This window comes from Streptomyces sp. SD15 (assembly GCF_054462255.1).
On record NZ_JBTLMO010000031.1, the window covers coordinates 57,672 to 105,241 of the forward strand.

The 47,570-nt window shown below is 69.8% G+C and carries 42 protein-coding genes and 2 pseudogenes (1 of these 44 only partly in view); 24 read left to right on the forward strand and 20 right to left on the reverse strand.

Annotated elements, in window-relative coordinates; translation table 11 throughout:
* The 4 genes from ACX28W_RS27580 to ACX28W_RS27595 all read left to right on the forward strand — a co-directional run.
* Window positions 1-1,016, forward strand: the 3' portion of a protein-coding gene (locus tag ACX28W_RS27580; protein ID WP_459002253.1) for an aspartate aminotransferase family protein. Its footprint begins 268 nt before the window's first position; the window shows 1,016 of its 1,284 coding nt (coding positions 269-1,284); its start codon lies off the left edge, out of view; its stop codon occupies window positions 1,014-1,016.
* A 49-nt stretch (window positions 1,017-1,065) separates the two neighbouring features.
* On the forward strand, window positions 1,066-1,554 hold the full coding sequence (locus ACX28W_RS27585) for a type II toxin-antitoxin system RatA family toxin (RefSeq protein ID WP_459002254.1): 489 nt from the start codon (window positions 1,066-1,068) through the stop codon (window positions 1,552-1,554).
* Window positions 1,547-2,137, forward strand: a complete 591-nt coding sequence (locus ACX28W_RS27590) for a flavin reductase family protein (RefSeq protein WP_459002255.1) — start codon at window positions 1,547-1,549, stop codon at window positions 2,135-2,137. Before ACX28W_RS27585 ends, ACX28W_RS27590 begins: the two co-directional genes overlap by 8 nt.
* A gap of 139 nt (window positions 2,138-2,276) precedes the next feature.
* Entirely contained in the window at window positions 2,277-3,146 is an 870-nt protein-coding gene (locus ACX28W_RS27595; RefSeq protein ID WP_459002256.1) for an esterase/lipase family protein, read from the forward strand.
* 66 nt (window positions 3,147-3,212) lie between these two features.
* On the opposite strand, the gene ACX28W_RS27600 is transcribed toward ACX28W_RS27595, so the two are convergent.
* From ACX28W_RS27600 to ACX28W_RS27645, 10 genes are all read right to left on the reverse strand, one after another.
* Window positions 3,213-3,761 (reverse strand): hypothetical protein, encoded by a 549-nt coding sequence (locus tag ACX28W_RS27600; RefSeq protein ID WP_362077730.1) that lies wholly within the window; start codon window positions 3,759-3,761, stop codon window positions 3,213-3,215.
* A 76-nt stretch (window positions 3,762-3,837) separates the two neighbouring features.
* The gene (locus ACX28W_RS27605; RefSeq protein ID WP_459002257.1) at window positions 3,838-4,890 is read right to left on the reverse strand and encodes a fatty acid desaturase family protein; all 1,053 of its coding nucleotides are present in this window, start codon (window positions 4,888-4,890) and stop codon (window positions 3,838-3,840) included.
* Between the two features lie 54 nt (window positions 4,891-4,944).
* A complete protein-coding gene (locus ACX28W_RS27610) occupies window positions 4,945-5,904 on the reverse strand; it encodes a ferritin family protein (protein WP_459002258.1) in 960 nt (319 codons plus the stop codon).
* Between the two features lie 56 nt (window positions 5,905-5,960).
* Window positions 5,961-6,965 (reverse strand): phosphatidylglycerol lysyltransferase domain-containing protein, encoded by a 1,005-nt coding sequence (locus ACX28W_RS27615; RefSeq protein ID WP_459002259.1) that lies wholly within the window; start codon window positions 6,963-6,965, stop codon window positions 5,961-5,963.
* On the reverse strand, window positions 6,962-7,429 hold the full coding sequence (locus tag ACX28W_RS27620) for a hypothetical protein (RefSeq protein ID WP_459002261.1): 468 nt from the start codon (window positions 7,427-7,429) through the stop codon (window positions 6,962-6,964). The genes ACX28W_RS27615 and ACX28W_RS27620 overlap by 4 nt, the downstream gene beginning before the upstream one ends.
* A 2-nt stretch (window positions 7,430-7,431) precedes the next feature.
* Window positions 7,432-8,295, reverse strand: a complete 864-nt coding sequence (locus ACX28W_RS27625) for an SAM-dependent methyltransferase (RefSeq protein WP_459002263.1) — start codon at window positions 8,293-8,295, stop codon at window positions 7,432-7,434.
* 58 nt (window positions 8,296-8,353) lie between these two features.
* Window positions 8,354-9,922, reverse strand: a complete 1,569-nt coding sequence (locus ACX28W_RS27630) for an ABC1 kinase family protein (protein ID WP_459002265.1) — start codon at window positions 9,920-9,922, stop codon at window positions 8,354-8,356.
* Window positions 9,923-10,124: 202 nt separating this feature from the next.
* Complete coding sequence (locus ACX28W_RS27635; RefSeq protein WP_459002267.1) at window positions 10,125-10,724, reverse strand: hypothetical protein; 600 nt, start codon at window positions 10,722-10,724, stop codon at window positions 10,125-10,127.
* 95 nt (window positions 10,725-10,819) lie between these two features.
* Window positions 10,820-11,296 (reverse strand): RNA polymerase sigma factor, encoded by a 477-nt coding sequence (locus ACX28W_RS27640; protein WP_459002321.1) that lies wholly within the window; start codon window positions 11,294-11,296, stop codon window positions 10,820-10,822.
* Window positions 11,297-11,782: 486 nt separating this feature from the next.
* Window positions 11,783-12,430: a TetR/AcrR family transcriptional regulator gene (locus ACX28W_RS27645; protein WP_459002268.1), complete on the reverse strand. Its 648-nt coding sequence runs from the start codon at window positions 12,428-12,430 to the stop codon at window positions 11,783-11,785.
* Between the two features lie 151 nt (window positions 12,431-12,581).
* Here ACX28W_RS27645 and ACX28W_RS27650 point away from each other — a divergent pair, with 151 nt between their 5' ends.
* Complete coding sequence (locus ACX28W_RS27650) at window positions 12,582-13,613, forward strand: medium chain dehydrogenase/reductase family protein (protein WP_459002269.1); 1,032 nt, start codon at window positions 12,582-12,584, stop codon at window positions 13,611-13,613.
* Window positions 13,614-13,904: 291 nt separating this feature from the next.
* On the opposite strand, the gene ACX28W_RS27655 is transcribed toward ACX28W_RS27650, so the two are convergent.
* Window positions 13,905-16,295 (reverse strand): M4 family metallopeptidase, encoded by a 2,391-nt coding sequence (locus ACX28W_RS27655; protein ID WP_459002271.1) that lies wholly within the window; start codon window positions 16,293-16,295, stop codon window positions 13,905-13,907.
* A 328-nt stretch (window positions 16,296-16,623) separates the two neighbouring features.
* Here ACX28W_RS27655 and ACX28W_RS27660 point away from each other — a divergent pair, with 328 nt between their 5' ends.
* From ACX28W_RS27660 to ACX28W_RS27675, 4 genes are all read left to right on the forward strand, one after another.
* Window positions 16,624-16,989 (forward strand): cupin domain-containing protein, encoded by a 366-nt coding sequence (locus ACX28W_RS27660; protein WP_459002273.1) that lies wholly within the window; start codon window positions 16,624-16,626, stop codon window positions 16,987-16,989.
* Between the two features lie 406 nt (window positions 16,990-17,395).
* Entirely contained in the window at window positions 17,396-17,923 is a 528-nt protein-coding gene (locus ACX28W_RS27665) for an NUDIX hydrolase family protein (protein WP_459002323.1), read from the forward strand.
* A 169-nt stretch (window positions 17,924-18,092) separates the two neighbouring features.
* Window positions 18,093-19,157: a right-handed parallel beta-helix repeat-containing protein gene (locus tag ACX28W_RS27670; RefSeq protein ID WP_459002274.1), complete on the forward strand. Its 1,065-nt coding sequence runs from the start codon at window positions 18,093-18,095 to the stop codon at window positions 19,155-19,157.
* A gap of 54 nt (window positions 19,158-19,211) precedes the next feature.
* Window positions 19,212-20,240: a methyltransferase gene (locus ACX28W_RS27675; RefSeq protein ID WP_459002276.1), complete on the forward strand. Its 1,029-nt coding sequence runs from the start codon at window positions 19,212-19,214 to the stop codon at window positions 20,238-20,240.
* Window positions 20,241-20,321: 81 nt separating this feature from the next.
* On the opposite strand, the gene ACX28W_RS27680 is transcribed toward ACX28W_RS27675, so the two are convergent.
* The 7 genes from ACX28W_RS27680 to ACX28W_RS27710 all read right to left on the reverse strand — a co-directional run bounded on the left by ACX28W_RS27680 (window position 20,322) and on the right by ACX28W_RS27710 (window position 25,632).
* Window positions 20,322-20,654 carry a TcmI family type II polyketide cyclase gene (locus ACX28W_RS27680; RefSeq protein ID WP_362077688.1) on the reverse strand — a complete coding sequence of 111 codons (333 nt, stop codon included), beginning with the start codon at window positions 20,652-20,654 and terminating at the stop codon, window positions 20,322-20,324.
* Window positions 20,655-20,682: 28 nt separating this feature from the next.
* Window positions 20,683-21,162 (reverse strand): SRPBCC family protein, encoded by a 480-nt coding sequence (locus ACX28W_RS27685; RefSeq protein ID WP_459002277.1) that lies wholly within the window; start codon window positions 21,160-21,162, stop codon window positions 20,683-20,685.
* 2 nt (window positions 21,163-21,164) lie between these two features.
* Window positions 21,165-21,422: a phosphopantetheine-binding protein gene (locus ACX28W_RS27690; protein WP_459002279.1), complete on the reverse strand. Its 258-nt coding sequence runs from the start codon at window positions 21,420-21,422 to the stop codon at window positions 21,165-21,167.
* A gap of 24 nt (window positions 21,423-21,446) precedes the next feature.
* Window positions 21,447-22,694: a ketosynthase chain-length factor gene (locus tag ACX28W_RS27695; RefSeq protein WP_459002281.1), complete on the reverse strand. Its 1,248-nt coding sequence runs from the start codon at window positions 22,692-22,694 to the stop codon at window positions 21,447-21,449.
* Complete coding sequence (locus ACX28W_RS27700) at window positions 22,691-23,959, reverse strand: beta-ketoacyl-[acyl-carrier-protein] synthase family protein (protein WP_459002283.1); 1,269 nt, start codon at window positions 23,957-23,959, stop codon at window positions 22,691-22,693. Before ACX28W_RS27700 ends, ACX28W_RS27695 begins: the two co-directional genes overlap by 4 nt.
* The gene (locus ACX28W_RS27705; RefSeq protein WP_459002285.1) at window positions 23,956-24,438 is read right to left on the reverse strand and encodes a cupin domain-containing protein; all 483 of its coding nucleotides are present in this window, start codon (window positions 24,436-24,438) and stop codon (window positions 23,956-23,958) included. Before ACX28W_RS27705 ends, ACX28W_RS27700 begins: the two co-directional genes overlap by 4 nt.
* 69 nt (window positions 24,439-24,507) lie before the next feature.
* Entirely contained in the window at window positions 24,508-25,632 is a 1,125-nt protein-coding gene (locus ACX28W_RS27710) for a SchA/CurD-like domain-containing protein (RefSeq protein WP_459002286.1), read from the reverse strand.
* A 234-nt stretch (window positions 25,633-25,866) separates the two neighbouring features.
* Here ACX28W_RS27710 and ACX28W_RS27715 point away from each other — a divergent pair, with 234 nt between their 5' ends.
* Window positions 25,867-27,543, forward strand: a complete 1,677-nt coding sequence (locus ACX28W_RS27715) for an FAD-dependent oxidoreductase (protein ID WP_459002288.1) — start codon at window positions 25,867-25,869, stop codon at window positions 27,541-27,543.
* 354 nt (window positions 27,544-27,897) lie between these two features.
* On the opposite strand, the gene ACX28W_RS27720 is transcribed toward ACX28W_RS27715, so the two are convergent.
* The gene (locus tag ACX28W_RS27720; RefSeq protein ID WP_459002290.1) at window positions 27,898-29,634 is read right to left on the reverse strand and encodes an ABC transporter ATP-binding protein; all 1,737 of its coding nucleotides are present in this window, start codon (window positions 29,632-29,634) and stop codon (window positions 27,898-27,900) included.
* A gap of 498 nt (window positions 29,635-30,132) precedes the next feature.
* Here ACX28W_RS27720 and ACX28W_RS27725 point away from each other — a divergent pair, with 498 nt between their 5' ends.
* Window positions 30,133-31,524 (forward strand): carboxypeptidase regulatory-like domain-containing protein, encoded by a 1,392-nt coding sequence (locus tag ACX28W_RS27725; protein ID WP_459002292.1) that lies wholly within the window; start codon window positions 30,133-30,135, stop codon window positions 31,522-31,524.
* 215 nt (window positions 31,525-31,739) lie between these two features.
* On the opposite strand, the pseudogene ACX28W_RS27730 reads toward ACX28W_RS27725, so the two are convergent.
* A pseudogene (locus ACX28W_RS27730) lies at window positions 31,740-32,037 on the reverse strand (MGH1-like glycoside hydrolase domain-containing protein); the annotation flags it as partial.
* Window positions 32,038-32,145: 108 nt separating this feature from the next.
* On the opposite strand from ACX28W_RS27730, the gene ACX28W_RS27735 reads away from it, so the two are divergent.
* From ACX28W_RS27735 to ACX28W_RS27795, 13 genes and pseudogenes are all read left to right on the forward strand, one after another.
* Window positions 32,146-33,321: a cytochrome P450 gene (locus ACX28W_RS27735; protein WP_459002294.1), complete on the forward strand. Its 1,176-nt coding sequence runs from the start codon at window positions 32,146-32,148 to the stop codon at window positions 33,319-33,321.
* Between the two features lie 221 nt (window positions 33,322-33,542).
* Entirely contained in the window at window positions 33,543-33,773 is a 231-nt protein-coding gene (locus tag ACX28W_RS27740) for a hypothetical protein (RefSeq protein ID WP_459002296.1), read from the forward strand.
* A 112-nt stretch (window positions 33,774-33,885) separates the two neighbouring features.
* Entirely contained in the window at window positions 33,886-34,623 is a 738-nt protein-coding gene (locus ACX28W_RS27745) for a class I SAM-dependent DNA methyltransferase (protein WP_459002298.1), read from the forward strand.
* Window positions 34,624-34,744: 121 nt separating this feature from the next.
* The gene (locus ACX28W_RS27750; protein WP_459002300.1) at window positions 34,745-34,936 is read left to right on the forward strand and encodes a hypothetical protein; all 192 of its coding nucleotides are present in this window, start codon (window positions 34,745-34,747) and stop codon (window positions 34,934-34,936) included.
* A 524-nt stretch (window positions 34,937-35,460) separates the two neighbouring features.
* The gene (locus tag ACX28W_RS27755; RefSeq protein WP_459002302.1) at window positions 35,461-36,414 is read left to right on the forward strand and encodes a hypothetical protein; all 954 of its coding nucleotides are present in this window, start codon (window positions 35,461-35,463) and stop codon (window positions 36,412-36,414) included.
* A gap of 240 nt (window positions 36,415-36,654) precedes the next feature.
* Entirely contained in the window at window positions 36,655-37,623 is a 969-nt protein-coding gene (locus tag ACX28W_RS27760) for a sugar phosphate isomerase/epimerase family protein (protein WP_459002304.1), read from the forward strand.
* 85 nt (window positions 37,624-37,708) lie between these two features.
* Window positions 37,709-41,008 (forward strand): PQQ-dependent sugar dehydrogenase, encoded by a 3,300-nt coding sequence (locus ACX28W_RS27765; protein WP_459002306.1) that lies wholly within the window; start codon window positions 37,709-37,711, stop codon window positions 41,006-41,008.
* A gap of 278 nt (window positions 41,009-41,286) precedes the next feature.
* Window positions 41,287-42,495, forward strand: a complete 1,209-nt coding sequence (locus tag ACX28W_RS27770) for an ROK family transcriptional regulator (RefSeq protein ID WP_459002308.1) — start codon at window positions 41,287-41,289, stop codon at window positions 42,493-42,495.
* A gap of 310 nt (window positions 42,496-42,805) precedes the next feature.
* Window positions 42,806-43,588: pseudogene (locus ACX28W_RS27775) on the forward strand (MFS transporter); the annotation flags it as partial.
* A 263-nt stretch (window positions 43,589-43,851) separates the two neighbouring features.
* Window positions 43,852-44,016, forward strand: a complete 165-nt coding sequence (locus ACX28W_RS27780) for a DUF6207 family protein (RefSeq protein WP_459002324.1) — start codon at window positions 43,852-43,854, stop codon at window positions 44,014-44,016.
* 44 nt (window positions 44,017-44,060) lie between these two features.
* Window positions 44,061-44,519, forward strand: a complete 459-nt coding sequence (locus ACX28W_RS27785) for a Ku protein (RefSeq protein WP_459002310.1) — start codon at window positions 44,061-44,063, stop codon at window positions 44,517-44,519.
* Window positions 44,520-44,616: 97 nt separating this feature from the next.
* Window positions 44,617-45,180, forward strand: coding sequence for a hypothetical protein (locus tag ACX28W_RS27790; protein WP_459002312.1), 564 nt, complete (start codon window positions 44,617-44,619; stop codon window positions 45,178-45,180).
* Between the two features lie 680 nt (window positions 45,181-45,860).
* Window positions 45,861-47,570, forward strand: a 1,710-nt coding sequence (locus ACX28W_RS27795) for a hypothetical protein (RefSeq protein WP_459002314.1), incomplete at its 3' end; no start/stop codon positions are given.

The following is a 47,570-nucleotide window of genomic DNA, read 5'->3' on the forward strand; positions in this document are numbered from 1 at the left end:
ATCCGCTGGCCGGGCGGGTCTTCCTCGAGCCGGTCGCCGCCCGCGCCGCCGAGGCCCTGGCCGCGCGCACCCCGGCCGGCCTGGACCACGTCCACTTCGTCAACTCCGGGGCGGAGGCGACCGAGGCCGGTCTGAAACTGGCCCGGGCGCACGGCCACACCGCCCTCGTCAGCACCACCGGCGGCTACCACGGCAAGACGCTGGGCGCACTGAGCGCCACCGCCAACCCGAAGTACCAGCGGCCCTTTCAGCCCCTGCTGCCGGACAGCACGGCGGTTCCGTACGGGGACACGGCCGCGCTGGCGGCCACGCTCGCCGAACTCGGCCGCCGAGCCTGCGTGATCGTCGAGCCGGTACAGGGCGAGGGAGGCGTACGCATTCCACCGCCGGGCTATCTGGCGGAGGTGAGCCGGCTGTGCCGGACGTACGAGGCCTTCCTGATCGTCGACGAGATCCAGACGGGCCTCGGGCGGCTCGGCGCCTGGTGGGGCATGGACGACGAAGGTGTCCATGACGCCGATGTGCTGCTCGTCGGAAAGGGCCTCAGCGGCGGCGTGGTCCCCGTCGCGGCGATGGTGGCGACCGCGGCGGCCTACGGCCCGTTCTCCCGCGACCCCTACCTGCACACCTCCACCTTCGCGGCCTCCCCGATCGCCTGCGCCGCCGCGCTCGCCGCGGTCGAGGCCCTGGACCGGGAGGGCGTCATCGGCCGCGCCAAGGCCCTGGGCGACCAGCTGCTCGCGGGCGTCCGGGCCACCTGCGCCCCGTACACCGGCGGCCTGGTGCACGACGTACGCGGGCGAGGGCTGCTGATAGGCCTGGAGTTCGCCGCGGAGCAGGCCGTCGGTGAGCTGATCCTCGAGCTGGTCGGGCGCGACGTTCTCGTGAACCACTCCCTCAACGCCACCCGCGTGCTGCGGCTGACACCGCCCGCGATCGCCGGCGAGGACGAGGTACGGCTGTTCCTCGCCGCCCTCGCCGAGTCCCTGCGCGTCGTGGCGACGCGCGTCGGCTGACCGTTCCCACCAAAACCGTTCCCACCAAACCGCGGAAAGGTAACTCCCCATGCGACACGTGACCGTACGGCTCACCGCCCACGACGTCGACCCCGAGACCGCGTACCAGCGAATCCGGGATTTCCGCCGGTACCCCGAAGTCACCGAGACCGTCCGCGAAGTCGTGGTCCATCCACCCCATGACGACGGCTCGGTGGTGTCGGACTGGACCGTCCGCTTCCGCAACGGTCTGATGCGCTGGTCGGAACGCGACGCGTTCAACCCGACGACGCGGACCATCGAGTTCACCCAACTCACCGGCGATTTCGAGCTGTTCGAAGGTACGTGGCGGTGCGCGTCCGGTGCGGACGGCGACGGTACGGCCGTGACCTTCGACGCGGTCTTCGACCTGGGCATCCCGACGCTGGCGGAACTCCTCGACCCGGTCGCCGACTCGACCCTGCGCAGCAACATCGAGCGGATCCTGCGCGGGCTGCTCGGGAGGGTCACGCCCGCCCCCGCCCAACTCGCCGACGCCGCGGCGCCCGCGCATGGCTGACCTCGTCCTCGTGCCCCGGCAGCCCCGGCAGCCCCGGCAGCCCCCTCCCGACAGCCCCTCGGCGGGATGGGACACCCTGCGGGACGAACCCGGCCCCGACACGGTCCGCTGTCTCGGCCTCTACTCGAAACTCACGGCCGGTGTCACGGTCGTCACGGCGTTGGACGGCGCGGGCCTGCCGACCGGGATGACGGTCTCCGCCCTGACGTCGCTGTCGGCGCGACCACCGCTGGTCCTCGCCTGTCTGCGCGGGAGCTCCCGCACACTCACCGCCCTGCGCGAGCAAGGTGCCTTCGCTGTCAGTCTCTTGACGGCACATCAGAAATCCGTCGCCGAACTCTTCGCCGACTCCACCGTGCCGCCCGCGAGGCGTTTCGAGGGCAGCCGCGTACGCCACGTACTCGGTCTCCCGGTGCTCGTCGACGCGCTCGCCTGGTCGGTGTGCCTGGTCGAGGACGTACGCCCGTACGGCGATCACCACGCCGTCGTCGGGCGAGTGATGGCGGTAGAGGTGAACGGCGGACAACCGCTGCTCTGGCACGACCGGGCCTTCCACACGCTGCCCGGGACGCTCGACGGCTGAGCCCACCGGAAGTCAGGACGGACGCGCCCGGCCGGGGATCTCCCCGGTCGGGCCTGCCGTATCTCGAACCCGAACCAAAAGCACGAACCCAAGCCAGAAGCACAAACCCACACCAGAAACACGAACCCAAGGAGGCCCCATGTCCCTGCCCCGTATCCCCGGCGTGAACTCAGACAGCGCCGCGACCGAACTGCTACGGACCCCCGAGCGACTGGTCGGCAACACCCAGTCCATGGGGCACCGTATCGGCGCCGCGCTCGACTTCGACGCGGCCGTGGACGACTGGGGCCTGCCCCCGACCCCGGAGCGTCCGTACCCGGTCGTCCTCGTGCATGGCACCCTGGGCGACCGGGAGTCCGTCTGGCGCAAGGCGGCACCTGCCCTCAGAGCGGCCGGGCATCGCATCTTCCGCCTGAACTACGGGGAGTTGCCGGCTCTCCCGCGGCTCTACGGCCTTGGCGACATCAGGAAGTCGACCAAGGAGCTCGCGGACTTCGTCGACCGGGTGCTGGCGGACACCAAGGCATCGAAGGTGGACCTCGTGGGCCACTCGCAGGGCGGGATGATCCCGCACTACTACCTCAAGTACCTCGGCGGGGCCGGGAAGGTACGGCGCGTCGTCGGGATCGCGCCCAGCAATCGCGGCGTCGAGGTGGCGGGACTGACCGCACTGGTCCGTCAAGTCCCGGGCGTGCAGGCAGTCGTGGAGGACAAGGTCCTCTTCCGACTGAGCCCCGCCTTCACACAGCTGCTGCACGACTCGGAGTTCGTGGGTGAGCTGGTGGCACCCGGCGACACCGTGGACGGGGTCGGCTACACCGTGCTGTGGTCGACCCGGGACGAACTGGTCCAGCCGCCCGAGTCGCAGCAGTTGAGGCCTGCCCGGCCGGACCACCCCGTCACCAACACCTGCCTGCAGATCCTCGCTCCGCAGAACCGGACCACGCACCTGGCCATGCCTTACGACCCGATCGTGGTGCGGGAGACTCTCAAGGCGCTGGCCGACTGAAGCCCGTACGGCGAAGGGGGTGGTGCGGGCCCGACGGCCCGCACCACCCCCTCACGTGTCGTCGGCTCAGAACGCCGTGCACCGGCCCTTCTCACCGGGCCAGAAGCACACCTGGCCGAAGACGTCGAAGCCCGCGACGCCATCCGGGTCGATCTTGTCGAACCGGGGCTTGGGGATCTGCAGACCGTTGATCCCGTCACCGGCGAGCGGTCCGCTCGTCACCGTGCGGTCGGGGACGGGGCTGCCCTCCTTGAGGTCGCCCTTGAAGTAGAGGCTGCCGACGTCGCCGGTGTTCCACGTGCCCACGCCGTTGCCCTCCACGGAGAAGGTCGGCGGCAGCACACCGAATCTGCCGGTGCCGACGACGTCGAAGACGATGTCGGTCAGCTCCGGAGCAGCCCCGCTGGGCGAGCGGCAGTCCTTGTACCCGATGTGCCCGGTCACCTGGGCCTCCCGGACCCGGAAGGAGAGCGGCGGACTGAAGTTCACCTCGGCATCGAGACGGCACACCAGGTCGGGGACGGGGGCCGCCCGTAGCCCGGCCGGTTCGGCCTGGGCGGCGGCGGGGGCGACGAGCGCCGTCCCCGCCGCGAGGACGGCGGCTGCCGGCGCCACCCTCCTGCCGCGGCGGGTCGAGCGGGCAGACCTCTTCGCTTTCGCTGAGAACATCACTGTTTCGGGTTCCTCTCTCTCAGGCCGTGGCGGTGGTGCCACGGAGAACTTCGCTCGCGGAGCCGAGATGCTCCGCGAGGTCGCGGTACGACTCCAGGACGCCGGTCTCGACGTACGGGATCTCTCGCTCGACGCAGAACTGCTTGACGAGGGGGTACGCGCGCCGCAGCGCCGACCTCGGCATGCCGGGGAAGAGGTGGTGCTCGATCTGGTAGTTGAGGCCGCCGTAGAAGAAGTCCCCGAGGTAGCCGGTGGGCAGGGTGCGCGAGGTGAGGACCTGGCGCTCCAGCCAGCTCCACTCCTGGCCCACCCGGGTCGGCAGGCCCTTGTGGTTGACGGCGAAGGCGAGGCCGAGCAGATAGCCGAGGAGGACCTGGTGCACCGCCAGGAAAAGCAGCACGGTCGGCCACGGCAGGAGCAGGAAGAGCGCGCCGAAGAAGAGCACCGCGTGCAGCACCATCAGGCCGCCCTCCAGGAGGGGTTCGCGGATCGCCCGCCGACGCAGGGCGATGACCCCGGCGATCCGCAGGACCACGGCCTCCAGGCCCAGCAGCGGGAAGAACAGATACCGCTGGTTGGCGGCGAGGAAGCGGGCGAATCCCTTGCGGTCCTGGGCCTGTTCGGGGGCGAAGATCGCCACTCGGCGCAGGATGTCCGGGTCGAGTTCCAGGTGGTTGGGGTGGTTGTGGTGGCGGTTGTGGTGCTGCACCCACCAGCCGAAGCAGATCCCGAGCATCAGGTTGCCGTGGATCAGTCCGAGCGCCTGGATGTACTTCCGGGACCGGGTGATCTGGCGGTGCCCGGCGTCGTGCACCAGGAAGGCGAGCTGCTCGTGCCAGACGGCGAGCCAGACCGCCGCCAGGACCACCTTCCACCAGGTGCCGCCGGACAGCGCCAGCGCCGCCCAGCCGAGGGCGTTCATCAGCCAGACCACCGCGATCCCGGTCACGTACTGGCCCTTGCGGGGGCGCATGAGTCCGGCGGCCTGGACGCGGCGGGTCAGTTCGCGGAAGTCCTCGTCCTGCGCGGCGGGTTCATACGGTGAGGAGTTGACTGCCGGGCTGTCGGTCATCGGTGTATCACCGACCCTTTCGTTGGGGGACGTTGGCGAAAGCGCGCAGGCTGCTCACGGGGTCAGGCCCATGTCGGCGAGCCGTGCCTCCTGCGTGGCGCGCGCCCATTCCGCGGCGGCGAGCATCCGTTCCTCTGCGGTGGTGTCGACCAGGCGGCGGCCCGCCCACAGTTCGTAGTCGCCGGCGAGGTCGCGCTGCTGCTCCAGGCCCTGCTGGTAGAGCTGTTCGCGCCGGAAGGTCAGCTCCTGCACCGGGAGCCGGGACCACAACTCGCTGCCGCGTGCGACCAGTTCCCTGATCCGGTCCAGCTCCTCGGGATGGCTCCGGACATGGCGTCGGACGATGGTGGTGCCCACGGACAGATGCCGGATCTCGTCGATGCCCGCGGCCCGTTCGATCTCGGCGGCGGGCGGGTCGAAGGGGCGCCACTTGCGTTCGCTCAGTTCGGCGGTGGGCGCGAGGACCCCTTCGACCAGGACGGTCAGGGTGATCACGCCGCCGATGTAGTCGCGGTCCTTCTCCATGACCGAGAGCCCGAACTCCTCCAGGGGTGTCAGGATCGCGTCCCGGTCGGCCCCGGCGAGCGACTCCATGGTGGCTTCCAACTCATGTTCCGGTGTGCCCAGTTCGAGCAGATGGCCACGGAAGGCGTAGGCGTGGCGGGCCTCGTCCATCAGCTGGGAGGTGTAGAAGTCCATCCCGGCGAGGTCGGGGGCGTACGCGACCAGGAAGGAGATGGCGCGGGCCGCCTTCTCCTCCGCCATCGAGCGGAAGGCCAGTTCCTGCATGACGGCCTGGCGCAGTGGCCCGTCGACCATCATGTGGGCGGGTACGGGTACGTCCGCGGAGCGGCCCATCGGGTCGCCGCCAAGGGTGCCTTCCGGCACGGCGCGGAACCAGTAGCCGAGGTCGCAGCCCTCCGGTGTCAGCTCGGTGGACAGCGCCCCTTCCAGCAGACTCGGGGCGCGGTGCCGGTCGGCCTCCGCCGGGATCCTGGAAACGTACGTGGTCATCTCAGCCTCTCTGCGTCTTGACATTGCTACGGATGGTCAGAAACTGCTGCGGGTGCTCAGACCGACTTGGTGAGGCGCATCAGCCGCCAGACGGCGCCGGGGCTCACCCCGCCCTGGAAGGCCAGGTACTCCGGTTCGATGAGCTGCGGGCGCCACTTGAGCTTGAAGGACTCCTGGGCGGCCGCCGGGTAGATGGCCCGCCCCTTGGCCGCCAAGAGCTCCACGCACCGGTGCAGCAGGCGGCTGGTCGGGCCGGGCGCGGCCGTGTCCGGGCGGAGCTGGACGAACGGGGTGAAGCCGAGGTGCAGCCAGCCGCATCCCTCGTCCTGGAACTGCCGCAGGGCGGTGGCGAACATCAGCTCCACCGTGCCGGGCGGGGCGTCCGGCAGCCGCCGCGTCAGGTCGTACAGCCATCCGGCCCGCTCGCCGAACACGGGCGAGTAGGAGACGTAACCGACGGTCTGTCCTTCGTGGACGGCGGTGAACAGGCGCCGGTGCGGGGCGCCGGGGCCGCCGCGTTCGCCGATGAGGAACTCGAGCTCCTTGACGTGGCGGCCCTTCGCCCGCAGCCAGGCCTCGTCCACCGCATCGAGGGCCGCGCCGTCCTGCTCCCCCACGGGCACTTCGGCGGCGGTGACTCCTTCCCTGCGGGCCCGGTTGACCATGTTGCGCACCTTGACCATGCGCTGGCCGCCCAGGCTGTAGCCGTCCAGCGCGATGCTGAAGGAGGCGCCGAACTGGTTGACGACGAAGTCGTGTCCGGCGTGCAGTTCGGCCTGGGAGCGGGAGAGCTGTACGGCGGCGACCCGGCGTCGCTCGTTCCCGGCCCGCACGAGCAGCGCGTCCAGCAGCCGCGACTGGTCCTGGGGCGCGCAGACCGGACCGCCCAGTTGGAACAGATGCCGTCGGCCCGCCTCCCGGTAGGGGACGAAGCCGTCGACACCGTCCGTGTGGAAGCGTCGGTTCCCGCTGTTCATAGCGAGGAAGGCGCTGCTGTGGCTGCCGTGCCGGCACAGCATCTCGTACGCCTGCGTGTCGGCGAGTGCCTGCGGGGCGCTCACCGTACTGCCGCCTCGTGCCAGGGCACGGTCGCGAAGTCCCGCAGCGCCCCCTGGACGGAAGGGTGCGGAACCGGCTCGAAGGACACGGTGAACGATTTGGCGAAGTTGCCGAACAGCGCGCGGTCGCCGAAGAGATGGATCGGCAGTACCAGCAGCGCCCACTCCCAGCCGTACAGCAGGACCCAGGCACCGAGGACCGCGCCCTGCACGCTCAGGCTGTGCATCGTGTTGTAGAGCACGTAATAGACGCGGGAGACCTGTTTGTCGGGGCTGCGGTGATAGGCGATCGCGCCCGGCAGATAGCCGATGAGGTCGACGTAGGCGAAGAGCGCGACGGCGACCCACCACCGCACCTCGGCCAGGTGCGCGAGGAAGAATCCGGCGGCCACCAGCAGCCCGAGCAGGTACTCGAGTCGTAGGAGTCGGTAAGTGGTGGGGGTCTGGCAGAGGTTGTGGCCGTCCACGGTCACCGCCCGCCGGCCGGGATCTCGGCCGTGACCAGGATCATGGCGTCCTTCTCGACCCCCGCGAACGCCGCCAGATGCGGGGCGAACCGCTCGACGGCGTACGGCAGCGCCAGCAGGTCCGCGACTCGCGCCTGCCACCCGTACCCGCCCCACCAGCGCTCCGCGTCCGCGAGATGCCACACCCACGGCGTCCCCGAGCCGGACAGCGCCTCCAGCCAGGGCTTCACGAACGGCGAGTCGGCGGTGTCGGCGTTCAGGCACTCGGCGCCGAGGGTGCTACCCGGCGCGGACAGCTCGCTCGCCGTGCCGATCAGGCTCTCCACCGCCTCCGGCGCGAGGTAGAAGAGCAGCCCCTCGCACAGCCAGGCGGTGGGACGGCCCGGGTCGAAGCCGGCGGCGAGCAGCGCGCCACGCCAGTCGCCCAGCAGGTCGGCGGAGACGGTGGTGCGCCGGGCGACGTCCGGGGCGCGCCCCGCGAGGACCCGCTCCTTGAAGGCCTGTACGGCCGGCAGATCGACCTCGAAGACCTGCGTCGCCGCGGGCCAGTCGAGCCGGTACGCCCGGGTGTCGAGCCCCGATCCCAGCAGGACCACTTGCTCGCACCCGCCCCGTGTCACGGAGAGCAGATGGTCGTCGAAGAAACGGGTGCGCACGGCCAGCCAGTCGGGCAACACCTTCTGCAGGACGCCGGCTCCCGGCGGGGCACCGGCCGCCCCGGCGGCGTCCAGGAACTCGGCCGCGAGAGTGTCGTCGAAGAGCGCGTCCGCCCGCGCGGATTCCTGGGCCCGCATGCGTACGGTCCACAGGGCCGTCTCCGAGACTCCGTCCAGGGAACGCTGCGTGTCATGGTGCTGCATGGGCATGGGTGATTCTTCCTTTGTGCGTACGGTTCATGACGGTTGGTCAGAGAGACGTGAGGCGTCAGCGGGGTGCGCGGCGGCGGTCGAACAACAGGGCCGCGGCGCCCAGCGCCAGCAGGCCGCGCGACGGCGACCAGGGCCGCTGCCCGCCCATGGACGCGGGTGTGTGCGGCTCGTGGAGCTGGAAGGCGAGCTGACGGTTGGCGGCGTCGGACAGCAGCCCGCGCCACTGTTCCGGTGCGGACGCGGCGGTCGAGAGCAGGTCCATCGTGTTGCGCGCGACCTGGTCCAGGGAGAAGTACTCGCGGATCAGGGCCAGGATGATCCCGCGCGCCTCCGCCTTGAAGACCTCCGCGAGGGCGATGTCCGGCGCCAGACAGCGCACCGAACCCTCCAGGTTCGCGAAGGACTTGCCCAGCAGGGAGATGGCGGGCGCGGAGCCGATGCCCCGCCTGGTCGCCTTCTCCAGGACGGTGGTCAGGGACACCCCGAAGTTGATGTCCTCGAGGGAGGCCGTGGCGACCTTGGGGACCAGCGCCGCCATGTCGGCGGCGAACGCGGGCAGGTTCGACCAGGCGGTGACCCGGCCCATGTCCGCCCACGCCCGGGCGAGTCCGTGGCCGTCGTTCTGGGCGATGGCCATGAGCAGCGGCAGCAACTGCAGACTCGTCCGCCGGTCGAGCCGGCCGACCATGCCCCAGTCGATGAGCGTGGCCGGTCCGCCGGGCAGCGCGAAGACGTTGCCCGCGTGCGGGTCGGCGTGGAACATCCGGTCGACGAAGTAGCCGCGGTACATGAAGCGCAGCAGGTCCTTGCCGATGTCCGTACGCTCCCGGTCGCTGAACGAGCGGCGGTCGAGGTGGCGTACGGAGGTGCCGGGGGCCAGCGACTGGACCAGCACCTTGGGGGTGGCGTGGATGACCCGGGGGACGTCGAGTGTCGGATAGCGCCGGATGTTCTCGCGGGCCTCGTCCATGTTGCGGGCCTCGCCGGTGAAGTCCAGCTCGGGTTCCATCGCGTCGAAGATGGAGCCGAGCATCGCCTCGACGTCGATGACCTCGTTGAAGCGAGGCGCGGTACGGGCGACGATCCTGGACGCCTTGCGCATCAGGGCCATGTCCGCGCGGACGGTGTCCCGGATGCCGGGCCGCTGGATCTTCACCACCGCGGGCCGCCCGCCGGGCAGGGTCACCCGGTACACCTGGGCCAGCGAGGCCGCCCCGAGCGGGCGGACCGTCTCGATGTCGTCGAAGCGGAGCTTCCAGTCTGCTCCCAACTCCTCCTGGAGCACGGGCTCGAAGAGGGCGAAGGGCTGGACGTCGACCTGGTCGTGGAGATTCTGCAGTTCGCCGATCATGGAGGCGGGCACCATGTCGGGCCGGGTGGAGAGGATCTGGCCGAGCTTCACGTAGAACGGGCCGAGACTCTCCAGGGCGTGCCGCACCGCCTTCGCACGGCGTGTCCCGTCCTCGGCGGCCCCGTCCCCGGCGGAGGCCTCGGCTTCCGCCGGGGAGAGGGGGCCCCGCCCCGGCCGCCGGCGCTCCCGCGTCACCTGGCCGACCTCGTCGGCGACGAGGCTTCCCAGTACCTTCACAACCAGCCGGAGCCGATTGCCGAGCATGGCACCCATGTGTCACAACCTCCTGTGCCTGACGAGTTCCGTCGGTCGTGCGCGCGATCGCCCACGCACGTGGGTCATGCGGCGCGATCGCCCACACACCTCGCGCATGCGGCGCAGTTGCCTACCCGCATGGCTCATGCGGCGCGATCACTCACCCGAGGTGAGGCGGTACGCGCCCGGTGGCGGCCGGTGAGACCCGGTCAGCGGCCGCTCAGCCGCTCTTCCTCGCCGCCGGCGCACGGCCGGCACCGGTCACGGCGCCGGCCACCCCCTGAACTCCCTCCAACACGCTCACCAGGGAGGTGACGAGCTCGGAGAGCTGGGCGATCTGCCGAGGCAGTGCGGCCAGGCCCTCCGCCATGTCGGCCGCTCCCGACACAGCGGACGTCGCCCCGCCGGCCACCTGTCCCAGCGCGGCCAGCGGATTGAATCCCCCGGCGGCACCGCCGAGGGCGGCGAGCGGATTCGCGCCGCCGCCCGCGAGGGCCGCGAGCGGGTTGGGGGCCGCGCCGGCCAGTGCGGCCAGCGGATTGGCCGCGCCGACTCCGGCCGCGGCGTTGGCGGCGTTCGCGAGCGCGGCCACGGGATTCGCCACACCACCGAGGGCGGACAGGGCGCTCACCGTCCTCAGTACATCGCCGGGAAGTCCGTTCAGCGCCTGATACGGATTCCCCGGAGTGAGCCAATCCACGGAATGCGCATCATCTCCTTTTCGGTCCAAGATTTCATCGAACGCCTTCTTGGTGCTGTCGGCGATATCGCCGATGAAATCCTTGATCGTGTCCTGGCTGTTATTCTTGCCCACGGTCACTGACCTTTCTCCCTCACCTGCACTCCCGGAGTTCGGGAGCCGTTTTTTATGCCCGCGTCGACTTACGTCACTCGCGGGAAGAAGGCGGAGATCCGTTATGCGACGGCACCGTCCAGAGCCTTGGCGCAGACCAGCCGCAGCCGCGCCCGGCCCCGGGTGAACGCCCCTTCGGCCGCTTTGACCGAGATCTGGTGTATGCGCGCGAATTCCAGCGTGGAGATTCCATGGGCGCGGGCGAGCACCACCTGTCGCTCCCGGCCCCGCAGCAGATGGACCTGATCGAGCAGCCAGCGCCCGAAGTCCTGGTCGCACACGCCCTCGTCCGGCAGCTCGGGCCCGCCCACGTCCGCCGCACGGCGCAACAGCCGTCGCCGTCGCTCCAGTTCGCGGTAGTGATCGACGCACAGGCGCAGGGCGACCGAGGTCAGAAAGGAGCCGATCCGCTCCTGGTCGAGATTGCCGTGAGCGGCCGCCCTGAGCATCGCTTCCTGGACACAGTCCTCCGCGTCCTGAGCATTCGGAAGCCGGCGGCGGACCAGCCTCATCAGTCGTTCCCGATGACCGGCGATCACATCCCAGGAGAATTCCCGCCGTACCTCGTCCTGCGATTCACGTTCCCGAGATTCGCATTCCTGGGATTCATGAATTGCTCGATCAATAGCCCGATCGACGATTCCGAACTCATCTAAGTGGTCTACCAATTCCCTGTGATCCATGGCCCCGAGATTGATTCCTGGGTGCGAATCAGAATATTCGCACGACCTATCCCCCACCCGTCGCGATGTTTCTTTTCCTGGCCGACACATCAACAAACCAGCCGGAATCCCTACCACTCATCCGCATGGAAAACGGACCATCTCGTTCCGGTGAACCCCCCGCCGTGCTACACATTTCACGTGGGCCCACGCGCCCCCTCACGTCTGCGGAAACGTCACGCCATGAGCGGGAACACCTCAAAACGGCGCCGAAATCACACCCGCATCAACCACGGGGGAATCAATCGCGCCAAAATCCCCACTGCGGAGGCAAGCACCGGGCGGGACAGGGATGCGGTGCGGTCAGTGCGTCGGCAGGTCGTCCAGTTCGGCCGCGAACAGCAGGGCGGGGTCGAACCCCATCCCGGTGAAGTGGCCGGCGAGTTCCAGGGACAGGGCGCCGTGCAGCCGGGTCCAGAAGGCCAGGACACGGTGGAGGGTCTCCGGCGGGGCGGGGTGGCCGTCCGCCCACTGCCGGTGGCCGTCGAGGTACGCGCCGAACGGCGTCGCGGGGCCGCCCAAGGGGAGCACGGCACAGGCGTCGAGCAAGGTCGTCATGATCTCGGAGGCGATCCCGGTGACGTCGTCGGGCGCGTGATAGCCCGGGACGGGCGTGCCGTAGAGGAGGAAGTACCGCTGGGGGTCGTCCAGGGCCCATCCGCGCAGGGCGTGCGCCAGCGCGGCCAGGCCGGCACCGGACGCGGCGGCCGCATGGAAGGTGTCGGCAAGGCTTCGGTACGCGTCCCTGATGAGCTCGGTGATCAGCTCGTCGCGGCCGGCGAAGTACCGGTAGAGGGCGGGTCCGCTCAGGCCCATCTGTTTGGCGATCGCATTGAGGGAGAGCGCGGACGCCCCCGCCGCGGCGATCTGCTCCCATGCACGGTCCTTGATCTCCGTACGCACCTGGGCGCGGTAGCGCTCGCGCGGGGTCGTCTTACCCGTTTCCGCCATGGCCTGCCACCCTTCCACCCCCACAACGCTACATGTTCAAGTTTCAGTTAGAGCTTATCGCGAACGCTCTTGACTCACTCCACCTCGCGGCGTTACAACTTCTAACGAACGCAAAAGCAAGTAACTCACGCAGAGTGCAGTGGAGGTCGTCATGAACGCCGAAGGACTCGTCGAAGTCGTCCTGCCGGGCAAAGTGGAGCCGGAAGGGCTTCAGATCCGGCACGGAGCCGTCCCCGCCGCGGGCCCGGGCCAGGTCGTGATCCGGATGGAGGCGACCGGGGTCTCCTTCGCCGAGCAGCAGATGCGCCGCGGCCGCTACTACGACCAGCCGGCGTTCCCCTTCGTACCCGGCTACGACCTGGTCGGCACGGTGCTGGCGACCGGCGAGGGCGTCGAGCCGGGCCTGGCCGGCACCCGGGTGGCCGCGCTGGTCAAGGTCGGCGGCTGGGCCAGCCATGTGCTCGTCGACGCCGCGGACGCGGTGCCGGTGCCCGCCGGGATCGGCGCGGCCGAGGCGGAGACCCTGGTGGTCAACGGCATCACCGCCTGGCAGATGCTGCACCGCAAGGCACGCATCCGGGCGGGGCAGACCATTCTGGTGCACGGCGCCAATGGTGGCGTCGGCTCGGTCCTGGTCCAGTTCGCCCACGCCGCGGGCGTGAAGGTGATCGGCACGGCGTCCGCCCGCCACCACGACGCCCTGCGGGAACGGGGCGTCACCCCCGTCGACTACCGCACCGAGAACGTCGCCGCGCGTGTCCGCGAGCTCGCCCCCGGTGGGGTGGACGCCGTCTTCGACCACGTCGGCGGCCGGGGCATCGTCGACTCCTGGCGCCTCCTCGCGCCCGGCGGCACGCTCGTCTCGTACGGCAGCGCCTCCACCCGGGACGACGAGGGCTCCAAGCAGTGGCCCGTGCTCAAGCTCCTCGGCCGGGTATGGCTGTGGAACGCGCTCCCCAACCGCCGCCGCGCCTACTTCTTCAACGTCTGGGCCGGGCGGGGCCTGGCCAGGAACCGGTTCCGGGCCCGGTTGCGCGCCGACCTCACCCAGGTCTTCGCGGCCCTTGAGCGCGGTGACGTCACTGCCCAGATCGCCGCGCAGCTGCCGCTCACCCGCATCGCCGACGCTCTGCGGCTGGCCGAATCCGGCACCGTCGCCGGAAAGGTCGTAGTGAACCCGTAGGACGTCTCTTCGGCAGCAGCTGATCGCACGCGCTTCTCCCTCCGCCTGAAGCGCCTGGACGGCCACCGGCACCTACAACTGGCACGGCGCTCATTCCTGGCCGTCACCACGGCGATGGCGCTGGTCGGAGCGGCTCATCAGTTCGCCCGCCGCGAGCGTCGCGGTCGCCACGACGCGGGCCCATGGGGGGAGCCGGAGGGTGGCGCCGGCATACGGGAGCCGGTGCGACGTGGGCCATCCTTGCGGGTGTCCCACGTCGCCGCTGGTGCCGGAGGTGTCAGCTGGCGCCGATCAGCTGGTCGTCACCGCGGTGTCATCGACGACGAAGCTGGTCTGGAGGGAGGAGTCCTCGACGCCGCTGAACTTCAGGGCGACGGTGGTACCGGCGAACGAGGACAGGTCGAAGGTCTTCTGGGTGTATCCCGTGGCCTTGTTGAGGTTGGAGTAGGTCCCCAGGGTCGTCGATCCGGCGGTGATCGTCAGCTTGTCGTACTGGATGCTGGTGGTTGTCTCCGCACTGTCGATGTGCAGCCAGAAGGTGAAGCTGGCCTTGCAGCCGCTGGGGATCGTCACCGACTGGGAGAGCGTGTCGGTGTGCGTCGATCCGTAGCCGTCCAGCCAGGCCTTGTAGGAACCGCCGTGCGCCGCCTGGCTGCTGGAGTTGGTGATCACGCCGCTGGTGGCGGTCCAGGTGGTGTTGCCCGACTCGAAGCCGGGGTTGCCGAGCAGCTGCGTCGAGGTGCAGGTACCGCCGCCGGCGGAGCTGACGGTCCAGGTGAAGGACGCCGTGCCGCCGGCGCCGGTGCTGTCGGTGACCGTGACGGTGGTGCTGTAGGTCCCGGCGGTGGTCGGGGTCCCGGTGATCGCCCCGGTGGAGCCGCTGATCGACAGGCCGGTGGGCAGTCCGGTCGCGGCGTAGGTCAGCGAGCCGCTGTTGGTGCTGCTCGCGGAGATCTGCAGGCTCACCGCGGTGCCGACGGTGGAGGACTGGCTGCCCGGGTTGGTGACGGTCACGCCGCTCGTCGGCGGGGTGACATGGGCGCCGACGTTGATGCCCGCGAAGGCGTTCGCCACCCCCGCGTACTGGGTGGAGTTGGCGCCGTACAGCGCGGTGGCGGCGTTGAGCGCGGCGGTACGGGCGCCCGCGTAGTTGGTGCTGGACGTCATGTACGTCGTCAGCGCCTTGTACCAGATCTGCAGGGCGGCGGCCCGGCCGATACCCGCGACGGCGACACCGTCGGAGGTCGGGCTGTTGTAGGTGACGCCGTTGATGGTCTTGGTACCGCTGCCCTCGGAGAGCAGGTAGAACATGTGGTTCGCCGGGCCCGAGGAGTAGTGGACGTCCAGGTTGCCGATGCCGGAGTACCAGGAGTCGGCGGAGCCGCCGTCCTTGTCGGGCTCGTCCATGTAACGCAGCGGGGTGCCGTCGCCGTTGATGTCGATCTTCTCGCCGATGAGGTAGTCACCGACGTCGCTGCTGTTGTTGGCGTAGAACTCCACGCCGGTGCCGAAGATGTCGGAGGTCGCCTCGTTGAGGCCGCCGGACTCACCGGTGTAGTTCAGGCCCGCGGTGTTGGAGGTGACGCCGTGGGTCATCTCGTGGCCGGCCACGTCGAGCGAGGTGAGGGCGTGGGTGCCGCCGGAGCCGTCGCCGTACGTCATGCAGAAGCAGGAGTCGTCCCAGAACGCGTTGACGTACGCGCTGCTGTAGTGGACGCGGGAGTAGGCGGCGACGCCGTCGTTCTTGATGCCGCTGCGCCCGAAGGTGTTCTTGTAGAAGTCCCACGTCACCTGTGCGCCGAAGTGGGCGTCGACGCCGGCGGTCTGAGTGTTGGAGCCGGAGCCGGTGCCCCAGGTGTCGTCGGCGTCGGTCATCAGAGTGCCGGTGCCGGACGTGCCGTTGTTGAGGCTGTACGTCCGGTGGGTGCCGCGTGTGGTGTCGTTCAGTTGGTACGTCGAGCCGGACAGCGTGGTGCCGATGGTGACGGTGCCGCTGTACTGGCTGTTGCCGGTGCCGGTCTGGATGCCCTGGAACTCGGAGAGTTTCTCGCCGGTGGTGGCGTCGGTGATGACGTGCAGCTGGCTGGGGGTGCCGTCGTCCTGGAAACCACCGATGACCGTCTCCCAGGCAAGCTTGGGCGTGCCGGTGCCCGCCCAGATCACCTTGGGGGCGCTGTCGGTGGTGGGCTTCTCGGCGTCCAGGGCCTTCGCGGCCTTCAGCGCCTTGGTCTCGGCGGCCGATTTGGCGAAGGTCGCGGTGGTGGAGGCGACCTTGATGGTGCGCTTGTTGTTGAACGTACTGCTCACCGTGCCGGTGGCCACGGAGGCCGGCGGGGTGTGCACGACCAGGTCGCCGCCCAGCACCGGCAGGCCGGCGTAGGTGCGCTCGTAGCGTGTGTGGAGGGTGCCGTCCTGGTCCTTGACGACATCCTTGACGACGAGCTTCTCCTTCGCCCCCAGGCCGAGGGAGTCGGCGGTCGCCGTGGTCTTCTTCGATGCGCTCTTCAGCAGTGCGGTGTGCTGGGCCGGGGTGAGTTCGGCCTCCAGGCCACCGGTGCGCAGCGGACTGGGGTGGGGGGCGGGTTGTGCGGCCGCCGGGACCGTCTGTATGCCAACTGCCAAGAGCGCGGCGGCGGCCGCCAGTGCTCCGGCCGCGGTCGCCGGACGGGGGATTCGTCTCACTCGTACTCCTACTGCTGCGGCCGCGCATTGTCGGCCGGTGACAGCCCGGGCAGACGGGATGTGCTGCCCGGGACGAGCTGAGCAGTGCGGTGCGGGGCCCCTGGGAGGGCCGTGTGGGGCCCGTGCGGCAGGTGGAGGAAGAATGGCAGCTTGACAAGGTCATGTCATGTACGCGGAGAGCAATCGAGGGACGATCGAGGGTTATCCCTCTACGACGCGCGCACTGGCGGGGTGGCGGAACCGCCCTTCACTCGGATGGCGGAGCCAAGTGGACAGGCAGACGATGGAGTGGAGGGGGCTGTGCACGGCCGGATTGGAGGGAGTCGTCATGATGGAGGTCAAGACGGTCGACAAGCCGGATGAACGGCGCAATTTCCCTCGCGGCCACCTCGAAGCCGTCCACCTCACCGGTCTCGACTTCGCGGTGGGAACCTTCGAGCCGGGTTGGCGCTGGTCCGAGTCCGTGAAGCCGATAGCGGGAACCGAGAGCTGTCGGATCCACCACAACGGCTTTGTCGTCCAGGGCCGGTTGCGTATCCGCATGGACGACGGCGCCGAGAGCGAGGTCGGCCCCGGCGACGTCTTCGTCTGCCCGCCCGGACACGACGCCTGGGTCGTCGGTGACGAACAGACCGTGGTGTACGACTTCGCCGGCGGCATGGCGACGGAGTACGCGAAGGCGGCGCGGGAATAACTCCCGTTGCGGGGGCCGTGAGGGTCGGCATCCTTCCTTGGTAGTACGCCCTGGTCCCGTGCCTGCTCCTCAGGGTGAGGGGCAGGCACCTCCGTGAGCACGACGCGCCCCGATACGGCAGGCACGGAAGCTGGACGTACGAGTTCGAGGAGGGTGTCATGAACCGTCAGATCCGCATTCGTCCTCATCCCCGCCCCAGTGCGGGGCGCGAGGTGAAGATCGACCGGAGGACACCGTCGGGGCGGCTGCTCCCCTACTGAGCCGACGGTGGTCGGCTACCGAGCCGTCCGCGCCGGAGCGGACCATGTCGACGATGCCCGTCCGGCTGTCGGCACCGATCCCCCGGCGCGGTGCACGGCGCGCGCGAAGCCGCGGGCCGGGAAAGTATGATCACCCAATGTCTGACATGACCGAGACCACGCCCGGCTGGCTGACCTCCGACGAGCTCGAACAGGCACGGGCACGCATGCCGATCCTGTATGTCGAAGCCGTGCCGGTCCGAGTCGACGACAACGGCGAAGTCACCCTCATCGGGCTGCTGCTGCGCATCGGGCCGGACGGAACGGTCAGCCGCGCCCTCGTCTCCGGCCGGGTCCTGCACCACGAACGGGTCCGGGACGCCCTGCTGCGCCACCTGGAAAAGGACCTCGGCCCGGTGGCGCTGCCCCGAATCCCCGCCTCGCTGCAGCCCTTCACCGTCGCCGAGTACTTCCCGACGCATGGGGTCACGGCTTTCCACGATCCCCGCCAGCACGCGGTGTCCCTCGCCTACATCGTCCCGGTGACCGGCGACTGCCGTCCCCGTCAGGACGCCCTCGACCTGGTGTGGTTCAGCCCTGAGGAGGCCTCCTCCGACGTGGTCCTGGGCGAGATGCCGGGCGGGCACGGAGCCCTCCTCAAGCAGGCCCTGGCCCACGTGGGCCGACTGTCCTGACCGGCCCTCGGAGTTCACGTCCTCATAAATCGCCGAGTCAGAAGTGAGGCGGGGAAGGCCCCTGTGAGCTGACCCACCGTCACTCCTTCGCACTCCCAGGGGCGACAGAAGCGGCCCACCTGGGTGATCAGCGGTGGCGGGCCGGAACACCCGCTCATAGCTTCGGCCTATGACCAAACAACAGATGGCCTATCTCGCATGCACCGCGGTCGTCGTGGCGTCGGGGCTGGGCGCCGCCGCACCGTCCGCCGACCACCTGAAGGTGCACCGGGTAAGCCCCGGCCAATCCATCCAGAAGGCCGTGAACGCCGCGAATCCGGGGGACACCATTGTCCTCTCCCCCGGCACCTACCGAGAGAGCGTCCGCATCACCGTGCCGGACCTGACCCTGCGTGGCTCGGGCGCCAAATCGTCCGTCATCGTCCCCGCCAAGTCCTCCGCCAAGAGCACGTGCGCCAAGGCCGGCCACGGCATCTGCGTGACCGGAACGGACAAGAAGCGCGTCGCGCGCGTCACCCTGAGCTCACTGACCATCAGAGGCTTCGCCAAGAACGGCCTGTGGGCGTCCGGAACCGATCGGCTGACCGTCCAGGGCGTGACCTCCGAGAAGAACGGTCAGTGGGGCTTCGCCCAGGAGAGGTCCGTCCGCGGCGTGTTCCGCCACAACGTCGCGCGGTCCAACGGCGACGCCGGGGTGTTCCTGGCCAACACGATCGACACCGAGGAAGGGGCCCGCGACTCCAAGGGGGCGGTGATCAGTCACAACCGCCTGCTCGGCAACCGGATCGGCGTCACGGTGCGCCGCCTGCGCAACCTGACCATCGATCACAACGAAGCCACGGGAAACTGCACCGCGGTGTTCGTCGTGGGCGACGAGTCCAAGCCTCGCGCCGGGAAACTGAGCGTGCGCCGGAACTTCATCCACGACAACAACAAGTACTGTCCCAAGACCCCCCGGCTGCCCTTCCTGCAGGGCTCGGGGATCGTCCTCACCGGCACCGAGGACACGCTGGTGACGGAGAACGTGGTCGAGGGCAACGTGGGCAAGTCCCCGCTGTCCGGCGGGATCGTGCTGTTCAAGAGCTTCGTCGGTGCCCCCAACCAGCGCAACCAGATCCGCGACAACGTGGTGCTGGGCAACGGCACGGCCGATCTGGCCAACCGGGACACCACCAAGAGCAACACCTTCCACGGCAACTGGTGCCGGGTCTCCGAGCCCGCCGGCATGTGCTGACCGGTCGGCTCCCCAGACCCCTCACCCCGCATGACAGCAGAAGCGAGGCAACAGATGACGACCGTTGATCAGACTCCCCCGCCGCCCATGCGGCTGCGGGAGCTCGTTTTCGGGGCGGCCTGCGCCGCCGCCGTACGCGCGGCCGCCCGCCTGGGTGTGGCCGACGCCCTGGAGGACACGCCCATGAGCGTGGACGACCTGGCGGCCGCGGTGAAGACCCAACCGCGGACACTGCGGCGGCTGCTGCGCGCACTGTCCTGCCAGGGGGTCTTCACGGAACACCCGGACGGCACCTTCGCGCACACGGAGATGTCCCGGCTGCTGCGCGAGGACGATCCGCACAGCCTGCGGTACATCGCCCTGTGGTGCACCGAGCCGTGGACGTGGAACGTCTGGCCGAAGCTCGACGAGGCGGTCCGCTCCGGCCGTAACGTCTTCGAGGACGTGTACGAGAGGGAGTTCTTCGACTACCTCAACGAAGAGGCTCCCGAGTCGGCGTACGTCTTCAACCGCGCCATGACGACGTCCAGCGAGCAGTCGGCGCGGGACGTGGCCAACCTTCTCGACCTGGGCGGCGTGTCCTCGGTCGCGGACATCGGCGGCGGCCAGGGGCAGGTCGTGGCCAGCCTGCTGGAGAAGCACCCCAAGATGCACGGCACGCTGCTCGATCTGCCGGGCGTGGTGGAGAACGCCGATCCGCGCCTGCGCAGCGGCGGCTCGCTGGCCGGACGGGTGCGTATCGTCGCCGGGGACTGCCGCGAGGACATCCCGGTCCAGGCGGATGTGTACATCATCAAGAACATCCTGGAGTGGGACGACGAAAGCACCCGCAGGGCACTGGCGAACGTCCGGAAGGCGGCGCGGCCCGGCGCTCGTGTCGTCGTCATCGAGAACCTCGTGGACGACACCCCGTCGATGAAGTTCACGACGGCCATGGACCTGCTGCTGCTGCTCAACGTCGGGGGCGCTAAGCACACCCGGCAGAGCATGGTCGAGCGGCTGACGGACGCCGGTCTGGTCATCGGCGAGGTCCGCCCGGTCAACCCGTATCTGCACGCCTTCGAGTGCACCATCCCCGGCTGACCCGGAGGGCGCAAACCCCGAGGCCGCCGGTTCCGCGTCTGTCGCGGAGCCGGCGGCCTCGGGGTTTGTCCGGGCGCTCGCTCAGGAACCGGCGTTCCGGTCCCAGCGGTAGAAGCACTGCGCCATGGCGTCCTTGGGGCTGCGCCACGTCTGCGGGTCGTACGCGCTGACGTACGCCGACAGTTGCTCGCTGACGCTCCGGAACTCGGGGTGCCCGACCACCTTCGCGATGGCGGGTGCGGGGTCCTTGTCGGCTTCGATGAGGTGCAGGTACACGTCACCGAACTGGAAGAGGCTGCGCCGGTTGACGCCGATCAGGTGCGGGAGTTCGCCGCGGTCGGAAGCGGCGAACACGTCGGCGATCGCCGGCGCCGAGCCCTGCTCCATGCGGGCGACGATCAGGGCGTGGTGCATCGAGTGTCCTTCCTTCCTGAGTCGGCGATCAGCGAGGCATGACGGGTGCGACGCTACGGTCGCGGGCGACCTGCTCGATCTTGTCCCGGATGAGGGCCATCTGGGTGCGGGAGTTGCAGTTGATGTTGTCCGTCATCCAGGCGTCGTCGACCGGGGCGTCGGGCTTCATCGCGAAGTCCTGCACCCAGCGCATGTGGACGCCGTCCGCGGTCTCCTTGTACTCCCACAGGATGTTCATGTGGGCGAAGGGTCCCGTCTCGACGCGGCGGGCCCGGACGGTCCGCCCCTTGCGGTCGGTGATCCGTTCCGAGACCCAGCTCCAGACCTTCCCGGACTCGTCCGGGTGCATGGTCAGGCGGAAGGTCGTCGTGTCGCCTTCGCGGGACAGCACCTCGACGGACGCGTACTCGCTGAAGAGCTGCGGCCAGTTCTCGATGTCGTTGGTCATGTCCCAGACCAGGTCGAGAGGGGCGTCGATGCTGATGCTGTTCTCGGTGTGTCCTGCCACTTTCAGGCTCCAGTCTTGAGGGTGGTGTTGACGAGCTCGAGGAATTCGCGGGGGGTCTTGCAGCGCTCCGCGTCGACGGGGAGCGGCCGGCTGTACCGGTTCTCCAGCTCGCCGACGATGCCGAGCAGGCCGAGCGAGTCGAGGCCGAGGGTGCCGAAGGAGGAGTCCGACGCGTGCTTGAGCTCCTGGGGGTCGACGGTGACTCCGGCTGCCTTCTTCATCAGCTTGGCCAGTTCGTCGACAGTGACTTCGATGATCATGTGTGCTCTCCTTCCCGCCCGGTCCTACCGGGCGAATTCACCACCGCGGCGCACTACCAGCGCCGCGTTGGAACCCATGAGTCCCCTGCTGAGGACCAGGGCCGTGTGCAGCTCGGCGGGGCGAGCGCTGGACATCACCAGATCGAGGTCGTGGCAGATGTCGAACACGTGGGGAGTGGGGGGTACCTGGCCGTTCTCCATGGCGAGCACCGCGGCCGCGGTGTCCAGCACGGGTGCCGCGCAGTAGGCCCGCCCCATTCCGGTCTTGGGAGCTGTCACGGGTACGCGCGTACCGTGCGCCCCGAGGGCGTCGGCGATGGCCAGGGCTTCGGCGCGGTCCGCCTCCGGTACGCCCAGGGCATCGGCGAACACGACGTCGATGTCCTCAGGGGCGCAGCCCGCCTCGTCGAGGGCGCCCCGGATCGCGTGGGCGAGCCCCTCTCTGGACCGGTCCCAGCGGGAGGCGCCGGTGAAGGTGGCGCCGTGGCCGGCCACGATGGCCCGGACGTCCGCTCCGCGGTCGAGGGCGCGGTTCTCGTCCTCGACGACGAGCATGGCGCCGCCCTCCGCGGGTGCGAAGCCGCACGCTTCCTTGGTGAAGGGCCGGTAGGCGTGATCGGGCTCCTCGACGGTGCTGAGCTCGGGGTATCCGAGCTGGCAGACCATCGAGTACGGGGCGAGGGGTGCCTCCGCGGAACCGGCGACCACGACGCCGGTGCCACGCCGTACCCCCCGGGCGGCGTGCGCGATGGAGTCCAGGCCGCCGGCCTCGTCGCTGGCGACCACCCCGCACGGCCCCTTGAAGCCGCTCCGGATGGAGATCTGGCCGGTGCTCGCGGCGTAGAACCAGGCGATGGACTGGTACGGGCCGACGTACCGGGAACCCTGCCCCCACAGCTTCTGCAGTTCCCGCTGGCCGAACTCGCCGCCTCCGGACCCGGCCGCGGTGACCACGCCGATGTCGTACGGCTGAGCGGGGTCACCGCTGCCGAGGCCGGCATCTTCGAGGGCGAGGGCGGCCGCGGCCATGGCGAAGTGGCTGAACCGGTCGGTCTGGACCAGGAAGCGTTCCTCGATGAGGGCCGCGGCGTCGAAGGCCCGGACCTCGCCCGCGATGCGAAGGGGCAGGTGGTCGCATCCTTCGCGGGTGATCCGGTCCAGAACGCCGAGGCCTTCCTTGATGGACTTCCAGTACGCGTCGGCGCGCAATCCGTTGGGCGCGATCACACCGATCCCGGTGATGGCCGCGCGCCGGGGGCGCTGCTTGCTCATCGTGTCCTCCCACCCGGCTTGGTCAGAAGCACCGCGGACTGAAAACCACCGAATCCGCTGCCGACGGAGAGCACGTTCCTCAGCTTCCGCGGGCGGGCGGTGCGCGGCACGTAGTCCAGGTCGCACTCGGGGTCGGGTGTCTCGTAGTTCGCCGTCGGCGGTACCACTTGGTGCGTCAGAGCGAGGACGCAGGCGACGACCTCGATCGCGCCGATCGCGCCGAGCGAATGCCCCACCATGGATTTGATGGAGCTCATGGGTGTGTCGTAGGCATGGGCGCCCAGGGACCGCTTCACCGCGGCGGTCTCGTGCCGGTCGTTCTGTCGGGTGCCCGAGCCGTGCGCGTTGACGTAGTCGATCAGCGAGGGGTCGAGGTGGGCCTGGTCGAGCGTGGTGTCGATCGCCCGGGCCATCTCCAGCCCCTCACCGGTGAGACCGGTCATGTGGTAGGCGTTGCCGTAGGTGGCGTAGCCGCTGATCTCGCAGTACACGTGTGCCCCACGGGCACGGGCGTGCTCGTACTCCTCCAGGACGAGCACCGCGCCGCCCTCGCCCATGACGAAGCCGTTGCGGTGGGCGTCGAAGGGCTTGGAGGCGTGCTCGGGGTCGTCGTTGTTGGGCGACGTCGCCTTGATGGCGTCGAAGCAGGCCATGGTGATCGGTGATATCGGCGAGTCCGATGCTCCGGCGATGCAGACGTCGGCCCTGCCCTCCTCGATGGTGTGGAAGGCGTAGCCGACCGCGTCGAGGCCGGAGGTGCAGCCGGTGGAGACGGTCTGTACCGGGCCCTGGGCGCCGAACTGCTCGGCGACCACCGAGGCGAGCGTGCTGGGCGAGAACGCCAGGTGCAGTTGGGGTTCGGCGGCGCGGTGGTCCACGTCCCAGCGCCGCCCTCCTTCGCTGACCAGGACGTAGTCGTGTTCCAGGCGGGTGGTGCCGCCGACGGCGCTGCCCAGGGAGACTCCGATCCGCCAGGGGTCCTCCCGGCCGGTGTCGAGTCCTGAGTCGCGTACGGCTTCCGCGGCGGCGACCACGGCGAACTGTATGTACCGGTCGGCGTGGTCACGCAGCTCCGGGTCGAGGCCGTGCGCGATCGGGTCGAAGTCGCATTCGGCGGCTATGCGCGAGCGCAGACCCGCCGGATCGAACAGCGTGATGCCACGGGTCGCGGTACGGCCGTTGGTGAGGAGGTCCCAGAACGCCGTCGCCCCGGTGCCGCCCGGAGCGACCACACCGATGCCGGTGACGGCCACCCGCCGGGTCACTTTATGGCCCCACTTCGCTCGGACGGCTGTCCGTGGTCCGGCGCGGACATGTTGGGCCCGGCGATGGCGAACTCGGGGCTGGGCGCGGTGTCGTCGGTCACCTCCGTGTCGACGTGGCCGAGGCTCGGACGCGGCGCGAGCGGACCCAGGTGGAAGACCATGCGGGCTTCCGCGTCGCCCACGTTGCGGAAGCGGTGCCGCATGTTGATCGGGATCAAGAGGCCCTGATCGGGCCTGAGCGCGTACGTCTCACCGTCCAGGTCCACCTCGAGCGCGCCGTTGACGACGTACACGAACTCCTCGGAGTACGGGTGGTAGTGCTCGCCGATGCGCTCGCCGGGCTGGACGATGGCCAGGCCCATGAAGCCGCTGGTGGAGCCGCACGTTGCGGGCGTGAGCATGGCCCGGATGTCGCCTCCGCGTCTGCGGTTGGGTTCCGTTTCGCTCAGGTCCACGATGCGTGGATGCTGCTTGATCATGGTTGACACCTCCGGGTGTGGCAGTGACGTCCGGGTGGAACGGACCCGGACTCGGGCTGCGGTAGTCCGTCAGGAACCGGCCGAGCTGCGGTCGGTGATGGGCATCATGTCGGCGTGCGACAGGAGGCGGTTGACGTTGCGTTCCGTCCCGAGGGAGCCCTCGACACCGATCGCGGCACCGTCGAGGAGACGCTCCAGCTCCGCGCTCTTCTTGGCGCCCTTGAGACCGAGGGAGGCGACGGGGTCGCTGTCGAGCTCGCCCACGATGTCGATGAGGCGCACCACGATGTCGTCGCGCTGGAAGACGGTGCTGCTGTGCACCGGGCTCTTCGGGTCGTCCGCCGCGGCCTCGTCCTGGTGGGCGAGCAACCGGGCCAGCTCCATCCCCGAGCCACGCTTGGCCGGGTAGTACAGCGCGTGCCGCCGCAGGTCGGCGGGTGCCTTGCGGCCGGACACCACATGGTGCACGGCCGGGAGCGCGGCCCGGGTGAAGAAGACCCGCGCCGAGTCGGGGTCGGTCAGGTCCCGGTCCTGTTCCAGGTACGGGTTGATGGCCTCCTCGACCGCCCGCACCTCGGGCTGGCGCGCCACGTGGCGCAGTGCCGCGAGGAGGTCGCCCTCCACTTCCACGGCCCGCACGACGCGGTTGCCGTGCATGAACAGCGAAGTGCGGCGCAACCGCGTGGTGTCGTCGACCTGTGCCTGGGGCGAGCTGTACCCGGCCAGGATCTCGGCGACCTTCGATTCGGAGCCCGGCTTGACGGTGAAGGTGAGGGCGTGGCGTGCCACACCGTCGCCCACGCGGGCCTCCACCTGCATGCCCGCCTTGGCCGACTTCGGGCTGCGCGACTGGTTGGGGCTGGTCTCCCGGAGGATGCTGTAGCGCATCGACCGGGTGTCCCGGACGCAGCTGTGCATCGGCCTGACCGTCTCGACGTGCTCTTCGCTGTTCACCCATGCGAGGAACGGCGGGGCGCTCTCCCACTCGCTGGTGATGAGCCACTGCGAGGGGTTCTCGATGGACTGGCAGAGCTGGTCACTGACGTGACCGGGGACGGACGCGACCTGGTTGCACATGAGTTCGTACGCGTCGAGGAATTGCTGCTGGGCCCCTTCGTACAGATCGAGCAGCAGGATCACCCGCAGCCTGGAGCCGTCGAAAGCCGATTGCGATATGCGTCCCGTGTTGGTCATTCGGAACACCTCTCCTCTTTTTCACGGAAGGTCAGGAACGACCGCGGTATCCGAAAGGCCGGGGTCGCCATGAGCCGATCGTTGACGGGAGCCCCGATGAGCGCGAGCCCCACGGGGCGGACGAGTGAACCGCGGGCCATCCGGGTGCCCCGAGCGCGCGAACCGGTCCTCACAGGGCATGGAAACTGCATCCCCATCCCTGACTCACCTCGCAGGTGACCCTGGAGGCATTCAATGAACCGATTGGAAGAGGCCGGCGAGGTCGGTCACCACACGCCGGTCCTCATCGTCGGCGGCTCTTTGGTGGGCCTGTCCACCTCCCTGTTCCTGGGGCGTCTCGGCGTGCCGCACACGCTCGTCGAGCGCCACTCAGGCACCTCGATCCATCCACGTGGGCGCGGAAACAACGTGCGCACGATGGAGTTGTTCCGGGTGGCCGGGGTGCAGCGGCGCATCGAGGAAGCCGCCTCGGTGCTGGCGGACAATCACGGCATCATGCAGACGCCGACCCTGGTGGGCGATGCGGGTGAGTGGCTGTTCAAGGAGATCGACCCCGGCGGCGGGCTCGCGCGTTTCAGCCCCGGCGGGTGGTGTCTGTGCAGCCAGAACGACCTGGAGCCGGTGTTGTTGAAGAGCGCTCGGGAGCTGTGCGGAGATCTGCGGTACTCCACGGAGCTGATGTCGTTCGAGCAGGACGCCGAGGGGGTTACCGCGCGGGTCAAGAGCCGGGACACCGGTGAGCACACCACCATCCGGGCGGACTACCTCGTCGCGGCGGACGGTCCGCGCAGCCCCATCCGCGAGCAGCTCGGCATCAAGCAGAGCGGGCCGGGCGACCTGTTCCACAACGTGAGCGTCACCTTCACCTCCCGCGGCCTCGCGGAGGTCGTCGGTGACCGGCGCTTCATCGTCTGCTATCTGACCAATCCGGACGCCGACGGGGCCCTGCTGCCGGTCGACAACCGGGAGCACTGGGTGTTCCACGCTCCCTGGCACCCCGAACACGGCGAGACCTTGGAGGAGTTCACCGACGAGCGGTGCGCGGATCACATCCGGCGGGCCGTCGGGGTGCCGGATCTCGATGTGCAGATCACCGGCCGAGCCGCCTGGCACGCCGCCGAGAGGGTCGCCGAACGGTACGCGGACGGCCGGGTGTTCCTCGCCGGCGACTCCGCCCACGAGATGTCCCCCACCGGGGCGTTCGGCTCCAACACCGGTATCCAGGACGCGCACAACCTCGCCTGGAAGCTGGCCGCCGTGCTGAACGGCTGGGCCGGCACCGGTCTGCTGAAGTCCTACGACATGGAGCGCCGGCCGGTCGCGGAAGCGACGAGCGCCCGCGCCTCGTCGCGTTCGGTCGAGCACAGCCACCCCGGGTACACCCCCGGCCCCGGAGTCGGTGGCCCCGGTGGCCCGGGCGGTCCCGGCGGCAAGAAGGGCGGCATCCTCAACGTGGCGCTGGGCTACGGTTATCCGCGCGGCGCCGTCCTGGGGGCCGATCCGGCGATGCCCGTCGTGCCCGAGGGCATGCGGATGACGGGTGAGCCCGGGAGCCGGGCGCCGCACATGTGGCTGGACCGCTCCGGCACCCGCATCTCCACCCTCGACCTGTACGAGCGTTCCCTGGTGCTCCTGAGCTCCGCGGGCGGCGCCGGCGAGTGGCACGCCGCTGCGGCGGGCGTCGCGAAGCAACTGTCCGTGCCGCTCGACTCGTACCGGATCGGCAGTGGGCCCGACGCGGAGCTGTCCCCCGCGAGCGACCAGAACTGGGCAAAGGTGCACGGCGTCACCGCCGACGGTGCGGTGCTGGTGCGCCCCGACGGATTCGTCGCGTGGCGGTCGGAAGGACCGTCGGCGGACCCGAGAACAGCGTTGCGGGAGGCCCTCGCGGCGGTCCTGGACCGGGGCTGACCTCCCCTCGACTCACCATCGCCGGTCGCCGCCGTCCACCCCGATGAGGGCTCCGCTGTGGACAACGCGGCGACCGGCCGGTGGGCTGATGGGCGCCCTGATGAGCACGTCACCACGTTCGCCGCTCGCCTCACCGCCAACCGGTGCCGTGCCCCGTCACCAGGACCGGCAGTACCCAGGCTCATCGAGCGGCAGGAATGAATCCATGGCTGTCTCTCGCTCCAACGTGGTCCATCTCCTGCGCACTTGGCGCGATCCCTTCCTGGCGCCGTCGCTCACATGGACGGCAAACGCTGATCGACCCGTACCTCTGGATGGCGGCCTCGGCGTCTCCCGCAGCGTCGGCGCCCGCGTTCAGTGCAGGTCGGCCCGCGCGGGGCTGTCGTCGAGGAAGCCGCCCGACTGGTGCTGCCACAGCTTCGCGTAGGCGCCGTCCGACGCGAGCAGTTCCTGGTGCGTGCCCTGTTCGACGATCCGTCCGCGGTCGAGGACGACGAGCTGGTCCATGGTGGCGACCGTGCTCAGCCTGTGCGCCACCACGAGCGCCGTCCGCCTCTCCATGAGCCGCCACAGCGCCTCCTGGACGAGGATCTCGCTCTCGGAGTCCAGGGCACTGGTCGCCTCGTCGAGCAGCAGGATCGGCGCGTCGCGCAGGATCGCCCGGGCGAGGGCGACCCGCTGGCGCTGTCCGCCGGACAGCTTGACACCGCGCTCCCCCACCATCGTGTCGAAGCCGTCCGACAGCGCGTCGGCGAACTCCGTGACGTGTGCCGCCTCGGCCGCGCGGCGGATCTCGGCGTCGGTGGCGTCCGGCCGGGCGAACGCGATGTTGTCGCGCAGCGTTCGGTGGAACATCGCCGGGTCCTGCGGCACGTAGGCGATCAGGCTGCGCAGGTCGGCCTGGCGCAGCCTGCTGATGTCCTGGCCCCCGATCAGGATCCGGCCGGCGTCGATGTCCGTCATCCGCAGCAGCAGCCGGGAGAGCGTGGTCTTGCCCCCGCCGGACCGGCCGACGAGACCGATCTTCGCCCCGCTGGGCACGGCCAGGTCGAGGCCCTCGAAGAGAGGCTCCGCGCCCGCGTGGGCGAAGGTCACCTGCTCGAAGCAGACGTCGGCGGCTCCTGGCAGCAGCGGCTCCGGCGACGCCGGGTCGAGCACGGTCGGCGGCGTCAGCAGCAGTTCGGTGAACTGCGCGGCCTCCGTCATCGAGCTCTCCAGGCGGCGGTAGATCTGATTGAACTCGAACATGATCCGGGTCGCGTTGGTGTAGTACGTGAAGGCCACCACGACCTCCTCGACGCCGTTCCCGCCCCCACCGAGCGCGACCGCGAGCAGCAGGCCCAGCGCGTTGGTCAGCACGGACATCGGCGCGACCAGCGTGTCGATGCGCAGGTTGCCGTAGTCCCACGACCTCAGCATGAGCCGCCGCGACTGCGCGACGCGGGACCGGTGCTCTGCGGCCTCGCGTTCCTCGGCGGCGAACGCCCTGACGGTGTCCATGTTCATCAGGCTGTCGGCGACATGGCCCGACACCCGGGCGATCGCCTCCTCGCGCTGGTCGACGAGCGCCTGGCGGCGACGGATCAGGGGCACCACGCACAGCGCCGTCAGCGCGATCATCGTCAAGAGCCCGACAACGAGCAGCGGTTCGTAGAACCACAGCACCACCGACCCGAACGCCAGTGGCACAAAGCTGCCCACGACGGAGAACGTCAGCGTGTCGACGATCTCCTCGAAGCGGGAGGCGAAGCTCAGGACCCGCTTGGTCAGCGACCCGGCGAAGTTGTCGTGGAAGAACGCGGCGTCCTTGGCGAACAGCTCGTCCATGCCGATCACGTACAGGTTCTCGATGCCTCGGGCGTCAAGGCGGTTCAGGCAGTGCAGGCCGATGCGCCACAGTATCTCCGCGAGCAGCAGGACGCCGGCGAAGCCGAGGACGTACGGCAGCGCCGCCCCGACGGCGATACCGGTGTCGTCGGCGATACGGCCGACGAGCTTGGCGACGACCAGCGGCGCGATGTAGTTGATGCCGATGTTGCCCAGCGCCGGCAACAGCATCGCGGGCGCCGTCAGCCGCCGGAGCCGGGCCATCTCCCGTCCGTAATAGCGAACTGCGAGAAGGACCGAGCCCCTGCCCGGCGGCACCTCGCGCGATTCAGGCGATCCCATCCCAACCCCGTGGTGTCGTACGGCAGCCCGCCACGTGCTTCTGTGGTGAGATGCTGTTGCCTCAATGGCCGTGCGGAGCTTTGGTTCGAGTGCCCTCGCTCGAGTAGCCCTCCGACAGGCGGGGCACGACGGAGCCCCCGCAGCTCGCGGCGATCCCCCACGTGCGAGTTACGGGCAGGCCAGGAGTCGCAGTGTCCCGCGACGGCGCCCGCCGAGTCCAAGCGTTTTCTCAGCGGCACGTACGCCGGAACCCCGGGCGGCGAGCACAAGGCCTCGACCAGGCCGTTTGCCCGGCAGGCCCCACCACGACCCGACTTCGCTCCGAGCCGGCACGAAATATTAATGTATCCTACATGTATATTTCGCCTCGTCGGTCGCCAACCGATGAGAGATCCAACGAGAGGGCCGGGTACAAGGACCGTGGCAGACGCCGGACAGACGGGCACCGACCGGGCGGGGCAGCCTCTCCGGCTCCCGGCGACCAGAACTTTCGCGGAGGCCCTCTGGTTTCCCGCAGCCCTCTTCCTGGGATTCCTGTTCTGCTTCGCCCCCGCGCTGCACGCTCCCGAGCCGCACCACGCGACGGTGGTGGTCGCCGGCCCGACCGCGGCACGCCAGGTCGACGCCGCCCTGCAGCTACAGCACCCCGGCGGATTCGACGTCTCCGCCGTATCCGATGCCGGGGAGGCCCGCCGGGCCGTACTCGACCGGACGGCCGTGGCCGGCTTCGCCGGAGGTGACCGACCCGTGCTCTACGTGGCCAAAGCCAATGGGATGTCGCTGGAACAGGCTCTGACGAAGGCCTTCACCGAGGTCGCCGGTCAGCATGACCAGAAGCTCGCCATCCGGGACGTGGCACCCACCGTGAGCAAGGACCTCATGGGGACGACCCTCGTCTACTTCGGCATCGCCTGGAGCGTGCCCGGCTACATCCTCGCCACGACACTGCTGCGTGCCGTGGCCTTCGACCGCCGAAGGAAACTGCTGTCCATCGCGGGCGTCTCCGCCCTGTTCAGCGTCGTCGGTTTCCTCGTCGGCGCCGGACTCGGCTATCTCCCCCACGACCCCGCGGCCATGGTCGTGGCCTTCCTGCTCACCGCGGCGGTGGCCACGTTCGCCTCCGGTCTCGCCCCGTTCACGCGGCAGTTCTTCCCCGCCGTGGGAATGACCCTGTTCATCGTGTTGTCCATCCCCACCAGCGGCGGCGTGGCGCCCGCCCCGATGCTGCCGACGTTCTTCCAGTACGTCCACGCCGTCATGCCCCTCGCCAACGCCGTGGACGCCCTGCGCGGAGTGCTCTACTTCGACGGCGCCGGGCTGCTCAAGCCCGTCCTCGTCCTGTGTGCGTGGACCGCGGCCGGCGCGGCCTTGCTGGGCCTGGACGCGTGGTCGCATCGCCGCAGGGCGACCCGGAGGGACGCAAAGAGCAAGGAGGACGTGGAGGAGCCGCCCGTGGACGACCCGTCCCTCGATGCGCCGACACCCACCGCGCTCCCCGTCCACCGTCACCACTTCGGTGAACCGGTGCCCGACCTGGTGGGCACAGTCCGCGACTCCGAACAGCGGCCCCTACGTCACGCAGCAGTGACCGTCCTGGATCCGAGCGGTCGCCAGTTGGTCTCCACGTCGACGAACGCGCACGGCAACTACGCCGTGACCGGCCTGCCCGAGGGCTACCTCAGCGTGGTCGTCACGTCCTCGGGCCGACAGCCCGTGGCCCACCAGCTGCTACTGCACTCCGGTGAGGTCGTCCGCGCCGACTTCGCCCTGCACGACCGACACCACTCTTCGCGTGAGGCAATCGCCCGGTAGACGTGCCGCACGGGCACACCCGCAGGCCGGAGCCCTCGTGATCGCCTCCGGCCGGGCTGGTCCCGCGTGTCCGGTCCGCGCCCGCCGCACTCCTCTCCATCAGGCCGTGCGCGGCGTCGGTTTCCGACCGGGGGTCGGGCCCGACGCGCCTTCAGGAGTGTCCGCGTCCTGATCCGACGCGGCAGCCTCATCAGCCATCAGGGCCTCGACGCGTTCCTCGCGCAGGTCGATCGGCATCAGGTCGAGCAGACTGGAACTGCCCCACGTGTTGCCGCTTTCGGCGCCCCGGGCGACGGACCGCTCCCCCGTCCAGAGTTCGTCGAGCATGGCCTCCTGGATCTCCTCCGCGCCGCGTGTCCAGTCCCGCGCGTCGTCCGCGAGACCGAGTTCCGCTGCCAGGGCGGCGAGTTCGCGCAGTGGCAGAACGAGGAACGCGGCGAGGTCGGCGGTGACGACCGCGCGCTCGGGGTCGAATGGCGTGGCGTTGTCCCAGCCGCTGTCGATGCCGCGCTGGAGACGGTCCTCACGCCGGGAGCGCGGCGCCCCCGTCCGACTCGCCTTCGGAGCAGTTGTTAGCCTCGGTGCTGTGATCGGTTTCGCCATACCCGGCCTAAGGGCGCGATGAGCGTCGTCGACTCCTTCCCGCTCGGTGCCGCTACCACGCTTGCCGAACTCGCCCGGGATCCGCATGCGCGACTGGCGCTGCTCCGTGCGCAGGAACCCGTGTCCTGGTTGCCCGAGCTCGATGGCTGGTTGGTGACCCGCCGCGACCTCGCGCTGAGCGTGATGCGGGACGCAGCGACCTTCACCGTCGACGACCCCCGGTTCTCCACCGCGCAGGTCGTCGGCCCGAGCATGCTGTCCTTGGACGGTGACCAGCACACCCGCCACCGCGAGCCCTTCACCGCTCCCTTCCGCCCCCGGGCGGTGCGGGACGGCTTCGCCTCGTTCATCGAGCGGGAGACCGACCGGCTGATCACCGCACTGCAGCCGGCGGGCGCCGTCGAACTGAGACGTGCCTTCGCCGGCCCGCTCGCGGTCGCCGTCGTGACCCAGGCGCTGGGGCTGGTCGGCACCACCGCGCACACGGTGCTCTCCTGGTACGACGCCATCGTGCAGTCGGTTTCGGACATCACCGCGGGACATGCGGCGGGGCCCGCCGGCGCCGCGGCGTACGCCCAGCTACGGACCGCCGTGGAAGCCACCGTGACCGACCGGGACGCTGCCTCGCTCCTCGTCTCGGCTGCCGGGCAACTGAACGCGCCCGAGGTGGCGTCCAATGCCGCGGTGCTCATGTTCGGAGGCATCGAGACCACCGAGGCGATGATCACCAACGCGCTGCTGCATCTGCTGCAACGCCCCGACCAACTCGCCCTGGTCCAGGCCGACCCAGATCTGCTGGATGGCGCCATCGAGGAATCACTGCGCCTCGAACCTGGCGCGGCGGTCGTGGACCGGTACGCCACCCGTGACACCGTCCTCGGCCCGGCCACGATCCGCCGGGGTGACCTGGTCACCGTCTCCCTGACGGGCGCCAACCGCGACCCTGCCGTCTTCCCCGACCCCGACCGTTTCGACGTCCGCCGCGAGAACGCACGTCTCCAACTGGCCTTCGCGCACGGCCCGCACTACTGCCTCGCCGCGCACCTGGCCCGCCTTGAAACCCGCATCGCCCTGGAAGGCCTGCTCGAGCGCCTCCCTGCCCTGCGCCTCGACCCGGACCGCCCCACCACACCGTACGGTCTGGTCTTCCGCAAGCCCCCCACCCTGCACGTGCTGTGGGACATCCCTGCCTGACCGGCCACCGGTGTGCGAGCACCGGACCTGATGTCAAAGGACAACCCAGCTGCGGGTCGCCGATATCACCGAACGCCCCAGCGCCCGGAAACAACGGTGCTGAGGCGTCCGCAACCAGGCTTGGCAGGGCTCGTGCTCCTCAGTGAGGGGGCCGGTCGCCGCCGATGCGCAAGGGACGAAGGTCGGCGCCGACTGGTGCCGGTGTCGAAGGAGGAAGATGCATGCAGGGTGAACCCATAGCCGGACGGCGCTCGAGGATCTACACGTTGTGGCTCTTTATCCCCGCATCAGGGATGGCAGCCGTCTGGCTCGCCCTCTACCGCGCGGCGGTGCACAACGGCTCGAACATCGCCGCCTGCGAAGGTGCCTACCATGTCACCCCAGGCTGGTTCTTCTTCCTCACTCCGGAAGACCGCGGGCAGTGGCCCCGCCACGCAGTCGAGCCCAGGTGATCCATTTGCCGGTCGCTTTAAGCGAGTGCGTCACCGGGTGACGTCCGATACTCACTTGCCTGAGGGTAAATGCGTCGACACCGCCTCGCTGTGCCCGGCAAAGTGGATGCTCATGACGAGTAGTGAGCTGTGGACCCGTGCGACCGCCGACCGCTACGACGCCGAGGAGAGCGAGATGTCCTCGGCTGCAGTTCTGGGACCCACTCTCACCTTCCTCACCGAACTCGCAGGCGACGGCCGGGCGTTGGAGTTCGCCATCGGGACCGGACGGGTGGGCGTCCCACTCCGGGAACGCGGCGTGCCGGTAGCGGGCATCGAACTGTCCGAACACATGGCAGCGGTCCTGCGGTGCAAGGTCGACGAGGACACGCTCCCGGTCACCCTCGGGGACATGGCCACGACCGTCGTCCCCGGCAAGTTCACCCTGGTCTATCTCGTCTACAACACCATCACGAACCTGCTCACGCAGGACGAGCAGGTTGAGTGCTTCCGCAACGCCGCGCGTCACCTGACGCCTGGCGGCCGATTCGTCATCGAGTTGGGCGTGCCGCCGTTGCGGTTCCTGCCGCCGGGGCAGGTGGCGGTGCCGTTCGACGTCTCCGAGCGGCATCTCGGCTTCGACACCTTCGACCTGGTCGAGCAGACTCTCGTGTCCCACCACTTCACCCGCGACGACGACGGCCGCTACTACCGAGAGAGTTCACGGCACCGGTACGCATGGCCGGCGGAGCTCGACCTGATGGCCCGGATCGCGGGGCTCGAGCTGGAACGGCGCGTCGCGGACTGGGCCGGGGCACCCTTCACCCAGGACTCCGCGAAGCACATCTCCGTGTGGCGCAAGCCGACCTGAGACGGCCCCTTCCACCATCGTGAGCCATGTTGCCCAGTCGTCGGGTAAGCACTCGTCCTCCCCACGCTCCCCCCGGCGCATCCGTATCCGCTCCGCGTCACCGGAGAACTCGGTCAGCACCTTGGACAAGCCGCTGACGGGGGGCCGGGTACTGGTGCTCGGCGGCGCCCATGCCGGTGCCGGTGCCGCGGCAGCTCGTACCCGCATCGTCAAGCTGGGCGGATCCGCGGCAGTCAACCTGTCCGCCAGTGTCACCGACGTCGTGCTCCTGCCGGGTGGAGAGAACGACCTGCGACCGCCCGGAACCTCGTGACCCCCGACCGGCCGCCCCGTACGCGCCGTACCTGAACGACATCACCGGCTGTGACTCCCCCGGCCTCGCCCCCCCTCTGCTGCGCTTCCGCCGAGCCGTCGAGCCCCCCATCCCCTTCGTGACTGCGAACGCGGCGACACAGCCGCGCCGTTGCCCCGACGCCCTAAGTGATCCGTCTCCTTTTCCACGGCACCTCACACCTTTTGATGAATCATCAGAAAGTTCCAGAGATTCGTACCGAACCTCTGGACAGTCCCCCACGCGGCGCCCTAATCTCTCGGCCCACCGAGACATGTGTTTCGTCCCGGTAACACCGCAGCCGATCGGCGTTCCCTCGAACGCTCTTCACCTCACGAGTCTTTCCACGTCTCTCCCCCCATGGCCGGGCCACCGCCCGTCACGAGGCACCGCGCGATCGCTGTCACAGCGGTCGTCGCTCACGCACCGTTTCAGCACCCCGTCGAAACACGGGGAAACCGGCCGGGTCACCGACTCTGCCGTGACCGCAGCGGAAGGGAAGCGACATGAAGATTCGTACGTTCATCGCCACGGCCTCACTGGTGGCATCCGGGAGCCTGGTGGCTTTCTCCGGCTCCGCCCAGGCCGCGCTCTACACCACCTGTGTCGGTGACGGCGGGGCCGTGACCGTCAGCAACGACCTGGTCGTACCGGCCGGGAAGTCCTGCACCCTCACCGGCACGAGAGTCAAGGGCACGGTGACGGTCGAGGCCGGAGCCGACCTCGTGGCGACGGGCGCCACCATCAACGGCGCAGTCACCGTCGAGGAGAACGCCTATCTCGACCTCACCGACACCACCGTCAAGGGCGCGCTGACCACCAATTCCGCTTTCGGCGCGCACCTGGAGAAGAGCAATCTCAAGGAGGTCGACGCCACCGAGGGATTCGTCTACGCGGTCGACTCGACGCTCGGTGGGAACGTCAGCACCGAGGCCGGCGAGCTGTACGTCTCCGGCAGCACCCTCAACGGCTCGCTGTCGGGTGACGGCAACCAGTACAGCGACGTGTACGACACCACTGTCAAGGGCGCGCTCACCGTCAACGGGAACACCCTCGGCGGCGTGTTCTGCGCCAGCGAGGTGTACGGCGCGGCGAAGTACGCGGGCAACGCCGACAACCTCCAGCTCGGCGGCGAGGGCCTGATCGGATCCTGCGCCGGCGCCTCGTACTTCGGCGGCAACCTGGCGGTCACCGACAACACCGCGAAGGCCGTGCTCGACAACGCGATCGTGCGAGGCGGGCTCACCGCGACCGGCAACGACCCCGTCCTGGTCGTGGGCGAGTTGGCGCGCATCCGTGGCGCCGTCACCGGAGAGACCGCCGCCGCCGGCGCGTCGTCCTCCCGCTCGGCCAAGGAGGCGGCGCCGCAGGACCGTGGTGCCGACCTCGCCGAGAAGGCCGCTGCCCGCGCCGCGGCGGCGCGGGCCGACGCCCACGGGGCGGGCAAGTCCCGCCTCTGACGCCGAGCGGCACAGTCAGCGGCACGCGCGGCGACACCGGCAGGTGACGGCGGCCGCCCCCGTCGCCGTACCTCCGCACCGCGCGGCGGTTCCCCTCCCGTCGCCAACCACCCACCCACCCGCGCTCGTTCCGCTGTGTTCCGGAGTCCGTGGATCCGCCGTCGCGGCGCGCACCGCCGAGCAGCAGCCCGGCCGCGGCCCCGATCCGTACCTTCTTCTCCTCATTCCTCAGGAGTGACCGTGAGTCGTATTCACAAGTCCTTAGACCGCAGGGACTTCCTGCGCGCTACCGCCGGCACCACCGTGGCCATCGCCGCCGCCTCCGTCACCGGGGCCGCCGCAACCTCCGCCGCCGCCGCACCGAGCAGTCTGTCCATCCCCAAGGACCGCATCGGCATCCAGCTCTACAGCATCCGCGACAAGGTCAGTGCGCTCGGCTTCGCTGTCGTCCTCCCCGAACTGGCCCGGATCGGCTACAAGGAGATCGAGTTCGCCGGATACACCCAGTCCACCTCCATCCTGGGCCGGCAGATCACTCTCCCGGAGATCCGCAAGGTGCTCGACGACCACGGACTGCGCGCCGTCGGCAGCCACGTCGGCATCGGCAATCTGCGCACCAACCTCCAGGCCGAGCTGGACGCCGCGCAGATCCTCGGGATGCCGCACGTGGGCACCGCCAACGCGCCCTCGAACGTCAACACCGTCGCGGGGTACCGCGCCGCCGCCGACGAGTTCAACGTCTGGGGCGCCGCGGCGACCGAGCGTGGCCTGAAGCTCTACCAGCACAACCACGCGGGCGAGTTCGCGTTCGCCACCGACCAGCCGTCGGTCCGGCTGTACGACGTGTTCCTCAAGAACACCGACCCGCGCCATGTCTATCTGGAGCTGGACATCTACTGGGCGTACGTGGGCCAGTACCGCTGGCCCGGATTCGACCCCGCCGCGTACGTGCGCAACCAGCCCTACCGCTACCCGCTGTTCCACATGAAGGACGGCGACGCCAACGCGGCGAACGCCAACGGCTTCGACATAGTCGAGTTCGGTGCCGGTGACCTTCCGTACGAGAGTTTCGTCCGCGACATCGGGCCGCGCGCCTCGCACGTCGGCATCTGGGAGCAGGACACCGCGCCCAACGCCCAGCCCAATCCGCCGGGTTCGCTCGGCGCGGCGGAGCGCAGCTTCACGGCGCTCAAGGGACTCCTCGGCTGAAAGAGCCCCAGAACAAGAGGCACCTCCGCGCGGGGGCGCCTACGTGTCCGCTCCTTACCGCCAGCGATCGAGGAGACGCATCACCGTGCACCGCACCCTGAGACGCCTGATCACACGTGTCCTGCTCGTGGCACTGCCCGCGCTGGGCGGTGTGGCCCTCGCGCCCGCCGCCCAGGCGCACCCGGGCCACGAACACGCCCTGGACTGGTCGAACTACGAGAAAGTCACTCTGACGAAGGACACCGGCGAGCCGATCGACCTCGCCGTACTGCCCGACAACCGCGTCCTGCACACCGCCCGCAACGGCGACGTACGACTCACCGACCCCGGCACCGGTGTCACGAAGGTCGTCAACCACGTCGACGTGTACCAGAACTCCGAGATGGGGTTGCAGACAGTCACGCTCGACCCGGACTTCGCCACCAACAAGTGGGTCTACCTGTACTATTCGCCGCCGCTGAACACTCCGGCCGGCTCCGCCCCGCTCCAACTGCCCACTGGGCAGAACGACTCGTACTGGAAGCAGTGGGAGGGGTACGACACCCTGACCCGCTTCAAGTGGACCGGCGGCAAGCTCGACCTCTCCACCGCGCAGGAGATCATCCGGGTCGACACCAACCGCGGCCAGTGCTGCCACGTCGCCGGTGACGTGGACTTCGACGGGGAGGGGAACCTCTACCTCGCGACCGGCGGCAACACCCCGGCGTCGGGCCCGAACGTCAACGGCTACACGCCGATCAACGACGCGGCCGGCTACAACCCGGGGCTCGACGAGCGCCGCGGCGCGGGCAACACCAACGACCTACGGGGCAAGATCCTGCGGATCGACGTCCAGGAGGACGGCAGTTACACCATCCCGGAGGGGAACCTCTTCGAGCCCGGCACGGCCAAGACCCGTCCCGAGATCTTCGTGATGGGCCTGCGCAATCCCTTCCGGCTGGCCGTGGACCGCGAGACCGACGCCGTGATGTGGGGCGACTACGGCCCCGACGCCGGCACCGCCGACCCGAACCGCGGGCCGATGGGATACGTCGAGTGGCAGACCACGACCAAGGCCATGAACAGCGGCTGGCCGTTCTGCACGGGTGACAACAGCAAGCCCTACCGGGACTTCGACTTCGCCACCCTCACGCCCGGCCCCGCCTTCGACTGCGCCGCGCCGGTCAACGACTCCCGCTGGAACACCGGCCTGACCGAGCTGCCCGCGTCGGTGCCTGCCACGCTCTGGTACGGCGACCGGGACACCGACCAGCCGTGGCCCGAGCTGACCGCCTTCCGCGGTCCCGGCGGTCCCGGCGGCCAGGCCCCGATGGGCGGTCCGGTCTACCACTACGACGCGGACAACCCCTCACCGGGCAAGTTCCCCGAGTACTGGGACGGCAAGGCGTTCTTCGCGGAGTTCTCCCAGGACTACGTCGCCGCGTTCACGCTCGACGGGCCGGACGGTCCCGTGAGCAAGCTGGAGAACGTCCTGCCCAACAGCGAGCGTTCGCAGAACGGCATCCCGCAGTGGGACAACCCGATGGACCTGGAGTTCGGCCCGGACGGCGCGCTCTACGTCCTCGACTACGGCGACGGCTTCTTCCGGCAGAATCCCGACGCGGGTCTCTACCGGATCGACTACGCCGAGGGCAACAAGGCACCCACCGCCGTGATCAAGGCCGACAAGACGTCCGGCCAGGCCCCGCTGGAGGTCTCGTTCAGCGCCACCGGCTCCAGTGACCCGGAGAACGGCGACCTCACCTACCAGTGGGACCTCGACGGCGACGGCACCTTCGACGCCACCGGGCCCACGGCCGGCCGTACGTATCCGGAGAACGGGCAGTTCCAGGCCAGGCTGAAGGTCTCCGACCCACAGGGCAAGTTCGGTCTGTCGAGCCGTCAGATCACCGTGGGCAACACGGCGCCGACGGTACGGATCACCTCGCCGCCCGACGGCGGGTTCTTCAACTGGGGCGACGCGGTGCCGTACGGCATAGCCGTCGAGGACCCGGAGGACGGCACCACGCCGGACTGCGCCAAGGCCGCCTGGACCTTCGGTCTCGGGCACAATCAGCACGGGCACCCGGTCAACAGCGGCACCGGCTGCACGGGCGGCGTCGCGACCCCGACCGACGCGGGGCACGGTGACACCGAGAACGTCTTCGGCGTCCTTGGGATCACCTACACCGACAAGGGCGCGGGCGGCGTTCCGCCGGCGACCGGTGACGCCCAGGTGGTGCTCAACCCCGCCGTCATGCAGGCCGAGCACTACGACTCGGCGGAGGGCGTCACGATCACGGACGACACCACGGCGTCCGGACAGCGCAAGCTGACCTCCTTCGACGCGGGTGACTGGATCGCGTACGACCCGGTGTCGTTCGCCGGGATCACCGGGGTGAAGACCCGTGCCAGTGGCGCCGGCACCCTGGCGCTGCGCTGGGGCGCGGCCGACGCCGAGCCGTTCGCCACCGTGTCGGTTCCGGCCGAAGAGGGCTGGCAGTCCCTCACCACCGCGCTGCCGAACGCCCCTTCGGGGAGCGGTGAGGTCTTCGTCACCAGCTCCGGCGGTGTCGAGCTGGACTCGCTGACCTTCCAGGGCGCGGGCGTCGCGGACAAGACCGCGCCCAAGGTCACCGCCACGCTCAACCCGCCCCGACCCAACGGTGACGACGGCTGGTACACCAGCAACGTGTCGCTCGCGGTCTCGGCGACCGACAACGGGACGGTCGCCGGCCGTCAGTACTCGGTCGACGGCGGAACGACGTGGCAGTCGGCCAACGCGGCCGTCACCCTGTCCAATGAGGGTGCCACGACCGTCCGTTACCGGGCGACCGACAACGGCGGCAACGTCTCCGAGGTGGGTTCGCTCACCGTACGGATCGACCGCACGGGTCCCACGGTGACAGTGAACGGTCTCGACGCCGACGGCGTCTACGGGGACTCCAAGCGCCCGACGCCGGTCTTCTCGGCACAGGACGCGGTGTCCGGCGGGGCCACCGCGACGGCCACGCTGGACGGCAAGTCCGTCACCTCCGGCCAGGCGCTGGAGCTGTGGCGGCTGCCGCTCGGGAACCATGACCTCACGGTCAGGGCCCGGGACAAGGCCGGCAACACCACCACGAAGACGGTGGCTTTCACGACCCGTACCTCCTACGCGGACATCCGCGCGCTGATCACCCAGCTGCGGGCCGACGGCCTGATCACGGCGCAGGGACAGCAGCGGCTGACTGTACGGCTCGCCCAGGCCGAGGCGCACGCCGACGCGGGCCGCACCAGTCAGGCCGCAGCCGTACTGGAATCGTTCGCCGGCTACACGTCCGACACCGCCCTGGTGCCGGACAGCGCGGCGGGCGCGGCCCTGGCACGAAGCGCGCGGGCGCTGAAGGGAGGCGCCACCGGCTGACGCCGGGACGGACGGAGCTGCCCCGCTGTCACCGGCGGGGCAGTTCTGTGCCCGGACTCTGTGACAGGGGCCTGCTTCCTGGGCGTGGGGTCCCCGCCGGGGGAGTTCCGTCAACGATGCGGAAACTTTCGGCGTTCTGTGAAAAAGTTGCCGGAAGCCGCCCGCGCCCCTGCGGCCCCGCCAGCACGAGCCCTGCCGGGCGATACGGTGCCCGGCCCCGTACCACCCCCGCGACAACTCCCGAAAGCTGTCCAAGGGCGTCCAGAGGAAGTGAGTCCGTGAGCATCCAGTACCGCGTGTTGAGTCTACTGCGTGACAACGGCCCGCTGTCCCGCGCCCAACTCGCGGACCGGCTGGAGGTTCCGCGCCCGCGGCTGCTCGGCGAACTCGACCGCATGGTCGCCGCCGGGCGGGTCCGTGAGGCGGGCCCCGCCGCGTCGCGCGGCGGGCGGCGCTCCACCCTCGTCCAGCTCGACCCCGGTGTGCGGTTCGCCGCCGTCGATCTCGGCGCCAGCTCCGTCGACATCGAGATCACCGACGGCGCGCTCGCGCCGGTGGCCTCCTGCTCCGAGCCGGCAGACATCCGCTCCGGACCGGTCGCCGTGCTCGGGCGCGTCAGCGAACTCCTGCGCGCGATGGCCGACCAGGGGCACTACACGCGGCTCGACGCAATCGGCATCGGCCTGCCGGGGCCGGTCAGCTTCCGGGAGGGCGTACCCGTCTCGCCGCCGATCATGGTGGGCTGGAACCGCTTTCCGGTACGCGACACCCTCGCCCGCGCGCATGGCTGCCCCGTCGTGGTCGACAACGACGTCAACGTGATGTCCCTCGGGGAACAGCACAGCGGGGTCGCGAGGAGCGTCGACCATCTGCTCTTCGTGAAGATCGGCAGCGGTATCGGCTCCGGCATGCAGCACCACGGCCGTATCTACCGGGGCGCGGAGGGGTGCGCCGGCGACATCGGGCACGTCCAGGTCGAGGCCGAGGCGGACGGGCCTGTCTGCTCCTGCGGGAACACCGGCTGCCTGGAGGCGTACTTCGGCGGGGTGGCGCTGTCCAGGGACGCCACGGAGGCCGCGAAGTCCGGCCAGTCGCCCGCCCTTGCCGAACGGCTCGCCGAACGGGGGGTTTTGACCGCCCTGGATGTCGCGGAGTGCGCGGACGGCGGCGACAGCACGAGCGTCAACCTGGTCCGGGCCGGCGGCCACCGGGTCGGGCAGGTCCTCGCCACGCTGGTCAGCTTCATGAACCCGTCGATGATCGTGATCGGCGGCGGTCTGACCGGGCTCGGCTATCCCCTGCTCGCCGAGATCCGCAGCGTCGTGTACAAACGCTCACTTCCCCTCGCCACCGGCAATCTGCCGATCGTCATGTCCGAACTCGGCCCCCGCGCGGGGGTCGTGGGCGCCGCGCTCCTGGCGAGCGAACTCGCGTACGGTGAGGCGTCGGTGGCTGGGGACGTCGGGAGAGGAGAGGCCACCGGATAGAGCACTCTCCAACACTGCGGCCCAGAACCTCGCATCCGCCGTGGATACCGCACTGGCCGGGGCCCTCATGGTGACTCTCCTCGGATCCGGCGTCATCCAGGCCATCCAGCGGTCGGACGTCATCCCAGATCCACCCCAGGACAGGCTGGAACAGGCCGACATCAACTTCCCCTGCCGGCAGGTTTCGCACGCCCGTACGGCAACTGCGCGCGCTGCTCAGTTGGTGCGGCCGGACTTTCGCTCTACAGTCCCACCGAAGCGACTCACGTGATGATTCGGCCGTTCGAGATGTGTGAGTACCCGGCGTCCGCTGCAGGGCAAGGCGATCGCCGTCGCCATGGCCGGTATTCCGGTGGCGCTGGCGCTCGGTGTGCCAGCCGGTACCTTCCTCGGCGAGACGCTCGGCTGGCGCACGGCGTTCCTGTCGATGACGGCGCTCACAGTGGTCCTGTTGCTGTGGATCTTCGCGGCCGTGCCGGACTACCCCGGGCAGGAGCGCGGTGAGCGCCCGAAGGTGCTGGGCGCGCTGCGCGTTTCGGGCGTAGTCCCAGTCCTGTTCGTCACGCTGGTCTTCGTGCTGGCCCACACCATCCTTTACGCGTACGTCGCCACGTACCTGGAGGACCTGGGCATGGGCGGCAACACCGACCTGGTACTGCTCGTGTTCGGTGCCGCGTCGCTGGTCAGCATCTGGATCGTGGGCGCCCAGATCCACCGCCACCTACGCGCGCTGGCCATCGCCAGCACCCTGTTGGTCGCCATGTCCGCGGCGCTGCTGGCCGTGCTCGCCGACAACACCGCCATGGTGTATGTCGCCGCCCTCCTGTGGGGCCTGGGCTGGGGCGGCGTGCCCACCCTGCTGCAGACCGCCGCGGGCGACGCCGGCGGCGACTCCGCCGACGCGGCCCAGGCGATGCTCGTCACACTGTGGAACGTCGCCATGGCGGGCGGCGGCGTCATCGGCGGCATCCTGCTCGACCAGATCGGCAGCGACTCCTTCCCCTGGACCATGCTGCTGCTCCTGCTGCCGGTGCTCGCGGTCGTCGTCCTCGCCCGCAGCCACGGCTTCCCCGCGAAGCGGGCCGACGCGTAGGGCGTCGGACGGCCTCCGAATGTCCCCCGCCACGGGGGGTTCGGGGCCGTCCGCGTGACGGTCTCTGCCGCTCTCGAAGGACAGAAAGGAATTCCTATGCGCATCGGTGAGCTTTCGAAGAGCACCAACACCTCCCGCAGGCTGCTGCGGTACTACTAAGGTCCAGGACGCCGTCCACCGGAGCCGCCCCTACTCGGTCGGGTGAAGACGGCGGGATCGGAGAACCTCTGCGGGCGCCGGCGCGTAGTGCCAGGCAGAGGCAGATCAATGACGCGTATGTGGCCGTGCCGGGCCTGGCCGTGGTGGAGGTCGCGGCCGCGGATGACGAGACCGCCTTCGCGGTCCAGGAGCTGCTCGCCGCGCGGTGCGCCATCGCGCCGGCGGACCGTACGACCCGGGAGCCTGGCCGTGCTCGTGCCGGGCCGTGACAAAGCTCCTAGGCTGGTAGTGCTCGGGGCCCCGGAGGTGTGCCATGCCCGCGAGCATCTTCAACGGCGCTATCTCGTTTGGGCTCGTCAGCGTCCCGATCACGGTCCTGAGCGCGACCGAAGACCACAGCGTCCGCTTCCGGAGGATCCGCACCGCCGACAACGGTCTAGTACGCAACCGCTACTGGTGCGACGCGGAGGACCGTGAGGTCACCTTCGGAGAAATAGGGCGCGGATATGAACTGCCGGACGGCCGGGACATCACGGTCACGGACGAAGAGCTGCGGGCCCTGCCGCTTCCCACGGCCCGCGCCATCGAGCTGATCGCGTTCATCCCGGCCGCCGCCGTCGACCCGCTCCGCATCGGCCCCGGCTACTACCTCCAGCCACAGGGGGCAGCGATTCGTTCGCGGGCCTGGGCGTGCAGGTCGGTGATGAGCGCGGCACAGTGCCCGGCCGCTCCGCTGGCGTCGATCAGGGCGGTGATAGTGGGCAGGTCGTAAGCCCGTCCCCCGTCCCCCGGACTCCGAAAATGGCGGACGTGCTCGTCAGCATGTGACCATGGCTGTGAGCCGTCAATACCGAAAGATTTGACCTCTGATGCACGACCCGTCCCTCCCCTTCCCCGGTCCCGAGCCCGTCCCCTCCCTCAGTCCTCGCTCCGGCCCCGCTCAGGACGCCGTCTACGGAGAGATCCGCATCCGCCTGGACGCCGAGGACGGCACGCTAACGGTCGAAGGGGAGGAGATTCCACTGGCTGAACTGCGCCGCCTTGCGGGGGCGAAGGTCAACGAACACGTCCCCATCGGGACACGGGACGCCGACCGGCTGGTGCTGACCGTGGCCGGTGAGGACGCCCGCATCACGCCAGCCAGGGGACGGATCTCGCGCCGCTCCTACCGCGTGGACGTGGCGTACGGCGGTGCCGCCTACCGCCTGGTGCCATGTTCCCCGGCCGACAGCAAGCTGCTGAAGGACAGGCGCCGGATCGGGGTGCTGACCTCGCGTGGCGACGGCTCGGCGGAAGCCGAGTGGAAGCGCGGAGGGAAGGTGCTGCCACAGGACGCGGCGATCGGCTACGCCCTTGCGGCCGCCTTCGGCACGGGAGCGCAATCCACCCTGGACTGGCTCCTGGACCCCGTCGACGCACTCCTGTCCCACTAATAAGCGGCGGGTGCACCGGCCGAAGGGGTCCTTCAGCTTTGGCTCGTTGCCCGACGCGGGCCCGAAGCGGCGCCACCACTCCCCCCAGTACGCCGTGCGGGAGATGATCCCGATCAGAGTGCGCTCCGGCATCCGGGCCTTGATCTCCTGCTCCAGGGCCTTCGCCGAGGCGACCGAGATAGCGAAAAAGGTGCGGCGGTCCATCGCTGTTCGCAGGGCCTCTCTCAGGGCGGGCACGGAACTGTGGGGTCCCGAGCGGGACAACGCCGTCGGCGGTGAGCGGCAGCCAGTTCGGCCAGTCGTCGGCGCGGACGATGTCCGCGGGCCAGCCCAGAGCTTCGGCGATGTGAATCTGGGATTCCTCGTTGGGCCTGACGCCCCGTTGCCATTTGCGCACCCGCGCCTCGTCCGTGCCTGAGCGCAGACCACGCCGGGCGGCCGCGGCACGGATACCGGAGACGAGCTCCTCCATCGTCAAGCCGAGCGCGAGGCGCGCCGCAACCAGCGGGTGACGGGTGGTCTCTTCCACGCCTCCATCCAATCACTCAGCGCACCCGGACGGTGACTCCTTCGTGTAGGCGGGACCCCCGCGGGACCCCCTCCAACTGGTCGACGACATCGAACAGTTGAGCCCATTCTCGTCCTGTCGCCAGTCGCGGCGGCAGACCCACCCGGCGTTCATGACCGCGTTGCACGCGCAGGACCTGCCAGCGCTGCAGGAGCGGGCGCGCCAGGACATCGTGGCCCGGCTGGAGCGTCTCGCCCCCCAGCAGGTGGGGGACGTGATGGGCGAACTCGCCCAGCCCGTCGCCCTGGCCGCCATCGCCGATCTGCTCGGGGTCCCCCCGCCGCCTGTCTCCGAGTGGGCGCAGGTGTCCGACACGATCATGCGGAGCATGGTTGGCGGCTTCAATCCCGAGCTGATCGAGCCCGGCCGTCTCGCCCGGGAGCAGCTGAGCACCTTGGTGGCCTCCTGGTTCACCACCACGGGCCGCCCGGCTGGCCTGCTCGGCGACGTCCGCGCTCGTACGGCCGACGCGGACCCGGAGCTTGCCCGGTACGTCGTGCACACGGCCCGCGTGATGTTCCAGGGCGGCTACAGCACCCTCGCCGCGGCGATCGGCAACGTCCTCGACACCCTCTCCCGCAATCCGCAGGCCCAGCGCGCGCTGCGCGAGGCGCCCCAGCTGCGGGCCACAGGCGCCGACGAACTGGTCCGCTACGACGGCCCCGTGCAGGGCACCAGCCGCCTCGCCGCCGCCGACATCACCTTTGACGGGATCACAGTGCCGCGGCGAGAAGGTGACGGTGCTGTTCCAGGCCGCCAACCGCGACCCCGCCCACTTCGAGCACCCGGACCGGCTGCTGCTGGACCGCTCGCCGAACCGGCACCTCGGCTACGGCTGGGGCACGCACGCCTGCCTCGGCACGTTGATGCGGCTGAAAGTCGAGCGACTGCCGGGCGACCGCGACCCGAAACCGGTCTGGCTGTGGTCCTCGTCCGCCAGCGCCACGCCGGCGGACGAGGACCGCTGGTGGCAGTCGGCGACCGTCACCCGCAGCGGCACGGGAGCCGCCCGGGCCCGGGACGCCGGTCTGCTGCTGAGGTCGGCGCGATGCGCGCCCACGACCCGGCCCTGCACGCGGCTCTCGCCCACGTGCCCGAGCCCGCCGGTGGCTGGCTGGTGAAGACCGACGGCGTCGACGAAGCCGCGCGCCGCCGCCTGCTCCCGGCCGGCTTCGCCCCGTACACCTTCGACCAGGACCCGCCCCAGCCCGTCCCCGACCATCTCGCCCCGCACCAGGTGACGGCTCTGCAGATCCTGCTGTGGCAGGGCTACCACCTGCTGACCGCGCTGGTCCTGGCCGTCCCCGGCACCACCGCCACCGCCACCGCCACCGCCACCGCCACCGCCACCGCCACCGCCACCGCGTGCAGCCTCGATCCGGCCGGGCAGTCCGTCCACGCGCTCCTGCACGGCCCGGGCGGGGAGCCGTTCACCCTGGTCATCTCCGCGGCCCCGGCAGGTGTCTTCCGCGAACAGATCCACCTCACCGACACGGCCGCGGTCACCACCGTCGACTTCGCCCGCCCCTACGAACCGGCCGCCGCCACCCGGCTCACCACTGTCGACGGCATCACGAGCGGCTTCGGCGACCCGTTCACCGCCATGTGGGCGTCCGTCGCCGCCCGCCTGTCCGGGCAGCACCCCGCCGACCTGCCGACCAGCGCCGACCTCGCCCTGCGCGTCGAAGACCTCGCCCTCGCCCTGGCCGCCGAGTTGCAGCCCGCCTCCTGCGAGGCCGATTCCCATGCCGGGGCGGCATGCCGGCGGTCGGGCGGGTGGGGTTCTGTCAGGTGCAGATCTTGCCGGCGGGTGGGAGCTGGC

Coding starts and splice junctions, on each gene's coding strand:
- ACX28W_RS27585 (WP_459002254.1), top strand. CDS start 1,066: ATGCGACACGTGACCGTACGGCTCACCGCCCACGACGTCGACCCCGAG.
- ACX28W_RS27590 (WP_459002255.1), top strand. CDS start 1,547: ATGGCTGACCTCGTCCTCGTGCCCCGGCAGCCCCGGCAGCCCCGGCAG.
- ACX28W_RS27595 (WP_459002256.1), top strand. CDS start 2,277: ATGTCCCTGCCCCGTATCCCCGGCGTGAACTCAGACAGCGCCGCGACC.
- ACX28W_RS27605 (WP_459002257.1), bottom strand. CDS start 4,890: ATGACCGACAGCCCGGCAGTCAACTCCTCACCGTATGAACCCGCCGCG.
- ACX28W_RS27610 (WP_459002258.1), bottom strand. CDS start 5,904: ATGACCACGTACGTTTCCAGGATCCCGGCGGAGGCCGACCGGCACCGC.
- ACX28W_RS27625 (WP_459002263.1), bottom strand. CDS start 8,295: ATGCCCATGCAGCACCATGACACGCAGCGTTCCCTGGACGGAGTCTCG.
- ACX28W_RS27630 (WP_459002265.1), bottom strand. CDS start 9,922: ATGGGTGCCATGCTCGGCAATCGGCTCCGGCTGGTTGTGAAGGTACTG.
- ACX28W_RS27645 (WP_459002268.1), bottom strand. CDS start 12,430: ATGGCGGAAACGGGTAAGACGACCCCGCGCGAGCGCTACCGCGCCCAG.
- ACX28W_RS27650 (WP_459002269.1), top strand. CDS start 12,582: ATGAACGCCGAAGGACTCGTCGAAGTCGTCCTGCCGGGCAAAGTGGAG.
- ACX28W_RS27660 (WP_459002273.1), top strand. CDS start 16,624: ATGATGGAGGTCAAGACGGTCGACAAGCCGGATGAACGGCGCAATTTC.
- ACX28W_RS27665 (WP_459002323.1), top strand. CDS start 17,396: ATGACCGAGACCACGCCCGGCTGGCTGACCTCCGACGAGCTCGAACAG.
- ACX28W_RS27670 (WP_459002274.1), top strand. CDS start 18,093: ATGACCAAACAACAGATGGCCTATCTCGCATGCACCGCGGTCGTCGTG.
- ACX28W_RS27675 (WP_459002276.1), top strand. CDS start 19,212: ATGACGACCGTTGATCAGACTCCCCCGCCGCCCATGCGGCTGCGGGAG.
- ACX28W_RS27680 (WP_362077688.1), bottom strand. CDS start 20,654: ATGCACCACGCCCTGATCGTCGCCCGCATGGAGCAGGGCTCGGCGCCG.
- ACX28W_RS27690 (WP_459002279.1), bottom strand. CDS start 21,422: ATGATCATCGAAGTCACTGTCGACGAACTGGCCAAGCTGATGAAGAAG.
- ACX28W_RS27695 (WP_459002281.1), bottom strand. CDS start 22,694: ATGAGCAAGCAGCGCCCCCGGCGCGCGGCCATCACCGGGATCGGTGTG.
- ACX28W_RS27705 (WP_459002285.1), bottom strand. CDS start 24,438: ATGATCAAGCAGCATCCACGCATCGTGGACCTGAGCGAAACGGAACCC.
- ACX28W_RS27710 (WP_459002286.1), bottom strand. CDS start 25,632: ATGACCAACACGGGACGCATATCGCAATCGGCTTTCGACGGCTCCAGG.
- ACX28W_RS27715 (WP_459002288.1), top strand. CDS start 25,867: ATGAACCGATTGGAAGAGGCCGGCGAGGTCGGTCACCACACGCCGGTC.
- ACX28W_RS27720 (WP_459002290.1), bottom strand. CDS start 29,634: ATGGCCCGGCTCCGGCGGCTGACGGCGCCCGCGATGCTGTTGCCGGCG.
- ACX28W_RS27735 (WP_459002294.1), top strand. CDS start 32,146: ATGAGCGTCGTCGACTCCTTCCCGCTCGGTGCCGCTACCACGCTTGCC.
- ACX28W_RS27740 (WP_459002296.1), top strand. CDS start 33,543: ATGCAGGGTGAACCCATAGCCGGACGGCGCTCGAGGATCTACACGTTG.
- ACX28W_RS27745 (WP_459002298.1), top strand. CDS start 33,886: ATGACGAGTAGTGAGCTGTGGACCCGTGCGACCGCCGACCGCTACGAC.
- ACX28W_RS27755 (WP_459002302.1), top strand. CDS start 35,461: ATGAAGATTCGTACGTTCATCGCCACGGCCTCACTGGTGGCATCCGGG.
- ACX28W_RS27785 (WP_459002310.1), top strand. CDS start 44,061: ATGCCCGCGAGCATCTTCAACGGCGCTATCTCGTTTGGGCTCGTCAGC.
- ACX28W_RS27790 (WP_459002312.1), top strand. CDS start 44,617: ATGCACGACCCGTCCCTCCCCTTCCCCGGTCCCGAGCCCGTCCCCTCC.